This window comes from Mesorhizobium onobrychidis (assembly GCF_024707545.1).
Classification (GTDB): Bacteria; Pseudomonadota; Alphaproteobacteria; order Rhizobiales; family Rhizobiaceae; genus Mesorhizobium; species Mesorhizobium onobrychidis.
The window spans coordinates 7,009,580-7,067,250 of record NZ_CP062229.1; the positions used below are offsets into that span (position 1 = coordinate 7,009,580).

Here is a 57,671-nt window from a genome sequence, read left to right on the forward strand (position 1 = left end):
GAACCTTCCTGCGCTGCGAGATGCAGGACTGTGTCCTGCGCCTTCGAGTTCAGGATCAGGCGGGTGGAATCGGCTTTGGGGTCGCAGCCGACGATAAGGATTCTCTGCCCGAGGTCGACAAGGGCGGCGAGCGTATTTTGGGAGGTGGTGGACTTGCCGATGCCGCCCTTGCCGTAAAAGGCGATCTGACGCAGACCTGACATGTAGCTTTCCTTCCTTCGTTCCATCCATCGCGGTTTCCCGCGACATGAATGCCGATGGGCAGCTCTCGCCGCCTCACTCCAAAGGGTTTCAAGACTTGTGCCAAGTTCGCTGGTCGGGTCCAAGAAAGATTTTGTTTTGGCTTTTCAGAGATTTAGCTTGAAGCCAAAGCGAGCAGTTGTCGGAAGTAAGCCGTGTAGGGGACTCGACAATGGCGACACAAGCCGTCGGAAAGGGATCATGACGCTACAACTGACTGGCAGCACGTTCGGGCAATGGGTCTAAGCGATTTGCCAGGGAACCGGATAGCGATCTGAGCGGCGGATTGAACACTGACCGCCCCCGAACCTTGTCAAGGGCATACCGCATTTGGGTACCGGTTCACCGCGGAAGTCGCTCTGCTCGAAAGGATGCGGCAGATCCACGACCGCCACTCGGCCGGCGCACCGGTTTGCGGCTTTTCCCAGGAGGCAACGCCTTACATACCATGCTGATCAACAATCGAGCTTTGTGGAGCCGGTCCAGTCATCCAGGACACGCGCATTGGAGATGGCCTCCCTAGCTGGAGAGGAAGTTGCTCGCGAGCAGGAGCTTTCCTGGGGCAGACCAATTCGACAGGGGCCTGCGACGATGACGTCCCCGTTCGGCATCATTATTGCACGCCGCACTATTACAACGTGTCGGGCAGCGATGAACATTCCCTGGGTGCAACGGTCGCCGGCAACGGCGGCCCTTCTGTCTTTAACGCGGCTCAACGCAGCCAACCCATGTTGCAGCGCACCCAAACTGGCGGGGCTTATTCATGACCGGATCCGCGACAGGCTTCATGGGTGCTGTTCTGCACGGCCCAGATAAGCCGGATCAACGGTCTCGCCCTGCATGGGGTGCGGTCATTTCGCTTGCCTTGGGCACCTTCGGGCTGGTGGCGGCAGAGTGTCTGCCTGCAAGCGTGCTGACGCCGCTCGCGGATAGTCTCGGTGTCTCGCCGGGTGAGGCTGGACAGACGATGACAGCGACGGCCATTGCTGCGGCGATTTCGGCGCCGACGATGGCCATTATCACAAAGCGCCTGGACCGCAGGACCGTCCTGTGGGCGATGATGCTGCTTCAGATCCTGTCCAACCTTCTGATGGCAGCCGGGTCGTCGCTGCCGGTTTGCCTGGCAGCACGCGTCTTGCTCGGTATTGCGCTCGGAGGCTTCTGGTCGGTTTCGGCATCGCTGGCAATACGGCTCGTTCCAAATCACCTTCTGCCGCGCGCCATGTCAATCATCCTCGCCGGCGTTTCGGTCGCTCTCGTATGCGCGCCTCCAATCGGCTTCTATGTCGGCCACAGCAGCTGGGGATGGCGAGCGCCCTTCATGCTCACCGCGGTCCTCAATGCCGTTACACTGCTAGTGCTACTTTTAACGGTGCCGACGCTGCCTCCCGTTGAAATGGCTGGATTCCGCAGTCTGCTGGATGTGGCCAAAAATCCGACCATCAAGGTCGCACTTTTGGTCGTACTGCTGGTCGCTTCAGGGCACTTCGCCAGCTTCAGCTATATCCGGACCTTCCTCGAGACGAATCCCGAGCTCGATACCAAGTGGATCTCCATACTGTTGCTCGTTTCTGGCATAAGCGGCTTCTTCGGCAGTTTAGCCGGAGCATTTCTGGCCAAACACAGTCTCGAGGCAGTCGCGGCCCTGCCATCCCTGCTTATCGCGATAGCCGCTATCTCGTTGCAGAAGTTTGGAGCATCGACCTTTGCCTCGGCTATTGCGATTTCCGTATGGGGCTTTGCCTTCGGTGCGGTGCCGGTGGGGTTGCAGACTTGGATAGTGCTGCGTGCCGTTCCCGAGCAGGCCGAAAGCGCCGGTGTGCTGATGACCTCAACGTTCCAGGTAGCCATCGCAGCCGGCGCGATTTTCGGTGGACTACTGGTGGATCATGCCGACCTCACCAGTGTCTTTGTCTACACCGCGATAGCCACATTGCTCGCGGCCCTCACAGTGTTCCTATTCGGCCCGAAACGCGCAACCTAACCTCCTGACGGGAGGAAGCTCAGCGCTGAGGTGGAATCGCACCAAACGCGCGACGCGGTCCTGCCCACGACACTTTTTCGATCCAGGCCTTCGTCTCGCCTAGGATAGGCCGCCTGGATCGCGGTACTGCCTCTTCCACGTCGGCTCTTCAACGGGCATGGACCGGCGCCGGTGCCTTGCCGGCCTTCACCCTCCGAGACTACAGGGAGCGATCAGCGGTCGGCCGGGCGGAGTTGGTCAGGTTGCGCAGCCCGGCCGAGCGCGGAGCGCGTTTGCCAGCTGATGGGTGACGACGCGCGGTTATTGAAGCGATTTGGAACCCGCCACGAGAAAAGCCGGGCCGGCACTAGGTCGACGGTTGCGCTCGCCATCATCGTGCGCACAGTCGAGAGGGCGGCATTCCCGACAGCACGCCGGCATGATCTGAAAGTTAACTCCGATCCGCGATGAACTGCGCGAGTGCCGTAGGCGACCGAATTCGACGGCCCTGAGAGCAAAAGCGCACGCAGTATATGCATCGCGCCGCCGGAACCAGCTTACAGCGCGTCAGCTCGCCGTCAGCTCCTTCGAGTAGCCCTCTTCGAGAGCGATCTAACAAACTCAAGATCTTATTGAAAGACTTCCGCCAAAAGAAGGGAACGAATGCCATGTACGGTCGGAAAAGTGGCTCATCCGAAAGCTCCAACCAAGCTAATGACTCGGTACGGTCAAAGGGCAGCGACGGCTTTGGCAAGCACTTGCGCACGTGGCGTCGCCTGATCTCAATGCGAGTTCGGCTTCAGCGCCGGCACCCCCGTACTCGCTAGTTTCGCGGCCTCCTATCGTGGGAGATCGACGGGTCGTCGCGTGTTTTGCATTGGCTTCAGACTGGACCGGCGCGGAAGGGTCGATCCGGGCTGGCCATGGGGATTGACGAAAACATGCCACTGGTTCTCAGACGTTATGCCACCTGTCATCTGGGCGATAGCACTTACCCGCCAAAGCCCTGATGCACTACGGCTGAGACATTAGTCCCAATCCATAGACAACGCGTTCTCGCGTATATCGGAGATGAAAAAATGACGGGCATTGGCCGATCTGGAAAATCGCGCATTGGAGATGCTGGAGCCGGATCGAGCAGTTCGCGCTCGCAATCAAGTCTTGCCTCCGGGGAAGGCAGCCAAGCCTTCGGTTCCGTCCTGGAGCGGATGCGCTCTGAGCCAGGTAAAGGTTCACCCCCGGCTGGCGCTGCGAGCGGTGCCCATGATGACCTTGGCGGCAGATCTTCGGGCCCTTCCGTTCGCCCACATCCAATCCCCGCGGCTGCGCCACGTGCAGCCGCCGGGCCACGTGCAGCCCGTTCGCGGCAGCGCAGTGTTCCTTCAACGTCGGATGGTGAAGCCCTGGCGCCGGTCGCCAGCCAGCCGTCAACTTCGGGTGTGGCAGTCCACACTTCCTCGTCAGGCGAAGAGATCAACGAGGTAAGGCGACAAATGCGCTCGCTGATTCACGAAATCCAAGTTCTCGAGGAGAAGAGCCTGCATAGCGGAACACCGCTGGAGCGCGTCCGAGACGAGCTCGATCAGCTCGCTAATGCGGGCGCAGAACTTCTGCAATGCTACGCGAGCCTGCCCCCGCATTTGGCGCACCGCACTCTGTCCGACGCTGATGTGCGCCAGTACCGCGCCGACGTGCTTCATCGGGCGGACAGTGCCAACGATTTGGCCCAAACGATCTTCGAAGAAGAGAAAAAGAAGCAGAAGCGGGTGGAGGAGATTCTCTACAACCTGGTCAAATCCAATGCTACCCTCGACCAGCTGAGCCGATCTGTTCCCAGTGCGACGAAGTATCACGTGGCCCGCACGGAGTTTTGGGACAAGAAAGTACAGCGCCACGAGTTGATGCGGTCCGTCTGCGCCGCGACGGCCAACTTGCCAAGCTCGACAGCCGAGATGCGGCAGGAAGAACAGGCCGCGCTGCGGCTGCACTCCGGCTGGGTTGCCAATGCAAAGGTAATGCAGCTGGAGTCGCGGACCGCTCTCGCACAGGTCAGCATGGCCCCGCAGGCGATCATGTTCGAAGCACCCGTCAGGCAAATCCTCGTCGGTGAGGACGGGCAAACGCGTCTGATGGGTAACTTTATCGGCGACGTTTTTCCGGCATTCCTCTCGACGAGCGGGGCTGTACTGCACGAGAGAGGGCGCCCGCTCGACCCAGAGCACTGCGCCGTACTGGAAGGAGTTGTGGAGCGGCTTGCGGAATTTGCGTCGGCCTCGCACGCCGTGGTAGCCAGGTTGAGGGATTACCAAGCAGGTGCCGGCCTCCCATTGGAACTGTTGAGCCGGATCGTGGACGACGCCTGGATCACTGCGGACGAGGTCATCCACCTTCTCGAACTGCAGCCGAAGCCGCCAGCCACTGCACTGCCGGCCGTCGCTGGCGCTGCGATACCCGCCGAAAATGCCGGCAAGACTACAGTGGGCGAAACCACTACTGCGTCCGGAAAAAAGGGAAAACGAAAGAGCAAGCGAACCGTTGGCGCCAGTAGTTCGGCCGCGGGGGGGCCTGAACCGCAGGTCGCTGCGGCCGTCAGCGACCCTGCGCCAGAAGCCAAGGTTCTCGTGCGCTCGGAGCTAGGCACGAAGAAACTCGTGAGTCCAAAGGAGGCGCAGAACAGCGCGTCGTCCGTGGCAGCACGCTTGGCGGTCTTGCAAATAACGACGGGGGAGGACACCAAGTCACTAATCGCACGGTCGAAGGAACTTTTGAAGTTCGATCTGCCTGCTCAGCAAAGTTTGGTCTCGCGAGCGCACTACACGAAACCCGAGGACGCCGAATACACCATCGGCGCCGCGGTCCAGCGCCTGCAAACGCAGGCTGAAGGGATGGAGGCCTGCCTCTCAGCGTTGGAGGCCTCTCTTCGCTCCAAGCTGCACGAGGGAAAAACGGCCGAAGTGCACGACCAAACAGTTCAGCTCAAGGACATGTTGTCCAAAGTGCGGGGATTTGCAAAAGCTTGGGACGAACAAAAGCCAGCTATCACCATAGATTGTATGAAGAGGTACTCATTTCCCTCGCAGAACTATCTTGAGCACTTGCGGACGGCCGGGGAGTTGACAGCACTGGGTCAGCCGCGCGCGTTGCCAGGAGATCCGAGCAATCTGTTCGAGATCAGGCTGCAGCCCAAGGCGCTGCGCAACCGTACGATGCCGAGTCCAATGTGGGTGCACATCCATACTACACGACCGGTATATGCGCAGCAGTTGGCAACGCTGGACACCACCGAGTTCGCCGCTTGCCACGTCAAATCCAATGAACAGCGCGGCCATAATCGGCAGTGGCAGGACGCCCGGGCTAGGGAGGGTTACGACAACGTCGTAATCCACCGCGGCAAGCTCACCCCTGCGTTCTGCAAGTCCTTGTTGACCGACCGGGCCGATATGCGAAATGGGCCGGCATAACCTCGGCATTTTGTGGACAACCAACCAGCTTGGTAGACACAGGCGCGATCTGGGAGGAGCCCTGGCGGGGCGGCAGTGGCCTGGATCAGGTGTGGCTGGTTCTCGCGGTGGCGAACATCGAGCATCGAGCATGCTCCTCGCGGGGTTCTCCGGGCCTTGCCCGACACCCTGCCGACCCGACAGGACGCCCGCATTATCCGGAAGTTTTTCCGATCCGCGACGTTCTGGGCGAGTCGCCCGAAAGGGGCCGCACGTATGCGGCACTTTCGGGGCCGTGCAAGTCCAGCGCAAGGCGAACTCTAGCCGCAGCCGCAGCAGTCACTCTCATCTTCTTCGGCTCCTTGTCTTCTTAAGGTTTTCTCGCCGAGGCCGACGAGGCGCCTATTGAGCCGGCTCGACAATGTTCGGGTGTCGCCGAAGACCGTTTCCACATCCTCGCGCGAGACGACATCACTGCCATCCCGTGCCAGGCTCCGTTGAGCCAAACGACGGACCATTTCCTTGACATAGGCCGCGCTGCTGTTCTCCGAGCGCGCGACGGCGTCCGCCACCGCTCCGTTTGCGAAGACGAGTGTACGACCATAGAGCGCGATCAGCCGCTCGCGGCAACCGGCGTCGGGAAGCGGGATCTCAATAGCTTCGTCGACGCGCCCGGGCGCGAGGCGAGCGGGTCCTCAATGTCCTCCGGCCGGTTCGTCGTTAGGAGGAAGAGGATATCTGCGTTTGGTTCAAGACCATCCATGTCGTTCAACAGACGGTTGAGCAGACGTTCGGCTTTCGGGCTATAAACGTTTTCTCTCGACCGACCCACCAGGTCGACGCCCTCGAGCACGACGATGCTCGGCCGAAGGGTGCGGGCCAACGCGATGTAGAACCCAATCGCCGCTGTCTGCTCAGCCGTAACCAGAACGGTAGTGCGTCCGGGCAGGTTGGCAGAAACATAACGGATGACGTGTGTCTTGCCTGTACCAGGGGGACCTAAAGCAGAATACCCTTTTGCGCGTGTTGGCCGAGGCGCTTCAACCCCTCTCGGTGTCGATCAAAGTCGAAGATGTTGGCATCAAGACGCGCCGTAGTTGCATCCGAAAGCACCACGTCGTTCCGGTGTACGTCGGGAAGGCGATGAACCCGCATCGCTCCGCACATCTTCTCCGACATCGATGTCCTGATACTGCAAGGGTGTCAGCGCAACCACAGTTCCACCCTCGCGAATGACCATGTCCGACAATTTCATGGCATCGAACTCGTGCCGCTGGTGGACACCGACAAGCTTGGGAGATCGAGCTGCAATCTGCTCTTCAATCGCAGTTTGAATATCCGGCAGCATATATGCGGCAAACTTTCGGCGCGAGCTAGCGAGACCTGTCAGATCATCGGTTTTGAAATGCCGATTTAGTGCCAGGCAAAGCGATCGATATCGGTCACAGCAGACCCTCTTTGCGGGTCGAGGAGCGGAAGAAAAATGCGTTCCTGCATCAGGTGTCGTTCGGGCGTCGCCGAGCTCCCCTCGAATTCGGAATCCAACCGACACCATCATCAAAGCAATTTGCGTGCCCTGTTGGCGGTCCGTTGCGTTCCGCCGCTTCTGCTAACCAGCGGCGCTTCTTTGGTGACCTTTCGGTCGGCCTTGCGACAATTCTAGTCCAGTTTCCGACACAAGAAGGTTTTGATAGACGCGCTCGGCGAGACCAATTGGAACGCCAAGCATGTAGAGATCGTAGCCGATCCGAATTCGATCCTCATCGACTCTGGACCAGGGCGATCCCTGAAGAGCGGCCGGCCACGGCTTGCTGCCAAGGGCCTGCGTTGGCGTTAGTCGCACGTAAAAACACGCTAGGGCAGACACAACGCAGTTGCTGCAGTGCCCGCCGGTGTGAGGGATTGCATGGGCTTGCGCTGTCTGGTCCGTCTTTTGCCAGCCGGCGCGGAGCGTGAGTATCCGCGTTACACAGGACTCTTGTTCAGTGTGATGACGCGACGGCTATAGCGCGCATCCGGCTTGGCGAAGACGTCGTCCTGAAGGCAAAGGGTTGGTGCAGAAGCATCTTAATTGGAATGGCATGCCGCTTGCTGCTCGTGGTTAGAGCCCATCAAATTACGAAGAAAGCTATTGCCGAACCATGGTTGACACACGAAGCTCTCTACCATCGCCCGAGGCCGAGCAAGGGGCAGCGGCAAAAAGGCAAGTCCAGACAATTGCGCTGAACCAGTTCAGTCGCGCCGGTCTGTTGCGTGGTTCCGTTGTTGGTACCTGCTTTGCGGATGGCTAGTGAGCCGGGCCGTTCCCATACACCCGGATGGGGAAGTGAGATTTGGAGCCGCGAACTTCTCACCTCGTGACCGGCATGCGGGCCCTGGCGCGGTGGCGCCAGCCTCAGCCAAAATCCGGTGCGCCAGTTTTTTCTAAAGGAGCAAGTTGATGACCGGTCAAAAGAAGGTTCCCTTCGTCACGTTTCTCACGCGTGTTCGCGATGATTCAGTCCAGGGGCCAAATCCATACCGCTGGGAGGAAAGAACATCCGACGACTACTTCGCCGGCAAGCGCGTCATCCTGTTCTCGCTCCCTGGCGCTTTCACCCCGACCTGCTCGACCTACCAACTGCCCAATTTCGAAGATCTCTATGAGGAATTTAAGAAGGAAGGAGTTGACGCGATCTACTGCCTCTCCGTCAACGATGCCTTTGTCATGAATGCATGGGGGAAGTCCTTGGGGCTGCAGAAAGTCGAGCTGATCCCGGATGGTTCAGGCGAGTTCACGCGCAAAATGGGCATGCTGGTTGCCAAGGACAATCTCGGCTTCGGTATGCGCTCCTGGCGCTACGCGGCTCTGGTCAATGATGGCGTGGTGGAGCAGTGGTTTGAGGAGGAAGGTTTCTCCGACAACTGCGAGACCGATCCCTATGGCGTCTCATCCCCGCAGAACGTCCTTCACAAATTGAAGATCGCTGCATGACCTGGTGTACATCGACCATGCGCAGCGGTGTCTTGGACGAGACCGAGCACAAAAAGGCGAAACTCTAAGGCGCGTCCCGTGAGGTCGTTCAAAGTTGACGCGCGTGAGAAGCGTCGACCTGTAAGAGATCAAATTAGCCACGGCCAAGATCTTCTTTGACAGGAATACTAAGCTGACCATGAAATCATCGTTTGGCCTACTTCAGAAACAGTCTCTTGCAGCATCGCCTCAACTCATCGAGTCGATTCGCTTGCTGCAACTGACGCATGCCGAACTGCATCAGTTCGTGGATCAGGAGCTCGAGAAGAATCCGCTTCTGGAGCATGCGCCAATCGACGACGGGCTGTCTGGGGAGGTTGCAGGATCGACCTGGAACGGGTCCCCGGACCAGCCCCGGCAAGGGAAATCCCAGACGAACGCGACCAACACCGCGCCTGGTGATCGTCCTGCCTTCGAGGAGTTTGTCGCCTTAGCCGAAACTTTGCACGACCATGTCGCTCGTCAGATCTCCCTCACTGCCTTCACACCGCACGAGCGGCTGATTGCTAGTCAGCTTGCCGGTCATCTGGATGACACTGGCTATCTTCAGGCAAGTCCTTCGGACCTGGCCGGGAACCTGAACATTCCTCCGGCCGATGTGGAACGGGTTCTAGGTATCGTGCAGCACTTCGATCCGCCGGGAATTTTCGCACGAACTCTTGGCGAATGTCTTGAGATACAGCTGCGCCAGCGAAACCGGTTCGACCCGGCGATGGCGGCTTTGATTGCCAACCTTGAGATGCTTGCGCGACGCGATTTTCAGACATTGAAGCAGCGTTGCGGCGTCGATGAAGAGGATCTTCTTGACATGCTGCAGGAAATCCGTGCGCTCGACCCCAAGCCTGGAAACGCATTCCAATCGGGCGCGCCGGAATGCGTCGTACCGGACGTCTGGGTCACGCCCTCGCCCGGAGGTGGATGGCAGATCGAGCTCGATCCGAACACACTGCCCAAGGTGCTGATCAACCAAAGCTATGTCGCGGAGGTTTCATGCCGAGCCGCCAAAAAATCGAAAGACATGACATTTCTCAACGAATGCTTGCAGAACGCGAACTGGTTGATCCGCAGCCTCGATCAGCGGGCCAAGACCATCCTTAAGGTTGTGACCGAGATCGTGCGCCAGCAGGATGCCTTTCTGGAATATGGCGTCGCCCACCTACGGCCACTCAATCTCAGGACGGTCGCTGACGCGATCAACATGCACGAGTCGACTGTAAGCCGGGTGACGTCGAACAAGTACATGGTTACCCCACGCGGGGTGTTCGAACTTAAGTACTTTTTCACTGTCGCGATCGCCTCCTGCGAAGGCGGTGACGCGCACTCCGCCGAAGCCGTCCGCCATCGGATCAAAGCGATGGTCGCCGAAGAATCCCTTGATAACGTGCTTTCGGACGATGACATCGCTGACCGGCTCAAGGAATGCGGCATCCATCTCGCTCGCCGCACCGTCACGAAATATCGCGAGGCGATGAATATCCCCTCCTCCATACAGCGGCGCCGGGAAAAGCGCTTGTGGCGCAACGGCGATCAAGGCCTTAAGGCCTCGTGACGAAAGCCGCACTTAAGTCGGTGTGACGCGTTCTTCACATTCGCCCTCTTCCGGGCCGAAGCAACTTTCGAAATCGCTGCATTCGCGGCAATTGGGCGCAGTGCATAGCGAAAACCCTTCGGCCTCGCAGAGTTTGCGATAAAAGTACTTCTTCCATTTCATGTTTTGGGCGTTGCCCGCCGCTAGCGTCGGAAAATGCATGGCAAGCAGGCGGTTGAGCTCGGCCCGGTTAAGAAGCCCAAGGTCTTGCCACAGATGGCCATTGCGCATGGCGCGCCGGGCGAGGATCTTAGCGAAGCGGGCGCTCGCCGGGTCGCTCGGCCGGGCATGCGCCAGCAGCAGGCCGCGCAGAAGTTCTTCCTCCATAAGCGGCTCAGGGTCGCTGACGTCTTTGAAGGCGAAGGCTGCCATAGCGGCAGCGGGGAAACTGCGGGACAGGATCTCGCGCAGCTCGGCAAGGGAAAGGCCGGTTGACTCCGTCGCTGTCGCCTCGCCGGCCTCGACCTCCTTGAGCGCACACGAGAGGACACAGGCAAGCACATGCTCGTCGAACCCCTTCTCCGGCTCGATCGCGGGCCGTTGGCCGGCGCCGACACACACATAGTTTTGAGCGGACATGGTCCCGTTCTCCTGGTTTGTCTCGTCACAGCGGCTCTGCCAGCAGCAACATGGGTCTGGGAGTCTTCGGGCCGACGGGATCGACGCCATGATTGCGATTTAGCTCGCCTTCGAAGTCACCGCGCTACCGTCCCAAGCGCGAGGATTTCTCCCAGAAAAACGACAGGCGCCGCGCGCGAGCAGACTTTCCAGCAGCGGCCTTAGCCCTTAACAAGCGGAGCCCTCGACAGGTGAGATATTCGGGCACCACCTGGAGCCGTACAGGGTAACGAAAGCGCTACTCATCGAAAGCATATCAAGTTCCATTCATGAGCCGGCCGTTGAGCCGTGCGCTGTGCCACCTGAACGACTAAATAGCTGCGGCAAGAAGCTTAACCCGTCGCGAATTCAAACCCGGCCATTACCCAGCGCCTTGTTGATCGCGGGAATGATCTTGTCTCCCCAGAGTTCGATCTGGCGCAGCATTGTCTTTTGGTCGAAATCTCCCAGCTGCGTCTGGATTGCAATCTGATCCGGTTTGAGGATGTCGATCTCTTCCAGCAAGCGATCAATCACGCGATTCACACTGCCGATCGGCAGGTTCTTGCGCATTGCCTCGAATGATAGATCCTGCTGGGTGGGCGTTTCCTGCAGCAGATAGCCGTCATGGCTCTGCTGGCGGCGCTGATGCAGCGCCTCGGACAGGCGGCGCTGGAAACGGGCGTTGTCGAGATAGCTGTTGATCTCCGCCTCGTTGTCGCTGGCATAGCAGCAACGCAGCAGCGATAACTTGGCATCGGCGACATTCCGCTCCTCGGAAGCCGCTGCCTTCTCGATCGCTCCGCGCAACGTTCTCAAAGTCTCCAGGCCGTCGTGGAATGCCGTGACAAAGAAATTGTGGCCCTCGCGATAGGCCCGTTTCATGCGAGCCGGCCCGCCGGCCATCCAGATCGGCGGGGCAGGCCTTTGGACGGTGCGTACCGAAATCGCCGTCGGAGGTATCTTCTCATAGGGGCCATCGTGCTCGAAGATATTGTGGTTGAGACCCTTCAGAAGGATGTCCAAGTGTTCCGAAAAGATGGCCGGCGCCTCATCGATATTGACGCCGAAGCGCTCGAACTCGAACTGCTGGTATCCCGAGCCGACGCCGAGATCCAGGCGACCGTTCGCAACGATATCGGCGAAGCCGATCTCGGAGAGCAGGCGCTGCGGTTTGTAGAGCGGCAGCACGCAGACGGCAGTGCCGAGGCGAATGGTGCTCGTCACGCCGGCGCAGTGCGCCACCATCATCAAAGGCGACGGAATCAGGCTGTAATTGTTGAAGTGGTGTTCTGCGAACCAGGCTGTGCCGAAGCCGGCCTGCTCCGAAACGACGGCCTGTTCGATGGAGTTTCGGATGACGACGTCGGGGGTTTGATGATAGCCACGTTGGGCGGCCAGGATGAAGGTGGCGAATTCCACTGTGTTTCCTTGTTTGCTGCTGGTTGGCGGATCTGGAAATGCGCTCGTCCGAGACCCCGATTGCCTCGGATCGGGCGCCTGGCAGAGCACCGTGTTGCGATAGGCCCTGTGCGATCCGCGGTTGCGGGCACGCCCGAAGAGCTTTTCCCCATCCCGAGGGACGTTGCCCCGCCGACATCTTCGATCGGGGCCGCGCTGCGGGCGCGTCGCAAGCCGGGGTCTCCGCTTTCATGAACGGCACCCGGTCGCCTGGCGAATGGTCGATGTTCAACCAGCGGCCTCCGCAAAGCATTCGTCGTATAGTTCGCTGGCGTTTCCTGCGTCACCGAACGCGGTCCAGCCGCCGTCCACATAGAGGATCGAGCCGTTGATGTATGAGGCGTCGGACGAAGCCAGGAAAAAAGCAGCATCTGCAACATCTTCCGGCCGTCCCATCCTACCAAAGGGGATCCGCCGTCCGATCGCTTTCGTGTCGATGCGGCGGGCCTTCGCCAACTCACTGATGGCAGGCGTGCGGATGTAGCCAGGAGCGACGGTGGCTGTGCGAATGCCGACCGGCCCCAGTTCGGCCGCCATGCAGCGGGTCAGCATGTCCATCCCCGCCTTCGAGGCGCCATGGCATGACGCGGCGCGAAGGGCAGAAAGCTGTTCATCGATCCTAGGTTGAGGATCACGCCGCCGGGGCGCATCATCTTGATCGCTTCACGCGCGCAAGCGAAGGCGCCGGTGAGATTGACATGCAGGACACGTTCGATCTCTGCAGGCATTTGTTCGACGCCCGCCACAAAAGTGTCGACAGAAGCACCGTTGACAAGGATATCAAGGCGCCTGCGCCCCCGCAGCTCCTCAAACAGCGCCACCACCTCGCTCTCGATTGCCACATCGACAGATTTCGCTGTGTTCTTTCCGCCGAGCAATGCAGCCAGGAGTGTCGCTGCGGCGCGATCTTTATCGGCGATCACGACGGTGTCACCGTTCGCGGCAAAACGGCGAGCAACAGCGGCGCCTACACCGTTCGCGCCACCCGTGACGAGCACGACTCGCGCGTCGGTGCGTTCGGCCGGACAGGAGAGTTCGGTTCTGGGGGCTCCTTCCACCTCAGGGCTGGCATCGCCTGGTTGGTTGAATGACATCCAGCCGCCGTCGACCGCCAGCACCGATCCAGTGACGTAGCGTGCCTGCGCGCTGGCCAGAAAACGCACAACCCTGGCGATTTCGTCGGGGCGAGCCATGCGCCCCATCGGCACACCACGGCGCATCGCCGCGAGGTCAATTTTGCCTGCTCGGTCCAGTTCTGCAGTCATCGGCGTGCGCACGCAGCCCGGCGCTACCGCAGCCACCCGGATGCCGCGAGAAGCCCACTCGCATGCAAGCGACTTCGTCAACGAGATCAGGCCCGCTTTCGAGGCTGCGTAGGCATTGCGCTTGGGATTGCCGACTACGCCCGACATCGAAGCGACGTTGACGATGGCACCGCCCGGCCTCAAGCGTCTCGCCGCTTCGCGCGCCATGAGGAACGGCCCAATCAGGTTTACTGCCAAGCCGCGTCGGAAGGCATCGACATCGGTGTCGACAGTGGCGGCCATAGTGGGTCCCACTCCGGCATGGTTGATGAGGACGCTGATCTGCCCCAACTGTGCTTCGACCCGGCCATAGAGCGCGACGATATCTTCCTCTCGCGAGACATCGCACTCGAGGCCGAGATGCGGCTCGCCGAGACCGCGGGCCAGTTCAACCACGCCGCTCCCCGGAAGGTCCACCGCAACAACAGTCTCTCCATCTGCGGCAAGAATATTGACCAGGGCACGGCCGATCCCGCCAGCGGCGCCTGTTACGATGACGATGCGTCCTGCCTGCGTCATGAGAACTTTCTCCCGGAGGCTCAGAACCTCTGCCCTCGATGTAGTGCGGCGGAATGATGCGCCGCAGTAGAGCAATATGTGCTGGTGACGGTCGGTTGCGTTCCCAGATAGAGGTCGTCCGCTTCGGCTGCAGTCCAACTCTCGGTTGGATAGCCGAAAGTGATGAGGGACCCCTCGAGGACAGACGCTTACCTCGATGAGCGGCTCTGCCTTGGTCCAGCAAATCGAGGCAGACCGACGTCCTCGGCGCGCTCGGGGCGTCGGAGCGGATCGCTGTCGCGGTCACGCTGTCGCGGGGCAGAAAGGCAACCCTGCCGGCCGCATCTTCACCGGGCAGGTCTGGGGGATCGCTGTGGCGTTGCAAAGTTGTCATAGCCCATCGTCCCCACTGATGCGTCTCTCCCGTTCGGAAGCTGAGAAGGCATCCTCGCGAGAAGCGATGCGACGCTTCCCGAGCGCGTAGACCGGATCGTCCGGGTGCGGTGCTCCAATCGGCTGTCGCGGCCCGAACCGTTCTGGCTCAAGTACCGTCGGTGGGATCTGCTCCTCGACCCAATCGTAGACCACCGTCCGTTCGGCAATCCGCCACTCCCCTTCCCTCTTCTGAAACAGATCGCAGTAACGGCCGCATAGCAGCATCTGGCGTTCTCCTCCGTCATTGTCCGGTCCGCGCTGGAGCGCGGAGAAATAGCTCTCGACTGCAGCTTCTGCCGGGTTGATGAATTCGATCAGGATGTTCGTGATTTGATGGACGTTGCGCGGTCCGGTTTTGAAGATACCGAGCGCAAACCGAATGAAGCCCTCGGCTGAGCCGCGATACGCCCCATGACTGTCATGCGCATCGGGCCAGTACGCGCTGCGCAGTGCCGCCTCATCGGCGCGGTCTATCCCGCGGCAGTACCGATAAAGGCAGTCACGGATCGCCTCACGGTTGAGTAGTTCGGTAATTTTTGCTTGGTCCGTCGGCTCTTCCGTGGTTCTGAGGTGCTCCGGGACGCCGGTCTTCGGTTTGCGGGTGGCCTCCGATAGGATTCGCGCGGCGGGTGGATCATCGACCTCCAGCGCAAGTTCGGGGCAGGATCGCACGCCATCTGACGCCAGCAGTTGCTCCCCATCCGCAACATCAATGTTACCCGGTAAGATGTAACCCGCCTCATCGAGCTTGAAGACTGCCGGTGCTCGCGCCGCGCATCGCGCATGACCCTGGCATCTGGCTTTGTGAACGATAATGCGCACAGCTACCTCCACATCTGTGGCCCGGCTCAGGGCGGGGTTGGTCAAGCCCAGTCCAGGATCAGATTTTCGATCCCGAACACATGGCCGCCATGGGTGATGGGTGCTGTTCCCTCCTTGATCCGAAAGGGCGGTATGCGCGCCAGCCACTCCTCCAGGCCAATGACAATCTCCCGTCGGGCAAGGTGTGAGCCAAGGCAACGGTGGGGACCATAGCCAAAGGCGGCGTGGCGGTTGTCCTCTCGCGTCAGATCGGCCGTGTTGGGGGATTCGAATTCCGCCGGATCACGATTTGCAATCATCGTGGCGCAGGAAACATAGTCCCCCTTGCGGATCGGCGCGCCTTCGAAATCGATATCTTTCCTTGCCACGCGGATCATCTGAACGCTTGGATAGGCGCGCAGCAATTCTTCGGCTGCGAGCACGATCCGGTCCGGTTCGTTGCGCAGCAATTCCTGGTCTTTCAGGTTGCGCGCGAGATAGGCCAAGTCAAAGCCTATGGCTGCAGCGACCGTGTCGAGCCCCGCCACGAAGATAAGCACGCCAATGCCCCGGACCTCCTCGTCTGTCAGGCCGCGACCCTCGACCTGTGCCTGCACGATGAAGCTCATGAAATCGTCGACGGGCTTTTTGCGGCGCATCGCCGCCAGTTCGTCAATGAACGACACGATCGTCCGAGCCGCCGCCGGCCGTCTCACATCGTCGCCGTGGAGCAGATCTTTCGCCCAGCCGACAAATGTATCGAGACGGTGATCCGGCAGCCCTAGAAAGCGAAGGAAGATGTTGACCGCGAAAGGAAAGGCGAAATCCTTCATGACGTCGCAGCTTGTGCCCGGCGAGGCGATCCTGTCGATGAGCGTTGCCGCTCGCTCGCGGATGCTCGGTTCCAATTCCGTTACCCGCTTTGGCGAAAACAGCGGATTGAGCAGTGAGCGAAAGACCCCGTGGGACGGTGGATCGAGTTCGAGCGGGATCATGGGCCAGTCTTCGCCCAGTGCGGATGCGAAAATGCTGCGATGACTGGAAAAGGCTTCGGTCTCCTGGAGCACCCTGCGCTGATCTGCGGCGCGAGTGATGACCCAAGTACCCAACCCGGTGCGCGTGTTCCACGGCGAATAAAAGATCGACGGTCCGGCATGCACGCAAGCGACTGCTGCGTGCGGGTCGCCATTGGGCGTCGGGGACATGCCTGGTGACGTAAAAAGACTGAAGTCGCCCACCATTTCCGGCGGGACATGATCTGGAACCGGTTTGGTCGCCATATGGTTTCTCCCGCGCTCAGACGCTTACGCGCTCAACTTGGATCGCAAGGCTGTTCATCAGAGCCCGCTGAGCCCATAACGCTCTGCCGACGACGCCTCCGATGACAAGATCGAGCAAATTGCGTGCCGAATAGGCGCACCGTTGGCGCTACTCAGCTCTCCGTAGTATCGGCCCGTATGAGGCTACCCTTTGGTAGGGCTTCGACATTCTTGTCCGTTTCCAGACACGACAAGATTGCGCATAAAAGGCATTACGAGGAGCCGAGTGAAAGAGGCTAAGCATCGAACGAGGTCACCTGGCAGAGCGGGTGTAGCTCGGCGGTAGCGAAGCCGCTCGCGAGCGCGCCCTCCATAAGCGCTGTAGATGCTATGGGCGGCGGCGAGCGTGTGGCACCCTCGGCGCTGTTGAGCAGCTACCCAAGGAGCGCCCCCATGTCACCATCCTTTGATGCAAGCAAATCCCTTACCACCCTTGATCAAGACAGCACGTTGGTCGCAGTGATTGAGATGAGCCAGACAAAGTGGCTCATTGCTGCGACGGTCCCTGGCTTTGAACGTAACCCTCTCAAGAAGCTCGATGCCGACCCGGATTCGGTGCTCAGGCTGTTGCGCCGCTGGCGCAGCGAAGCCATCCAGGCCGGGCGTGAAGTCCGGCGCATCGTTGTCGCCTATGAGGCTGGACGCGACGGCTTTTGGTTGGCGCGCTGGCTCCAGGCGCGCGCTGTCGAGGCTTATGTCATACATCCATCGAGCGTCGCGGTTTCCCGCGAACATCGGCGTGCCAAGACCGATCGCCTCGATACCGAACTGTTGATGCGCGCCTTTCTTGGCTGGCTGCGGGGCGAGAAGCGCCACTGCAGCATGGCAGCCATCCCAACCATCGATGAGGAGGAGGCCCGCCGTCCGAACCGTGAACGAGACAATCTCGTCCGCGAACGTACACGGATCGTCAACCGCATCAAGGCAATCCTCGCTCGCTTCGGCATTCGCGCCTTCAAACCCAATCTGCGCAAAGCTGCCGAGAAACTGGAGGCCCTGCATACCGCGGAAGGTATGCCCCTACCGGAACGAAGCCGAGCCGAGTTGCGCCGTAATCTCGGACGGCTTCACCTGTTGCGTGAACAAATCCACGAGATCGAACAGGAGCGGTTGCGGCAGCTCTCGGTGGTTCCGGACACGGAGAAGGGTCCGCTCGCAATGGTTCGCCTTCTTGCGCGGATCAGCGGTGTCGGTATCGAGACTGCGGACATGCTGGTGAATGAGATTCTCTCACGCGGCCTGCGTGATCGGAGAGCCGTCGCCCGCTATGCCGGACTTACCGGGGCGCCGGATGAGAGCGGCCAACGCAGGCGCGAGAAAGGTCTTGCGCGGGCCGGCAACGCTCGCGTCCGCTACGGCATGATCCTATTGGCTTGGCGGTTCCTCCAATTCCAAAAGGACAGCGCGCTGGCGCACTGGTTTTGCGCGAGAACGGCCGATGGCCGTGGCGGTACGCGCAAGACAATGATCGTGGCTTTGGCACGCAAGCTGCTGATTGCATTCTGGCGACTTGTCACGACCGGCGAGATCCCGACGGGAGTAGCCCTGCGTCCGGTATAAAGCATGGAGGAGCGTTCGACAGGACGAGCATTGAAGTTTGGCAGCTGCAATAGCGTCTGCCAATAACGATCCGAGGTGGTGGTGATCCCGGTCGCTCACATGGCTTACGACGCCGCGCTGTAGAATGGGCCCACTGCCCGGAGCTTCGCCGCCGATGCGTATGGCTGCATCATGGTTTTTGATCCGCGAGGATCAACCGCATACAAGCTTGCGGCGCGTTTTCGGGCGCCTGATGGCGAGCTCCCCTCGGTTTGCAAGTTGTAGACCTCTACGAACAGGGCACCTGCCGGCCTCAATGTAACGCTGCCGCCGTGCTCGTGACCATCAAGGGCAAGTCGCTTCGCGATGGGCCAGAGGCCCACCCTTGACCGTCACTGCGCGCGGCGCCCCAATGAACCCCGGAGCCAAAGCAGGAACAAATGGGCGCCACGGCTGAACGAGGAACAAGGAGACGGAACGACTGAAAGATCACCTTGACAAAGATTAGCCCATACAAGCGCTGTAGATGCTATGGGCGGCGGCGAGCGTGTGGCACCCTCGGCGCTGTTGAGCAGCTACCCAAGGAGCGCCCCCATGTCACCATCCTTTGATGCAAGCAAATCCCTTACCACCCTTGATCAAGACAGCACGTTGGTCGCAGTGATTGAGATGAGCCAGACAAAGTGGCTCATTGCTGCGACGGTCCCTGGCTTTGAACGTAACCCTCTCAAGAAGCTCGATGCCGACCCGGATTCGGTGCTCAGGCTGTTGCGCCGCTGGCGCAGCGAAGCCATCCAGGCCGGGCGTGAAGTCCGGCGCATCGTTGTCGCCTATGAGGCTGGACGCGACGGCTTTTGGTTGGCGCGCTGGCTCCAGGCGCGCGCTGTCGAGGCTTATGTCATACATCCATCGAGCGTCGCGGTTTCCCGCGAACATCGGCGTGCCAAGACCGATCGCCTCGATACCGAACTGTTGATGCGCGCCTTTCTTGGCTGGCTGCGGGGCGAGAAGCGCCACTGCAGCATGGCAGCCATCCCAACCATCGATGAGGAGGAGGCCCGCCGTCCGAACCGTGAACGAGACAATCTCGTCCGCGAACGTACACGGATCGTCAACCGCATCAAGGCAATCCTCGCTCGCTTCGGCATTCGCGCCTTCAAACCCAATCTGCGCAAAGCTGCCGAGAAACTGGAGGCCCTGCATACCGCGGAAGGTATGCCCCTACCGGAACGAAGCCGAGCCGAGTTGCGCCGTAATCTCGGACGGCTTCACCTGTTGCGTGAACAAATCCACGAGATCGAACAGGAGCGGTTGCGGCAGCTCTCGGTGGTTCCGGACACGGAGAAGGGTCCGCTCGCAATGGTTCGCCTTCTTGCGCGGATCAGCGGTGTCGGTATCGAGACTGCGGACATGCTGGTGAATGAGATTCTCTCACGCGGCCTGCGTGATCGGAGAGCCGTCGCCCGCTATGCCGGACTTACCGGGGCGCCGGATGAGAGCGGCCAACGCAGGCGCGAGAAAGGTCTTGCGCGGGCCGGCAACGCTCGCGTCCGCTACGGCATGATCCTATTGGCTTGGCGGTTCCTCCAATTCCAAAAGGACAGCGCGCTGGCGCACTGGTTTTGCGCGAGAACGGCCGATGGCCGTGGCGGTACGCGCAAGACAATGATCGTGGCTTTGGCACGCAAGCTGCTGATTGCATTCTGGCGACTTGTCACGACCGGCGAGATCCCGACGGGAGTAGCCCTGCGTCCGGTATAAAGCATGGAGGAGCGTTCGACAGGACGAGCATTGAAGTTTGGCAGCTGCAATAGCGTCTGCCAATAACGATCCGAGGTGGTGGTGATCCCGGTCGCTCACATGGCTTACGACGCCGCGCTGTAGAATGGGCCCACTGCCCGGAGCTTCGCCGCCGATGCGTATGGCTGCATCATGGTTTTTGATCCGCGAGGATCAACCGCATACAAGCTTGCGGCGCGTTTTCGGGCGCCTGATGGCGAGCTCCCCTCGGTTTGCAAGTTGTAGACCTCTACGAACAGGGCACCTGCCGGCCTCAATGTAACGCTGCCGCCGTGCTCGTGACCATCAAGGGCAAGTCGCTTCGCGATGGGCCAGAGGCCCACCCTTGACCGTCACTGCGCGCGGCGCCCCAATGAACCCCGGAGCCAAAGCAGGAACAAATGGGCGCCACGGCTGAACGAGGAACAAGGAGACGGAACGACTGAAAGATCACCTTGACAAAGATTAGCCCATACAAGCGAGCGAGCGGCTTTGCGGTCGTCAGCGACACATCGCCGGGTAAGGTCGGGTTGCCGACAAAAGTAATTCGAAGGACTATCGATGACAGACGACATGGTGAACCTGCGCGCTCGTGGAAAGGCTCCGTATCCTAACCTCATGCGCAAGTTGATTAGTTGCCGCCGAGCGGCTGAGCGAGCCGGAGATTGGGGCCGCATCGGCCCCGCCTATGGCGAGAAGATGGCCTAGGTCCGCCGGCGCCTAGGCCATCGGGCGCCGCCAAATAGCTCAACGTCCGAGATCGGCAGCCCCAAATTCGTTCAGATCCTATCGGCTGGCGGTGACGATCGCCTCGTCAGACACTGCTTGTAGCCCGAGAAATCCTCGACCGCACTGGCCGCACCGGCAAGCCGGCCGTTGACTGCTGTGTCGCTGCTTGTGGCAAGAATCTAGCTGCCCTGCGCCGATAGCACGAACAGGATGCGTTGGCGTTCTTTGATGATGCGGTCTGCTTTTTTGGCGGCTTTCAGCTTTGCATCCATCTGGGACGCTACCTTTTATCGAGCTTGGCATTCGACGCGAGGGCCTTGCCGGCAACACGGACTATTCGAGGATGCCTTTGTGGAGGCCGTCCTCTGTCAACTTGATGGAGGGACCAATCGATATTACGTCGATTGCTTTCTCCCGCCCGCTGCCGTACAGGGTCGGGTTGCTGGACAATCGACCGACATAACACCCCTCCGCGGGCGGCTGACGCATTAGCCACATTGGGCAGCTTCCGGTTGTGGCTCATCGCAACGGAAGCACAGGGGGATGGAGCCCCCGATCGAGGCGATTGGCGGCGGGTCGCAAACTGCTGTGCCCTCGTTGGCTCGGCAGGCAGAGCGGTGGTCAGCAGAATCGAGAGTAGCGGCGCGGACGCCGAGCGAACACGTAAATAAATATGCATCGTCAAGCCCCGGGTGCGCTGGGAGTGCGCGGCAGGTTCTCGGTCAATAACCGCCAATCGTCACGCTCGGGTTCGCCTTCCTTGCGCGTCCCGAAAAACTGGATGATCATCTTGCCGTCGGCGCCATAGGCTTCGAGAGAGGTGACATGGCCGTCCTTGGTCGGCTTGCGCACAGCCCAAACCTCGCGGATGTGGTGGGTCCTGAGATGCAGGTGGAAAGTGTCGTCGAGCACGTTGATCGAAGGCCCGATCTGCTTGACCGACTTGATAGGGCCGGAATGGATCTGGATGCAGCCACGATTGCCGACGAAGCACATGATCGGCATCTCGTCCTCGGCCGCATGATGGAACATGGCGCTGACGGCATCGTTGTCGAGCAGCCAGGCGTAATCCTGGCCGACCATGCGCACCGCCTGGCGGCGGTCGAGCTTCAGCGTCTTCAGCATGTCGAAGAACTGATGCACGTCGGTCAGCCGGCTCCAGTGCTCCCGTAGGTCGTCGCCGGTAGCGGCTTGGTCCGGAATCTTTGCGACATTTTCGGCTGACCTCTGCTTAACCGACAGGATTGATTCCTGGTTTGAGGATTGGAGCTCGCCTGTCAGTTTTTGATAGGCGTAGAGGTTGGAGGACGGCCTCAGATGCACCTTGTGCACTGCCTCGCCGGCGGCGTCGAAGAATTGCAGGCTGCGGCGGATCTCCCCGCCATCGCGTGTCTCGACGGCAAAGCCATGCGCCCACACCTTCAGGAAGATGCGCAGATCAATGTCATTGCCGAGCACGATAGCGTGATGCTTGCCCGTGAACACCTTATCGTAGAAGCCTATCTTCTCATGCACGGCACTGTCATTGCGGGTCAGCGCCATGACCTCGCCAACCGCGCCGAGGCCGGCTAGCACGTCATTCACACGCGGCTCGATGCGCACCGTGCCAAAACCACAATGTGCCGCGACGAGCTCCGCTTCCGAAATACCCAATTGGGCAGCGAGATCCCGGCCGCGGATTTTGGGGCTGTCTTCCCGTGCCCGCCGAATTCTCTCCGGCGAAGGTTTCTCGGGCTGGTGCATGTGTTACCCCTGCTAGCGCATACTGCGGTCGGGAGCCTTAGCCCTCGCCAAAAGCGAGCCTCAAAACTCGTACCAACTCCTCGAAGGATCTCGGAAACCTGGCCTACGTGCCCGTTCAGCGGTAACTCGGATCCACCCCCCTGTAGCGGACTCGACAAATCCGACAACACGTGTCGAAAGCCGACGCCTTAGCGACACAGCCGAGCCAGGATCGTCGCCGTCTTAGCGAAGTCCCACTGTTCGGAAACGGTTTTTTCCCATTGGCACGGTTCATGCGCGGTGATGCCCAAACCGTCACGCACCGAGGAGAAAGGGAGCAATGATTACGCTCACCGACAAGGCCGTTGCCGCAGTTAAGACCGCTCTTTCCGCCGCTAGTGAGCCGGCAGAAGGCTTTCGCATCATGGTCCAGGCTGGCGGCTGCTCTGGTTTCAAATACTCAATGGGCTTGGAGAGCGTCTCGCGCGAGGGCGACGCGATCATCGAGACCGATGGGATCAAGGTGTTCATAGACGCCGGCTCCCAGTTCCATGTCGCCGGCATGGCCGTCGACTTCGTCACGGGTCTCGAAACCTCCGGCTTTGTCTTCGACAATCCGAATGCGAGCGGGAAGTGCTCCTGCGGCAAGTCATTTAGTTGACTGCCGAAGAAGGAGAGAGGGCGCCTGAGGTGAGCTTGTCGGTGCGATGGCGGCCCAGTCTACGCTAACCTGTGGGGCACCTGCACCGGCTCTAAATCGTCTCCCCCAGCAACGGCATGTGCAAGGCTCAGTGAAACCGGGTTGCGCCTTCACGTCATTCCGATCCATTGAGGACCAAAGCCCATGAAAGTTGTCTATCTCGACAACAACGCAACGACACGGATCGATCCTGAAGTCGTTGAAGCGATGTTGCCGTTGCTTACGCATCAATTCGGCAACCCTTCGTCGGCGCACGGTTTTGGCGCCCTTGCCGGCGCCGCGTTGAGAAACGCGCGGCGGCAGTTGCAGGCGCTGATCGGCGCGGAGTTCGACGACGAGATCACCTTCACCTCGGGCGGAACGGAAAGCGACAATGCGGCCATTCTTTCGGCGCTCGAGGTGATGCCTGACCGTACCGAGATCGTGACTTCCGCCGTCGAACATCCAGCCGTGCTGACGCTCTGCGCGCATCTTGAGGAGACGCGCCGCGTCAAGGTGCACAGGATCCCGGTAGATCGCCACGGCCGGCTCGACGTTGACGCTTACCGGGCTGCTCTCAGCCCAAACGTGGCAATCGTCTCGATCATGTGGGCCAACAACGAGACTGGTACGATCTTCCCTGTCGCCAAGCTCGCCGAATTGGCCAAGGAAGTCGGCGCCCTTTTCCACACTGATGCCGTGCAGGCAGTCGGCAAGCTCCCGATTGACCTGAAATCGACCGCAATCGACATGCTGTCGCTCTCCAGCCATAAATTGCATGGACCGAAGGGGGTCGGCGCACTTTTCGTCAAGCGCGGTGTGCGCTTCCACTCGCTGATCAAGGGGGGTCACCAAGAGAGCGACCGGCGTGCGGGCACCGAAAACACGCCCGGCATCGTCGGGCTCGGCACGGCAGCCAAACTCGCCTTGAAATTCATGGATGACGAGACCAGACGGATAAAGCGGCTCCGGGACCGGCTGGAGAACGGGCTTCTCCAGCGTGTGCCAAACACCTTCGTCAACGGCGACCCGCTGGAGCGCTTGCCAAACACCGCAAACATCACCTTCGAACCCATCCAAGGCAATGGAATCCTGAATCTCCTCGACCGCGACGGCATCGTCTGTTCCTCGGGATCCGCCTGCACCTCCGGCTGTGCGGAGCCGAGCCATGTCCTGAGGGCGATGAAAATACCACATGGGGCGGTCCGCTTCTCTTTCGCGCGTGACAACGACCAAGAAGACGTGGACCGGGTGCTCGAGGTCTTGCCTGCAATCGTGGAGAAGCTGCGCGACGCCCCCATTTCTGGGCCGGATAGGCGGAGTACCGAAGACCTTCAATGCGTTCCAGGTCTCATCGCCAGAAGAACCGGCGACCATTCATGAGCAGTCGGATCTTTCTCAACGATACAACCCTGCGCGACGGCGAGCAGGCACCCGGCGTTGCCTTCACTGTGGCGGAAAAGCTTGAGATCGCCGAGTCGCTTGCGGCAGCCGGCGTTCCGGAGATCGAGATCGGCACGCCGGTTATGGGCGCCGACGAAATCGACACAATTCGCGCTGCGGTTGCACGGGGCCTCCCGGTGCGGCTCACGGCCTGGTGCCGGATGACCTCGGAGGATTTCGATGCAGCGGTCGAGAGCGGCGTCCCCGCCGTCAATCTGTCGTTGCCTGCGTCGGACATCCAACTTGCCGCCAAGCTCGGCCTCGATCAGGCAGGAGCGCTCCAGCTCATCGAGCGTATGGTCGGGCGCGCAATCGCCAGCGGCTTCTTCGTCGCGGTGGGCTGCGAGGATGCTTCGCGGGCCGAGCGGGATCATCTCGCCCGCGTTATTGAGACGGCAGCGCGCGCCGGCGCGAGCCGTGTCAGGCTGGCCGACACGGTCGGCGTCCTCGACCCCTTTTCGACCTTCGAACTTGTCACCCAGCTCGCAGCGCAGTCTCCCGTCGACCTTGAATTCCATGCGCACAACGATCTCGGCCTCGCTACCGCCAACACGCTGGCGGCGATCCGCGCCGGCGCGCGCCATGCCTCGGTCACCGTCCTTGGACTCGGCGAGCGCGCGGGCAATGCCGCGCTGGAAGAGGTGGCCGCCGCGATGGCCGTGCTCCAGGGCGCAGATACCGGCATCGACCTGACCGCACTGCCCGCCCTGGCAGCCGAGGTGGCGCAGGCAGCCCGCCGATCGATAGCCGCCACTAAGCCGATCGTCGGGGCCGATGTTTTTGCCCATGAATCCGGCATTCACGTCGCAGGGCTGCTGAAGGACCCGCGTACATATCAGGGGCTCGATCCAGTTCTCGTGGGCCGTTGCCGGCGTATCGTCATCGGCAAGCATTCTGGCGCCACCGCGATTGCCCATGTGCTGAGCGAAAGCGGCCGCGACCTTGACCCCGATCTGGCAGCCGCGATGCTTGCCTGCGTCCGCCGCAAGGCGGCCGAGATCAAATCGAGCATCACAGCGATTCAACTGGTCGATCTCTACGACAGAATGTGCAGCGATGCGGTCGGCAGAGATCTTGGAATCGGGTGAAGGTGGTGATGTCGGCTGTCCTCGCCATCATCTCAAATCGGAATAGCAGCCACGCGGCGCGAAGCAGAAGACGTTCCGCCGTCCCATCGGCTATGACGTCCAAACATTGCGGAGATCAAGGCGCGGGATACGGCCGTAGCCGGCCGGTGTCTCCATTGGTGCTGGCGACAAGACCGTGGTCCCACCTCGGTCGGAGCCGAGCCAGGTCGAGGCCCAATGCGGAGATAGTCGCCCATCCCGCTCTACACGGTACTGCGGCCATTGACGCCCGTGCGCCACGCCCGGCCACCGGATGCACAGCCTTGTCGACGAAGCGATTACCTCGCTGGCTCAGCCCATCTCGTCCATCAAGTTGCGGATTTCGGCTGCAGATCAGAGTTTTTCGTATCTGGCCCACAGTTTTCCGACAAGGGAGAATGCAATGACTTGTTCCGCTGACGGCCGTCCCATCGATGCCACCGATATCCTCACGCGACTGAAAGGCCTGTCGTCCGCGGAGGAGTTCTTTGCTGTCCTTGGCGTCTCCTATGATCCAAAGGTGCTCAATGTCTCACGGCTCCATATCATGAAGCGCGTGGGCCAATACCTTGCCGAGGAAGATTTCTCCGGTCTGCCCGACCAGGTGATCGCCGCGCGCGTACGCGCCATGCTGGAACGCGCCTTCGAGGATTTCGCGGTATCCTCGCCACTCACGCACCGGGTCTTCAAGGTGCTCAAAGATCACGATCCGGATAGGCCTTGCACGACAGGCCGCGCCTTCGTTCCTTTCGATTCCGTCCTGAAGCGGTTCGGCAGGGAATAAACGCGACATAGTTGCGACGCGACAATGTCAAGAAGTCGACAAATTCGGGATCGCAACGGCGCCTTCCGAATTGAGCAGGCCCAACTCAAGGGAATAGGGCCGCAAAACACTTGGCACGAATGATGCTGCCAAGAACTCGCACCGCCAGCCCGCATCGGGATAACAGCGTAGAGAACGCCAATGCACATCGTCGTCAGCATCAAGCAGGTGCCGGACTCGGCACAGATACGGGTCCATCCGGTGACGAACACCATCATGCGCCAGGGTGTGCCAACCATCATCAACCCTTACGACCTATTCGCCCTCGAAGAAGCACTTAGGCTACGCGACGCGTATGGTGGGGAGGTTACCGTGCTCACTATGGGTCCACCCATGGCAGAGGACTCCCTGCGCAAGGCGCTCGGCTACGGCGCTGATCGCGCGGTGCTTTTGACCGACCGCTATTTTGCCGGTTCCGACACACTGGCGACTTCCTTTGCTCTTTCCCAGGCAATCGCGAAAATTGGCGAGACGTTCGGCCCGCCGGACGTGGTCTTCACGGGCAAACAGACGATAGACGGCGACACCGCCCAAGTCGGGCCCGGCATAGCCAAGCGTCTCGATCTTGTGCAACTCACCTATGTCGCGAAAATCGCCTCCATTGATCTTGCTGCTCGCGAGATCACGGTCGAGCGCCGTTGCGAGGGCGGCACCCAGAAGCTGAAGAGCAGCCTGCCTTGCCTCATCACCATGCTGGAAGGCACAAACGAGATGCGCCGGGGCTCGGTCGAAGACGCATTGTGCGCCGCGCGCAGCCGGATTGTGAAATGGAGTGCGGCCGAGGCCGGCATTGAGGACCTCACCAAATGCGGCTTGCGCGGCTCGCCGACGGTCGTCAAACGCGTTTTCGCCCCTACCGCGCGGTCGGAAAAGGCGGCGCAAATTGACACGGCCGAGAAGACGCTGCGCGATCTCGCCGACGAACTGATTGTTGCAATTTTCACCCGCCAGCCGGCACTGGAACCGGAACTCGCCTTCGAAGGCGCCTGACGGCAAGGAGCAGACCATATGTCGAGCGCGAACCCAGACACCCCCCGCCCGCCCGCCGGCCGTGCCGGGATGAAGAAGGAGCTGCCCGAGCGTTTCAGGGACTATCGGCACGTTTGGGTTTTCATCGAGCTCGAACGCGGCCAGGTCCACCCCGTGTCCTTCGAACTGCTTGGTGAGGGCCGCAAGCTAGCAGATAAACTTGGCGTCCAGCTCGCGGGCGTTGTGCTCGGACCGCCGGAAGAAGCCACCCAGAACGCAGTTGCCGAAGCTTTCGCCTATGGCGCCGACCTTGTCTACTTCATCGATGCCCCCCTGCTCGCCGACTATCGGAATGAGCCTTTCACCAAGGCGATGACGGATCTGGTTGATACTTACAAACCCGAGATCCTGCTTCTCGGTGCGACCACGCTCGGCAGGGATCTCGCCGGGTCCGTCGCGACGACCTTGCTGACAGGGCTCACGGCCGACTGCACCGAACTGGACGTTGATGCCGATGGTTCGCTCGCAGCGACCCGTCCGACTTTTGGGGGATCCTTGCTATGCACGATCTACACGCTCAACTACCGGCCGCAGATGGCGACGGTGCGACCGAGGGTCATGCCCATGCCGCAGCGGGCGGACAGAGGGATCGGGCGTGTCATCACGCACAAGTTGTCGCTGGTCGAGCATGAAATCGTCACCAAAGTCCTTGGCTTCCTGCCGGATAGCCAGTCGGGCACGGCCAATCTCGCCTATGCCGATGTGGTGGTTGCGGGAGGGCTCGGTCTCGGCGGGGCGGAGAACCTGCAGCTTGTGAAGAGTCTCGCGCGAGCGATCGGCGCCGAATTTGGCTGTTCGCGGCCGCTGGTCCAAAAGGGCTGGATGCCGGCCGATCGGCAGATCGGCCAGACTGGCAAGACAATCCGGCCGAAGCTTTACATAGCGGCTGGTATTTCCGGCGCGATCCAGCACCGCGTTGGAGTTGAGGCAGCCGATCTCATCGTGGCCATCAACACCGACCCGAACGCTCCGATTTTCGATTTCGCTCACCTCGGGATCGTCACCGATGCGGTCCGCTTCCTGCCCGCGCTGACCGAGGCCTTCACCCGGCGGCTGTCACCGCACAGTCGCGACAAGCTTGCGAGCTAAGGGAGATGGAGATGATCAACGAAGAGTTCGACGCCATTGTCATCGGGGCCGGCATGTCCGGGAACGCAGCTGCTTACACCATGGCAAGCGACGGCTTGAAGGTACTCCAGTTGGAGCGAGGTGAATATCCGGGCTCCAAGAATGTCCAGGGCGCCATCATGTACGCGAACATGTTGGAGAAGATCATCCCGGACTTCCGGGATGATGCACCGCTCGAGCGGCATCTGGTCGAACAACGCCTATGGGTGATGGACGAGACCTCCCACACCGGGATTCACTATCGGTCGGAGGACTTCAATGAGGTGAAGCCCAATCGCTATACGATCATCCGTGCCCAGTTCGATAAATGGTTTTCGCGCAGGGTGCGCGAGGCCGGCGCGACGGTTCTGTGCGAGACGACCGTGACGGAACTCGTGCGTGACGACAAGGGCAAGGTGATCGGGGTCTGGACAGATCGGGCCGGCGGAGCGATCTACGCGGACGTCGTGGTTCTTGCAGAAGGTGTCTGCGGGCTGCTTGGCACGCGAGGCGGCCTGCGCAAGATGCTGAAGCCGGAAGCCGTGGCGCTGGCCGTCAAGGAAATGCATTTCTTGCCCGAAGAGGTCATTGAGCAGCGGTTCGGCGTCAAAGGGAGTGAAGGCTGCGTGATCGAGGCCGTCGGTACGATATCCCACGGAATGGCCGGGCTCGGGTTCCTCTACACCAACAAGGAATCGATCTCACTGGGGATCGGCTGCCTCGTTTCGGATTTCACCGCGAAGATGGAGAGCCCTTACGCCCTCCTGGACGCGCTAAAAAACCATCCTTCGATCCGGCCGCTGATCGCCGGTTCGGAGGTGAAAGAATACGCGGCGCATCTCATTCCTGAAGGTGGCTACAAGGCAATTCCGCAGCTCTTTGGCGACGGTTGGGTCGTTGTTGGCGATGCTGCGCAATTGAACAACGCCATTCACCGCGAGGGTTCGAACCTCGCCATGACCTCCGGTCGCATTGCGGCTGAGGCTATCATCCAGGTCAAGAGACGCAACGATCCTATGACCAAACGGAACCTCGCCCTATACAAAACGATGCTGGATGAATCCTTCGTGGTGAAGGACCTGCGGAAATACAAAGACATGCCAGCCTTACTCCATAATAACGCCGGCAATTTCTTCACGACCTACCCACGGTTAATGTCGCAAGCCGCGCAGAACTTCATGCGTGTCGACGGCACGCCAAAGATCGAGAAGGAAAAAGCTACCACGGCAGCCTTCATCAAGGCGCGATCGCGGTTGGGGCTGGTCAGCGACGCGATCCGCCTGGCATTGGCGTGGCGGTGAGGTACTGACGAACATGACGAACCCAGTGACGAAATTTCGCGTCGAGGACAAGCTTTACCAGAACCGCTATCTGGTGGACTCCGGCCGTCCGCATATAAAGGTGCGACCGCACGAGCAACCAAGCGCGAATCTGCTCGCGCTGACCCGCGTCTGTCCAGCGAAATGCTACGAGTTGAACGACAAAGGTCAGGTTGAAATCACCGCCGATGGCTGCATGGAGTGCGGCACCTGCCGCATCTTGTGCGAGACCAGCGGCGAGATCGAATGGAACTATCCGCGCGGTGGCTTCGGGGTACTCTTCAAGTTCGGATGATCGGCGTCCGCACCGTTTGATGGGTGCGCACCTGTGTACTCCTGAAGTTACGACCAAGCGCCAACCCTTCCCTGGCAAGGGAGCGGGTGAACACTGTGCTTGAAATGCAAAAGGCGCTTGGGAGGAGCATTCGGGACCACAACTCCTGAGGTGTTTCCATGGCTCACATACCGCTGGATCGCGTTAACGAAGTAGGACCTCGAGACACCCGCCGCGAACCGGGCAGCGATGCGCTGTCCCATGCAAATATCTGGCTCAGGGGAATCTACGAGATATCGAAGGCCCTGACCGCTCCGTCGCGGCTGGAGATTACGCTTGCCAATGCCGCGAATATACTCCCATCGTTCGTGCAAATGCGTCACGGAGCAATCGTTGTACTGGACGCTGAAGGTGATCCAGAGATTGCCGCGAGTGCTGGAGACGCCGATACCGCCCGATCAGGCACACACCCCATCGTACCACAGGCCGTGATAGACCACATCGTCGCTACGGGGACGCGGCTCATGATACCGGACGTCAGCACGTCCGAGCTATTTCAGGCTGACCCTGAAACATATCCCAGCGGCAATTCCCTCCCAATTGCCTTTATTGGCATCCCGGTGAAGGCTGAGCATAAGATCCTTGGGGTCTTGTCGCTCGACCGCGTAAGGGACAGCCCCACCGGCTCCCTCTACGATGAGGACATAGGGTTCCTGACGATGGTCGCCAACCTCGTCGGCCGAACTGTTCGCCTCCATCGCGCCCTGACTACGGATCGTGAGCGGCGCGTCGATTCGCAATGGACACTGGAGAATTCGTCCGATGAGGACAGGACCGACTCCGTCCCGCATCCGCCTGTCAAAATGGAGGGGATCATCGGGGAAAGTCCCGCACTCAAGCAGGTGCTCGAAACCGTATCGATAATTGCAAGGACGAATTCTACCGTGCTTCTGCGGGGCGAAAGCGGCACGGGCAAGGAATTTTTTGCGCAGGCCATCCATAAGCTCTCACGTCGGAGGAGGAAACCTTTCGTCAAATTGAACTGCGCCGCACTGTCTGAAAGCGTTCTGGAGTCGGAGCTGTTCGGGCATGAAAAAGGTGCCTTCACAGGGGCCATCTCGCAGCGCGCCGGCCGCTTTGAACTGGCGAATGGCGGAACGCTGCTACTGGACGAAATCGGCGAGATTTCGCCTGCCTTTCAAGCCAAGCTGTTGCGCGTCTTGCAGGAAGGCGAACTGGAGCGTGTCGGCGGCACCAAGACGCTACAGGTGGACGTCCGTCTCATATGCGCCACCAATAGGGACCTCGAGACGGCCGTTGTAAACGGGGGGTTCAGGGCCGACCTTTATTTTCGCATCAATGTGGTGCCAATCATCCTGCCTCCGCTCCGAGAGCGACCCGGGGATATTCCGCGCCTTGCGAACGCCTTCCTAGATCGATTCAACAAGGAGAACCATCGCGAACTCGCCTTCGCGCCGTCGGCGCTGGAGCTGATCTCGCAATGCTATTTCCCCGGTAACGTCCGCGAGTTGGAGAACTGCGTGCAAAGGACGGCCACGCTAGCGCGTTCAAGGACAATCGCTCCGTCGGATTTTGCCTGCAACAATAACCAATGCCTGTCTTGGCTCCTCTGGAAAAGAGCTGATCATTCGCACGGCGGCAATACCGGCGACGAGCGGGCTCGAAGCAACATTACGCCCGTTGGATCGCGGATGCCGGCCGGGCGCTTCGCCGACCCACAGGATAGCGTATTGCCTCATACGGCCGACGCTCCAAACGATCCCGCTTTTCCTGCAACAGGCCCGCGCCTGACGGAACGCGACCGGCTGATCGAAGCGATGGAGAAGGTCGGCTGGGTTCAGGCCAAGGCCGCTCGTATCCTCGGCGTCACGCCGCGGCAGGTCGGATACGCTCTGCGCCGACATAATATCGAGGTGAAGAAATTCTAGATCTAGCGTCCTCGTGACGTCGAGAACAGGACCCTGCGCCAGGTTTCGCGAACCTGTCGGAGCCCGAGCCAAAGCTACGCGAGCGTGTGACGATCGTCACGAGGCGATCACGGGTGAAAGGATCGACTTTCTCTCTCGGATCATGTCGGCCGGAGTCGTCTTCCTCACGTTGTGTGCGTAGCACTGTCGGAGCTCCGACAAAGTTATGTCGGGGCAACCCCACGATGTCCGACGCGGAAGCCAATTCGTAATCTAGCGGCACCTTTTGAGTTGGCATTGCGCTTGCGCTTTGAACGGCGACGTTAACCCGCAACGGAGCCGTTCAATGTCCGCACCGGTAATTTCGGTTGAGAGCCTGACCGGCAGGTTGTCCGACCAGCTGCTGGCGAGCGCGGACTCGGGTGGCTGCGCATCTTCCTCCTGCGGCTCGTCGACAAGGCCGGACGATGTTGATCCGGCTATCTGGGACAAAATCAAGGATCACCCGTGCTTTTCAGAAGAGGCGCATCACTATTTCGCGCGCATGCACGTCGCGGTCGCACCGGCCTGCAATGTCCAGTGCAACTACTGCAATCGTAAATATGACTGCGCCAACGAAAGCCGGCCCGGGGTAGTGTCGGAAAAGCTGACGCCCGACCAGGCGGTACGCAAGGTGATCGCGGTCGCCAACGAGGTACCGCAGCTTTCCGTGCTTGGCATCGCCGGACCGGGCGATGCCTGTTACGACTGGGAGAAGACGAAGGCAACATTCGAACGCGTCGCCAGGCAAATCCCCGACGTCAAACTTTGCGTATCTACCAACGGGCTCGCGCTGCCAGACCACGTCGACGAGCTTGCGGACATGAATGTCGATCACGTGACGATCACCATCAACATGGTCGATCCGGAAGTCGGGGCAAAGATCTATCCCTGGATCTTTCACGACCATCGCCGCTACGTCGGCATCCAAGCCGCCAGGATTTTGCACGAGCGGCAGATGCTGGGCTTGGAGATGCTGAGCGCGCGCGGCATCCTCACCAAAATCAATTCGGTGATGATCCCTGGCGTGAACGATCAGCACCTGATTGAGGTGAACAAGTTGGTCAAGCAACGAGGCGCGTTCCTGCACAACGTCATGCCTCTGATCTCGGACCCGGCGCACGGCACGCACTACGGACTGACCGGGCAGCGCGGCCCAAATGCAATGGAGATGAAGGCTCTTCAGGATCGTCTTGAAGGCGGCGCCAAGTTGATGCGCCACTGCCGGCAGTGCCGGGCAGATGCCGTCGGCCTGCTCGGCGAGGATCGTGGCCAGGAATTCACACTCGACCAGATTCCCAGCGAGCTCACGTACGATGCCAGCAAGCGCGAAACCTATCGGGAGCTGGTCGCGGACGAGCGTCGCGATCACCTGGCGGCCAGGAGCGAAGCGATCGGAATGGTCAAGATAGCGAGCTCCGGCAAGTCCCTCCTCGTCGCGGTGGCGACTAAGGGCGGCGGCCGCGTCAATGAACACTTCGGCCATGCCAAAGAATTCCAAGTGTATGAAGCCTCGCCGACAGGGATCAACTTTGTCGGGCACCGCAAGGTTGAGCAGTATTGCCTTGGCGGTTGGGGCGAGAATGCCACTCTCGACGGCGTCATCGCTGCGCTGGAAGGGATAGACTTCGTGCTTTGCGCCAAGATTGGACATTGCCCCAAGGATCAGCTCGCGGACGCCGGTATCCGAGCAACCGACGCTTACGGTCATGACTACATTGAGACGGCAATCGGCGCCATTTACGCCGCCGAGTCTGGCGTCCCGGCACTCACGGCGACCGCCTGAGCCGTCTTATTCCACTCGAACCAGGAGTCAAAATGGCTTTCAAGATCATCGCATCCCAATGCACGCAATGCGGCGCCTGCGAATTCGAATGCCCATCCGGTGCGATCAAGTTCAAAGGCGAGAGCTACGTGGTCGAGCCGCAGAAATGCACCGAATGCGAGGGAGCCTTCGAGACGCAGCAATGTGCCTCGGTATGTCCGGTGCCGAAGACCTGCATTCCTGCCTGACCCCAATCAGGCTCCCGCATAGCGGCTGCCTCGGGGGGCCTGCGAACATCAACAACTGTAGCCTCAAAGAAACAAGGAACCGCCATGTGGCTCGCACGCGAACAGGAGGTGGAAATCCACAGGCCTCCCCGATTTAGGCCGGGAGAGCGGGTCCGTGCCATTCGTCACATAAAGAATGACGGCACCTATCCTGGCAGGGAGATCGGCGAAAATCTCGTGCGCAAGGGTGAAGAGGGCTATGTGCGGGACATTGGCACCTTTCTACAGCAGTTCTTCATCTATGCGGTCGAATGGATCGACCGTGGCACCGTCGTCGGCATGCGAGCGCGTGAATTGATGAGCCTCGACAAAGCCGACGCTCCCTGCAGTGCCGAAGAAAACACGAAGCAAGGAACGGCCGGATGAAAGTAATGATCCGCAGGACCGATGCCGGGTTGTCAGCGTATGTCCCCAAAAAGGATCTCGAAGAGCCGATTATCAAGTTCGAGAACCAAGATTTGTGGGGCGGGGTCGTAACGCTCAGGAACGGCTGGCGGCTCCTCTTACCCGATCTTCCGCCACATACGCGTCTGCCGATCACCGTCGAGGCAAGGAAGCTTTCCGACGAGGACTAATCCTGCCCCTTAATGAGAGGCATCGAGAGGAAACGAGCATGAACACGACCCCGACCTCGGGCCACCTTGTCGTCGTCCGGGACAGTTTTGCCAGAAAGCTGCTTGAGCTGGCAAGACAAGCGCTCGTCTCCGATCAGGTGATTCCTTATCTCGGTCCGGGTCTCCTCCGGCTCAGCTCTGCGGAGCCGCCTGTACCGTGTACCCCCGAAGCAGTTGCCGCGGCACTCAACACGCGGGCGCCAGCCCCCTCGAAGATCCGCACCAATATGTGGTCAGTCGCGCAGTTCATCGAGCAGCGCCGGCATCGCCGCACGCTTCAAGCTTGGATGACTGATATATTCGCGGCGCCGGCCGCGCCGAGCCTCCTCCACGCCTGGCTCGCAAGACTCCCGCTCTCCCTCATCATCGACAGCTGGTACGAAGGCGCCATGCGCGCGTCGCTAGCAGAGGCCGGCCGAACCGACGTCATCGAGATACAAGGCGTCACGCGGGCGAACGAAGTCGGTAACATTTGGACCAGAACTTACGACTTGTCCGGAAGGGAACTCGACGCCGGAGCAGCGACAAAGACGGTTCTCTATACGCCTCATGGCAGTATCAGGCCGGCTGCGAATTTTCTCATCGCCGATTCCGACTATGTCGAAGCCCTGACTGAAATCGATATCCAGACACCTATCCCTGATGTGGTGAAGCAACGGCGCACCAATCGGGGCTTTCTCTTCGTCGGCTGCCGCTTCAACGATCAGATGCTTCGTACTTACGCCAGGCAGATCATGAAGCGCTCAGAAGGCCCACGTTACGCGATCATGGATGGGCAAGCGCTGACCAGAAACGAAGCCCGTTTCCTTGCGGCAAGCGGAATCACGGTGGTCGACATGCCAGCGAGCGAAGCCGTGGCGCAACTCGCCGGGTCAGCGCGTTGAGCCAATAGTGGTCAGGATCAACTTGGAGGGCGCCTTTGATGTGAGTCGACCGGCTCGCTTCCGAAGGCGCAAAATTCAGTCGGGAACACACCGTGAGCAGAGATGCTGTTGGCACGACCTCTCCCAAATCGTCCGGGCATGTGAAAGCGGCGGGTTGGGGCCGGGGCTTGAGCACTCTGCTGCGCATTACGCGCATGAATTTGAGGCACCCGTGGCAGGTCGCGCTAGCTATCGGTTCGACGATCATAGCCGTGATCCTGCAGTTGCTAGTTCCCTGGCTTCTCGGCTGGGCTGTCGACCAGACCCAGGTGGCAATCGGGAGTGGTGTCACGGGGACGGCTGCAGAACAAGCGCTATGGACTTCGGCTCTCCTGCTTCTCGCCGCGAGTACGCTACGCGGCCTCTTCACGATGGCGCAAAACTATTTTGCCGAAGCCGTCGGGCATCACGCCGCGTACGAACTGCGGCTGGCTTGTTACGACAAGGTCCAGCGCCTCAGCTTTTCCTTTCATGACCGGGTGCATTCAGGCGACCTGATCACTCTCGGCATCCTCGATCTCGACGGCGTGCGGATGTATTTTTCCACCGCCCTGATTCGCTTGCTTCTGCTCACCATGCTGATCGGGATCGGCGCCTACAGGATGATCTCAACCGACCCGGTGCTCGGTCTCATCGCGCTAAGCTTCGTGCCTTTCGTGGCCTGGAGATCGTCGGTCACGCAGCTTAAGCTACGCGTCATCTGGCTCGACCTGCAGGAGCGGCTTTCCGTCCTAGGCCGCGTGATGGAGGAAAATCTCGCAGGCATCCGCGTTGTCCGGGCGTTTTCGGCACAAGCTTATGAAATGGTAAAGTTCGACCGCGCCTCGAAAAACGCGCTCGAACTCGCCCACGAGCAGGTTGATGTCTACGTGCCCAATACGTCGGCAATGACGCTGGCCTTCTTTTTCGCCATGGGGTTGGTCCTCTGGATCGGTTGCAACAAGGTCATCGCCGGCCAGATCAGCGTTGGGACGCTCACGATGTTCCTGGCCTTCATGACGATCCTGCAAATGCCCGTCCGCCAGATCGGTCTGATGGTCAACGGCTTCGCCCGCGCCTACACTTGCGGTTCGCGCCTCTTCGGTCTGCTCGACCAGGACATCACGATCAGGGATGCTTCCACCGCCAGACCGCTTGAGATCGGTGAAGGCACTCTGCGCTTCGACAATGTCTCGTTTGCATATCCCGGCACCGGAAACCGCGCCATTCTGAAGAATATCACCTTTAGCGCCCGTAGGGGCGAGACGATCGCGATCGTGGGTCCGCCGGGTTCGGGAAAATCGACAATGGCTCACCTGATCCCCCGCTTTTACGATGTCACTGGGGGCACCATCATGCTTGACGGGCAGGACATCCGCGCGGTTACCCTCGCCACGCTTCGCCAGGCGGTCGCCGTCGTACAGCAGGATGCATTCCTGTTCACTACCACGATCGAGAACAACATCGCCTATGGCGACCCCTGGGCGAAGGAACAGCGGATCGAGCGCGCTAGCGAATCCGCCCAGTTGCACAATTACATTCTTGGCCTCCCCGCGGGCTACAAGACGGTCGTCGGCGAACGTGGCGCCTCTCTCTCTGGCGGCCAGCGCCAGCGTCTCACCATAGCTCGCACGATGATGTTGCGCCCATCAATCGTCATTTTCGACGACTCAACGGCCGCGATCGACGCCGCCACCGAGCAGCGCATCCGCGCGGCGATACGGCGTTTCGCCAAGGATAGGGTGACGATCATCATCGCCCACCGGCTGAGTTCGCTCAAGCACGCCGACCGGATCCTGTTTGTCGACAATGGCGAGATCGTGGAACGCGGCACCCATCAGGAGCTTTTGGCCAAGCGGGGACGCTATAAGGCCCTTTATGATCTTCAGCTACGCCCGGAAGATGACATTGCGACCACGTATAGGGGCGCGCCCTGATGGCCAAGGCGCACGCCAGCGAAATCGAAACCGAACCCAATGACAGCGGCAGGCGCCCGCCGCGCGCGGTCGTCGGCTCCCATCGCATCGAGGAGGAGATGTTCGGCCGGGCTTTCGACAAGAACATCATCCGGCGCATCTGGGCCTTCGTTCGTCCGTACCGAGCCATGGCAGTCGTCTCGGTTGCCGCATTGCTGGTTTTCACTGGCACGCAGCTTCTCATCCCGCTGATCATCCGCCACGCGATCGACCACGCCATAACTCCGGCAGGCGTTGATCGCTCGGCCGTTCTTGCGGCCGCCGGCGCGTTTGCGCTCGCCATTCTGGTTAATTTCGGCGCCGCCTACGCGCAGGAAACCGTGGTGGGGAAAATGGCCGAGAACGTCCTCTTCGACATCCGGCGCGCAATGTTTGCCCATCTGCAGAAGGTATCGCTCTCATTCATGGACAAGACCGAGGTCGGACGACTGATGTCCCGCCTTCAAGGCGACGTCAACTCTATCCAGGAATTCCTCGAAAGCTCGATCTACTCCGTGGGCGATATCGCGCTTCTCTTCGGCATCGTTTTCGTAATGCTTTGCGTCAATTTCAGCCTGGGCTTTCTCACGCTCTCGGTCTTGCCGGCCCTGTTGATGATCCGCATCGTCTGGCTGCCGCGTGCACGCGAGGCCTTCATGGCTGCACACGACACCAACTCAGTCGTCAACGGCGCGTTGGCCGAAGCCATTCACGGCGTGCGCACCGTCCAGTCCATGGACCGCCAGCACGTAAACTTCCTACTGTATGACGACAAGGCACATGCCGACCTCAGGACACACCTGGTCGCGGCCAGGTATGCGCAGGTCATGGTGCCGATCGTTGATGGCCTCACCGGTCTCGCCATGGCCGTCGTCATTGTGGTCGGCGGCTCCATGATCGTGAATGGCCACGTCGATGTGGGGGTATTGGTTGCCTACATATTCTATATCCAACGCTTCTTTGACCCAATTCGCTCACTTACTCTGCAATATTCCGTGATGCAGCGCGCCATGGCCTCCGGCAAGCGCCTGACCGATGTGCTCGACGTCAGGATCGAGATCCAGGACAAACCGGATGCTAAGGTCCTTGCGCCCGAAATGGACGGCTCGGTCGAGTTCAGGAACGTCACGTTCGGCTACGATCCCAAAAATCCGGTGCTGAAAAACGTCTCCTTCGGGGTCAATCCCGGCGAGACGGTCGCCTTGGTCGGGCCGACCGGCTCTGGTAAATCGAGCGCGATGGCCCTCGCCCACCGCTTTTATGATGTTCAGCAAGGCCAAGTGCTGGTCGGCGGACATGATGTGCGCGATCTCACCCAGGAATCGCTCGGGCTCCAGATCGCCATGGTGCTGCAGGAGCCGTTTCTGTTCACCGGGACGGTCTTCGAGAACATCCGCTACCACAAGAGGAAAGCTACGCGGGACAAAGTGATCGAGGCCGCCAAGGTGGTCGGCGCCCACGACTTCATCATGAGCCTTGCCGACGGGTATGATACCCAACTCGGCGAACGCGGCGGCAACCTTTCTCTCGGCCAGCGTCAGCTTGTCAGTTTCGCCCGCGCTCTCGTTGCCGACGCCAAGATCCTAGTTCTTGACGAGGCCACCGCCAACATCGACAGCTACACGGAAATGCTGATCCAGAAGGCTCTGACAAAACTCCTGAAAGGCCGCACTGGGCTTGTCATCGCTCACCGGCTCGCCACAATCCGCGGTGCCGATCGAATCATCGTACTTCAGAATGGCCAAATTAGTGAAACCGGTAACCACGACAAACTGATGGCTATGGGTGGGCTTTATTCCAAACTCTACAATCTGAACTACTCGTCCTTCAACGACGTTCTCGAAGAGCAAGCCGACCCGACCGTACAAGCCGCCTCTCAGACCTGATGCCTCGCCGACGTATCTGAGGTACCGTCCACCACTTTCAGGCGTACCGGCGGACGCCGCGGATGAAGCGGCACACTTCGTGGAGAAGCACCTATTTGCAGGCTTACCGAGTACTCAAAAAAGTCGCCGGGCGAGCTTAGCCGTACAAGCCGGACAACCCAGCTCCATTTCCAACCAAACAACCGCCTGCCCGCCTTCCTAAAAGCCTTGCAGGACGGAAAGCTCCGCCACGAGACCGAAGCGGCCATCACCGAAACAGCGGCAAGCGTCTGCCCCGACCAATTTCTTCCATGCCTAATCGGCACAGTTCGCCGGGCGACATGGAGCCCCAGGTTTAATGACCTTAAGCCGCCTGCTTATGTCCTTACCAGGTCATCTTACCCGAGCTGGACTTCCCACGACCTTCGCCCCTGCGGGGACGTCTCGCGTGACCACGCTGCCAGCGCCCACGACCGCATCATTGCCAATCGTAATGCCCGGCAGGATGATTGCTCCACCGCCGATCCAGGCACGACTGCCAATTCGGACAGGACGCCCGAATAGCAGACCGCGCTGCCGCTGCTCGGGATCATGTGGATGTTCGGCGGTATAGATCTGTACGGCGGGGCCAATTGTCGTTCCTTTGCCAATCCTCACCTCTGCCACGTCAAGGATGATGCAGTTGAAGTTGACGTAGACGTCGGCCTCGATGCCGATGTTGAAACCGTAATCGCAGAAAAAGGGCGGACGGATGACCGCTCCTGGTCCAACTTCTCCGAGCCGCTCGGACAACAGCGTATGCCAATGCTCGGCAGTTTGGCCCAGCATATCATTGTACCGCTTTAGCCAAGCCCCCGTGGCTAGCAAGTCGGCTTGGATCTCCGGATCCGAGGCATTATACAACTCGCCTGCGAGCATCTTCTCTTTTTGACTGCGCATCATCGTTCCTCGTCAGACCATGCCCTGAGGGGTGGTGTAGGAGTACACAACGGATTACCTCGGTCAACTTTGTGTCTTGGTCTTGCCGCCCGGCTTGAGAACCGGGCGGAGCCTCTGCACAGCCTTCAGGCGGTGAAGCGTTGCTGAGAACCGGACGCAGGTGCCAATTAACCATCCAGTCGGTCAACCGTCCAGCCGGAGAGATTGATTCTCTGCCAATTTTCAGATTTGGCGTCCGCGAATAGGACGGTGAGCGATCCGCGTATGTGTCAGACCGGCATTGGGGCCACGGTGACCGCGCGCTTCCACCACAGACGATCGGGCAACCCAAGGAACATATCACTCTTCGGCCTCATGCGCGGGATCGTCTCGCAGACTGCCCAAGGTGATGGTGCGCTGGGCTCAGAAGCTGTTTGCCCGAAGATGACGCTGTCGTCTTCTGGATCTAGACACCGCCGTTCGAGAGCCGCCATTGCACTTTGCATTACATCTGCCCCGCTACGGAAACGGGTCCTCGTTCGTATTTAGCTTGACGCACTTAGCATCCGGCGCCGGTTTGTCGGACCGCAGAACATCTAACTGTCTGCCAACTCAATAAGGCCCATCCTCCGCAAATGGCTTAAATATATATCATGCAATGATATCTAAGCTGGCGGGTGCTAGCGGAGTTGTGGCAATCCAACCTTGGGGTCACAGTTGGACCAAAGGGCAACGGACGAAAAGATGAACAAGATCGACACTTTGATCCGCCGAAGAGCTGACGATCGCCGGAAGACCGCGCAAGCCTGTGTATCGCGCATTCTCCGGAACGCCAAAGCCCGCGGCGTCGATATCTCCGTTATCGGATCCCTCGCGAAAAACCGTTTCCGCGTCCACTCGGACGTAGATCTGCTGGTTCACGGAAGCACTGATCCTGCGCGCCGGGCCATGGTAGAGCGCTTGGTCGCAGACCAGCTTCGGGGAACGAACATTCCCTATGACCTGATCTTTGCCTCAGACGTTTCGTCCGAACGAGTGCAGGAATTGCTCAATGACAGCGTTTAAGCATCCGGCATCCGCAAAGCTGTCGCCGAAAATCGACCGCGCTGCGAAGAAACTGCAGAAAATCGAGGAATACTTGTCGGCTCATGGGAGTGAGATGTCACTCGGCGAATGGGGAGCGGTCGCAGCTGTTTCGCTGGGAGTCCACAATGTCTACAACGGCATCGAGGACATCCTGCTCAGCCTGTCCAACGACATAGACGGCCTCGTTCCCCAAGGGCCTACGATGTACCAGGACGTGCTCGATCAGATGTCGGCGGAAATTGCAGGCATCCGCCCTGCTGTGCTCGACCCCGAGCTTTATCAGTCCCTGAGTGAGTTAAAGGGATTCCGTCACCTGGTGAGGCATCGGTACGGTTTTGACCTGAAAACAGACAAGGTGCAGGAAAACCTCGACAGGGTAAAAGAGGCATTTCCCTATTTCATCGAAGCCATCGTTTGCTTGGAAAGCTCTCTTACTGAGGAAAACGCGCACGACAGTGATGGCGGCGACGGCTCAGGAGGCGGGGCATCTGGTGGTCCGTGAACCAATGGCTCAGTGTGCGCCGGAAGAGATTCTGCGGGCGTTGACCCCTGAGAATTGTCGGCTGGTGGCGCTGATCCATCGGTATCGACCGCAAAGCATCACGGAACTGTGCAGGTTGGCGGCGCGTCCGCAGCCGAACATATCCCGCTCCTTGGCGGCCCTTGAGCGGGCGGGAATTGTCTCAATGGTGGGCTCCAGGCCGAAGAGACCCGAACTCGCCGTGCAACGAGTCACGATCGAACTCTTTGAGCTTCAGAGCGGCTGACGCACACAATGCTGGCATCTGCTGCCTAATGCCGCATTTTTCTCCGTTTCAGTCCCAGTGCACGAGCTGCGATCGAGACATGGCCTGGACCATAGATGATAGCGCTGCCTCCACACCCAAGTGCGTCGTGAAGCCGACGGCCGCGGCGTCATGCCGGGCTGTGCTATCGGATCGGAATTGGCACTGACGCCGGAGCCCCGCATCAGTCGTCTCAAGGCGCCAAGCACGAATGCTTAACTTGTTCCAGCTACTCGCTTCGGTCGTTTGTTTCAAAGACGCTTGATCTCGATGCCGTACTTCTTCAGCACGTAGCCAATCTGGCGCGGCGTCAGTCCAAGCAGGCGTGCCGCCTTCGCCTGGACCCAGCCACATCTTTCCATGGCTGCGATGACACGTTCGGCATCGGTTATTCTCCCACCATTCAAGTGGACGGTGCCGGCGGGCCCCAGCGGCGGCTGCGCCGCGGTCTCAGGCGGGACTGCGACGGAGGGAGAAGTACCGGTAGCAGCCCGCGGTAAGGCCGGAACCGCTGGGGGCGGAACGATCGGCCGAGGTTGCAGCGCGACTTCGCCAGAACTGATCTTATGCAGCGCCGCAGCGAAGCATTGGCCCTGGCGGCGGCATGCAAAGTCTTCTCTCCCGATTGATGGTCCCGCCGCCAGAATCGCTGTCCGATGCACGCAATTTTCGAGCTCGCGAATGTTGCCGGGAAAATCGCAGTTCATCAGTACTTCAATCGCACTGGGATCGAAGGTCATCATACGGCCGTTCTCGTCGTTGTAATTCTTGAGAAACTCGGCTGCGAGGAGCGGAATATCACTGCGCCTTTCGCGTAGTGCCGGCATCAGCAAGGGAACCACACTGATGCGGTAATAGAGGTCTTCACGGAACTCATTTCTGGCAACTGCCTCTTCCAAGTTCTTGTTCGTAGCGGCAATGATGCGAACATCGACTTTAATGGTCTGGTTGCCGCCGACGCGCTCAAACTCCTGCTCCTGCAGGACGCGCAAGAGCTTTGCCTGGAACGAGGGAGAGATCTCGCCGATCTCGTCGAGGAACAACGTCCCCTTGTCGGCGAGCTCAAAGCGCCCCTTGCGCGAGTTGAACGCGCTTGTGAATGCACCCTTCTCATGACCGAACAGTTCGGATTCCAGGACTGTCTCGGTCAGCGCCGCGCAATTGAGCTTGATGAAGGGCCGCTTGGCGCGCGGCGACAACTCGTGGATAGCCTTGGCGACCAGCTCCTTCCCGGTACCGGATTCGCCTCGCAATAGGACCGCACTCTTCGCCTTGGCTACGACCGCGACATTCTCAAGCAGATCGCGAAATGCCAAACTGTCGCCAATCATCCCCTCGACGTGAACCTTGTGGCGCTTCCGCGCCGGGTGCTTGAGCTCGGAGACCTGCTTTGGCAGCAAGTCCTGCTGTGCCATCGGTTCCTCGCAGTCGCCCACGAAAGAGCGACGCAACTTCTCTGTGTCTCCGACCAGGTTGGCGATTAGAGTGAGCAGAGAGAGGGTGTAATCGAGCCAAACTCTTGAGCCGTTGTCCAGTACGTGGTCGATGGTCAGTGTGCCCACGACATTTGCATCGACGCGAATGGGAACGCCGATGAAGGATACTGGTATGTTGTCGGAGACCCCGAGCACGTCCATGTCGGCGGCGGTGAAAGCCGAATGAACCGCGATGTTCTCGATGACCAGAGGCGTGTTCGTCGTCACAATCTGGTCGATTGCCTTCCGCGGCAGATACAGCCGGCAGCCCTCACTGCAGCTCCCGCTGCAGCCAGCGCCTACGGTGATTTCCGGTTCACCATCACCGTCTAAGAGAGAGATAATGCCGTGCCGCATAGGCAGAAACGATCGCAGAACATCTAGGACCTTGGCCAGCGTGACTTCGAGCCCGCAGGGGGCGGGTAGTGCTTTCACTATTTCCCATATGCCATCAAGCACGCTCGCACGCGACGGCAGAATAGCGGATTCTGCGTCATCCCTTTTCGCGTCATGAAGCGACGAGCAGCATGGCGGCGTCTGCTCGGCATTTTCTTCAGGTTGGCCATTATTGTCCCGGTCTAGCATGTCATCCTCGATCTGGCGGCCGCTAAAACAACGCCGCGCCATCTGGGCTTGCGACGTCCCCCGAGCGTAGACGCCCTCGTCAAATTGCATCGGGGTCCGAGCCACCGTTGGCCAGGACCAGCACGAGTTTGTTCGCCACGCGGGTCGCCGCATGATTGGACTTGCTCGCGCGTGGGAGCCGCTCATCGAAACGCTTAAGAGGTTGATACAGATAGTCGTGATGCGCCTGTGGCGGGGGCACGCTGGATTTCAGCAGCCGGCATACTGCCTGCCACAGGATGAAAAGTGGGTCACGGTTTTGAGCGCCGGTCAGGCCCTGGTGAGGGGCAAGCACGAAAAATGCCGGAGGCGATGCTTGATGCATGGCTTGGCTATCCCTACTGGAATGGGGCGCGGTTCAGGCTCCTCCCGAGCGCAACCACAACGTTGCTCTACAGAGCGGGAACGAGGGTGCTAGTCAATCGAGCTTTCCTTTCATTTGTGAAAGTAAAGCAGGAGGACATGATAGAATTCCATCAATTGAGCTATTTTCCGGCAGATCGATGTCGAACGGCAGAGATGTTACCCCGGCATCTCGCGGTGCCCGGCGCGCTAAGCGTACCGAGCGCATTTGCGTGTTTCAATCGCACTAAGTGGTGCGGAAGCGGTGATCCCTGCCGATGTTTCCTGGTCCGGCTCGCTGAGTCGATCAGGGCAATCATTCATTCCCTCGTTCTTGATGCCGTTGACAACAGAACAAGCTGCGGCGGATGGCGTGACGCGAAGGTGCCGTCGAGCGCGGCTCAGTGTTCGTGCTTACGGAGCATCTCCTGAATCACACCGTCGCGCGCCAGGATCGGCGGAATCAACGGTCTTCTCGATGGCCCCTTCGAGACACACTCGGCTGCGGCGGGAGCGCGGCAAGAACACGCTCTTGTAGGGAATTCTTCACTCCGGTGCGCGGTCGGTCGCAAACACGACAAAGAAACGAGGGGCACACCGGGACGCCACAGATACCGACCGGCGGCCCCTCTGCCAGGCAGCGGCCCTCCTCTGCCAGGCAAAAGCAATAGGGTGCAAGGAGCTCTTGTTCATCCTCCCTCTTCTGCCGACTCATTGCATCCGACACGGACCATTGCCGGGCCTGCGGGATTTCGCCAAGGGTGGAGGCCATCAACGCGGAAATCCGCACAAGCCTCGCTGAAACCATGTGACCGAACGAGGGAACACGCATAATTGGGCGCGGCGTTTCCACTTGGCACGACGCTTGCGGCCGAGATAACAGCAGCGCTCGACCGGAGCGCCGCGATGGGAGAAGCGCGGGAAGGGAGGGGGCCCACCCCGATCCGGTCAGGGAGAGAAAAGCTGTTGGCTCCACCAGTCCGAAGCGCGGATCCCGCGCCCTGCAAGGCCTTCTACGCCCAGCTCTATGTGCAGGTGCTCACTGCCATCGCCCTCGGTGTCGCAGTCGGCTATTTTTATCCGGGGACCGGAGAGGCCCTGAAGCCGCTCGGCGATGCTTTCATAAAGCTGGTGAAGATGATTATCGCGCCGGTGATCTTTCTGACCGTCACGACCGGCATTGCCGGCATGAACGATCTCAAGAAGGTCGGCCGGGTCGCCGGCAAGGCGATGATCTATTTCCTCACCTTCTCGAGCCTCGCATTGATCGTCGGTCTCATTGTCGGCAATGTCGTTCAGCCTGGGGCCGGCCTCGACATCGATCCGGCCTCGCTCGATGGCCAGGCCGTGCAGGGCTATGCCGCCAAGGCCCACGAGCAGTCGGTGACCGGCTTCCTGATGAACATCATCCCGTCAACGATCATTGGTGCCTTCGCCGAAGGCGACATCCTGCAGGTCCTATTCTTCTCGGTTCTGTTCGGCATCGCGCTGGCGATGGCCGGCGACACGGGCAAGCCTGTGCTTTCCTTGCTTCAGGCGCTCCTCGCGCCGGTGTTCAAGCTGGTCGGCATCCTAATGCAAGCCGCGCCTGTCGGCGCTTTCGGCGCCATGGCCTTCACCATCGGCAAATATGGCATCGGTTCGGTGGCCAACCTTGCCATGCTGGTCGCGACGTTCTATTTCACCGCCTTCCTGTTCGTGTTCGGGGTTCTCGGCGCGGTCTGCCGGTACAACGGCTTCTCGATCTTTTCTCTCGTCCGCTACATCAAGGAAGAGCTGCTGCTGGTCCTGGCAACGTCCTCCTCGGAGGCTGCGCTGCCCTCGCTCATGGAGAAGATGGAGAGGGCCGGCGCCAAGCGTTCCGTCGTGGGTCTCGTCATCCCGACCGGATATTCATTCAATCTGGACGGGACCAATATCTACATGACGCTCGCCGCCCTCTTTATCGCCCAGGCGACGAACACAGATTTGTCAGTTACCGATCAGATCCTCCTGTTGCTTATTGCGATGCTTTCCTCAAAGGGTGCGGCAGGTATCACAGGGGCTGGCTTCATCACGTTGGCCGCTACGCTCTCCGTAATACCAAGTGTTCCCGTTGCTGGGATGGCTTTAATCCTTGGCGTGGACCGCTTCATGTCCGAATGCCGAGCGCTGACGAACGTAGTCGGCAACGCGGTGGCGTCGCTCGTTGTCGCTCGCTGGGAAGGCGAATTGGACGAAGCGCGCATGAAAGCCGCCTTCTACGGGAGCTTGCCGAGAGATTAAGCCGGCCACACCGCCCCAGCAAGATTGCTGCAGCGCCTATCAAGGCGCCGGGCTGCCACCAGCACGAACCAATCGGCCCGCTGGCTCTACCAGCGCTTCGCGGGCCAATGAATCAGAAGCGCAAATTGCGGTGAGTACAATAAATATGGATCCCTTATGCAAACGAACCGTAGATCGACACGCGCCCGGTTGCGCCTGGAGCGCTGTTCATTGGATAGGCTGTCGATCGCGGAGAATGCCTAAATCTTCACTTTGCCGCCCCGAATCATCGCCGGGATGCGCCGGATGACAGAGAGACAGCCGATCAGCATTGGGCCGACGGCCAAGCGCCCCACAATTGCCGATCTCGCCCGCGAAGCCGGGGTAAGCGTGGCAACGGTCGATCGGGTCCTGAACGCTCGCCTTCCGGTGCGGGAGGAGACCGCACGGCGGGTCCACGAGGCCGCCCATGCGATCGGCTATCATGCTGCGGGTCTTATCAAACAGCGCTTGCAACGGGACCTGCCGCGCTGCCGGCTAGGCTTTATCTTGAGAAAACCGGCACAGCATTTTTACCAAGAGTTCGCGCGCGAGATCGAAGCGGCGGTCAGTTTTGCCCAGTGCTTCCACGGCATTCCGCACATCGAATTCGCGCCGTCACATTTGCCCGGGGACCTGACGGCACTCCTCAAGGATCTTGGTAGCCGCTGTCACGCGATCGCCATGGTGGCGCCGGACCACCCGGAGATCACGGCAGCGGTCGAGGAGCTCAAGGCTAAAGGCATCCCGGTTTTCTCGCTGCTTTCTGACTTCGCCGCTGGCGTGCGCGAGGGTTACATCGGTCTTAACAACCGCAGCGTCGGGCGGACGGCAGCTTGGATGTTCTCCAAGGCCGCTAAACGGTCTGGCAAGGTGGCGGTGTTTGTCGGCAGCCACCGTTTCCAGGGTCACAAGCTGCGGGAAAGCGGCTTTCGTTCCTATTTCCGTGAGAACGAGCCAGCATTCGAGGTACTCGATACGCTCGTGAACCTTGAGAAGCGACAGATCACTTACGAGGCGCTGCTGGATCTTATGCAGCGGGAACCTGAGCTCGTCGGCTTCTACATGGCCGGCGGTGGCATGGAGGGCGCCATCTCCGCGCTCCGGGAAGAGGGCAAAGGTCAGGATCTCGTCGCGATCGTGAATGAAATCACGCCGGAGTCACGGGAGGCCCTCGGGGATGACATCATCACGATGGCAGTCGCCACGCCACTGCAGCGACTTTGCCAGGAGCTGATGTTGCTGATGGACCGCGCCATCAAGACCGGCACCGCGGACACGCCGGGACAGACATTTCTGCCGTTTGACATCTATCTGCCGGAAAATATCTGAAATGATGTAAATTCATCAGCGGCTGCCAAGATTCCTTCATAAATGCAAGAAACGCTCTATTGACCAGCTTGCTTCAATCAGGTCTGTGCAGCGCCTGCGGTGGGGGCGCGCGGAGAAGCCAGACATTAACTGGCGCCGCACTTCTGAAGGAAAGCCAACCCCATGCGCCAGGTAACTCCCCGCTTTGCGCTCGAACACATGGCGGCGCCCCCACTAGACGTCAGTGCAATTTTCGCGCTTGCGCGTGATCAGGGCCTGACCGACGTTCAAATCCGTGACCATCATTTCAGCAATCCTGCTACACGCGACATTCCGGCTGCGGAAGTCCAGTCTGCCGCCACCGAAGCGGGCGTCACAATAATCTCGATCAACGAGTTGCAGCGCTTCAACGACTGGACTCCCACCCGTCAGGCTGAAGCGATCAAGCTCGCCGACTATGCGGCGGCGTGCGGAGCTAAGACGGTCGTGCTGGTGCCGGTCAACGACGGCTCGTGGGCCGGCAATGGCGAGCGCCATGACAGTCTCCGCGTCTCTCTAAACGCGCTCAAGCCGATCCTCCAGTCGAGAGGTCTAATCGGTCTCCTCGAGCCTATGGGGTTTCGAACCTGCTCGCTTCGATCAAAGAGGGAAGCGGTCGAGGCCATTGCCGCGGTTGATGGCCAGTCCGTATTCCGCCTCGTGCACGATACGTTCCACCATACCCTGACCGGCGAGACATCCTTGTTCTGTGAGCTTACCGGCCTTGTGCACATTTCAGGCGTGAATGACCCGACCTTCTGGATTTACCCGGATCGCTTCCTTGGAGGTTCCGACAATGGCAGCCAGATCCAGGCGCTGCTTGATGGCGGCTACGCGGGCCCCTTCTCGTTCGAGCTGGTCGAGGAAGTGCGTACGCTGGACGATCTCGCAGGCGCACTTGCCGCCAGCATTGACTTCATTCAGCGCGGACTGTTGACGCGAAAGCAGGTGGTTGCAGAGATAGTCAATGTAAGTGCACCTCGAGCTTCCCGCGGTATCACAGCAGAGCAGCCATCCGAGATGCCTCCTGCATCATTATCTCCCGCATCCAGATGCTTGCCGGATCGCTATTGTGGAGAGCCGGCCACTGGGCGGTTTCGGTGAAAGCGGGAAGCGGCAGCGGAAGTTCGACAATTTGAAGGGGGAATGTTTTTTCGAAATGCCTGACCAGCCGGGAGGGCATGGTCGCTATACGAGCTGTGCCGGACACCATGGGCGGGATCATGCTGAAGCCCTGCACGGCGACCTCGACGCGTCTTTTAAGACCATGCTCAAGCAAGAACCATTCCTCGATGGAGGGCATCAGCAAACGTCCGAACCTGACCGAGACGTGTCTCATCGACATGTATCTCTCGAATGTAAGCTGCCGTGGCAGCTGTTTATTCGTGGGACAGCCTACGCATACGAGCCTCTCGTCGAACAAGGTCACGCTTGAATGCGCGCTCGACGTGAACAAATCCGGAAGAATTAAAAAGTCGATGTCACCGCGCCGGAGGAGCTCTTGGGGGCTATCGTCGATAGGCAGCAATTCGAAGCTGACGGCGGGGGCTTCGCGGGCAACGCGCTCCACGACTTTTTCAAAAAACACGAGCGTGGCGAAATCGGAGATAATGATCCTGAAGCGGCGATCGGATCGGGCTGGGTCAAACGGATCCGATGAGATAATCGAGCACTGGATGTGCAGGAGAGCGTCGCGGACTGCGGGGGCAAGTGCTGCCGCACGTGACGTCAGAATACGTTCGCGGCCGCTTATGCTGAATAGTTCATCGCCGAAAAAATCGCGCAGCCGGGCGACGGCCGCACTCATGGCCGGCTGACTGAGGTTGATGCGGCGTGCCGCCGCCGAGAGGTTGCGCTCGGCCAGCAGCGCGTCGAGCACGACGAGGAGGTTTAGATCAAGCCCCTTGAAACGCATGTCGGCGTCTATCCATAGAGTGGATACCATCCATCGAAACAAACGATTTTATCATTTTTCTGAAATCTTGCATGGACAAAACACCTGACGCACCGATGAACCGCTGCCTCTATGCCGTGACGAGCGTCTTAAGGACAACCCGAAAGGAGAAATCTTCCATGCGCTCTGCCGTGCAGTGGAGATTATGCTGGGAAAACGACCTGCAATTGACCGACCATGTCGAACTCTCCGACTTCTTCCGAAACACCTATGGACGGACTGGCGCCTTCCACGCAAAGCCGTTCGAAGGCGGCCGCAGTTGGGCTGGCGCGAGGCCAGAACTCCGTCTAATCGCCAGCGACGCGGAGGGTATAGCAGCACACCTCGGCATACTACGCCGCTTCATCAAGGTTGGCGAGGTCGATCTTTTAGTGGCTGAGATGGGGTTGTACGGCGTTCGTCCGGATCTTGAGAAGCTCGGAATCAGCTTTTCAGTGCGAATTGTGCATCCAGTGCTGCAGCAGCTTGCGGTTCCATTTGCTTTCGGCACGGTTCGGCACGCAATGCGTAACCATGTTGAGAGGTTCTGTAGAGAGGGCGTGGCGACCATAGTGTCGGGAGTTCGCGTACGGTCGAGCCGCCCGGATGCGCACCCCGACTTGCCGCCCACACGCCTGGACGACGTGCTCGTCTTGGTTTCGCCGATTGGACGCTCGATGGACGAGTGGCCGTCCGGCACGCTGATCGACCGGAACGGTCCCGAGCTATGAAACATCTGCCCTACACCAGCGAATTGCCGAGTGAATTTGCTGGTGGAGGCCATCGCAGCGTCTATTCGACGTTTGACGACGGCCCCAATTCATTTTTTACACCGCAGATCATTCGATGTGCTGGCGCAACATCAGGCTCCAGCGAGGTTCCTCGTCATCGGAGCCTGCGCCGCAGACCGGCCGGAACTCGTCCGGCTTTTATGAACACGCTTAATGGCTAATTTTCGCGACGCAGCGCGACTCAGGAGTTGGGTCGCGCCCACATCAAAACAAGCTGAAAATGGAAAGAAACAGAATGGCTGATCAACTCACAACAGAAATCATAGAAATAATCAAGAAGCGCATCGAATCGGAGACCGCCGGGGGAACGCCTGCACCATCCGTCGGCGAAATAACGCCTGCGACGGAAGTGACTGGGCTCGGCATCGATTCACTAGGATTAGCGGACGTGCTCTGGGATCTGGAGCAGGCCTACGGCATTAAAATCGAAATGAACACGGCCGAGGCCTGGTCTGATCTCCAAACGGTCGGCGACATGGTGGAATCCATTCGCGGCTTGCTCAGTAAGGCGGCTTGAATGGATCGGCGCGTCGTCATCACCGGACTGGGCGGGCTGTGCGGACTGGGCACCGATGCCGCCTCCATCTGGACAGGCATGCGCGAGGGCCGATCGGCCATCGGTCCGATTGTCAATCCAAAGCTTCACGGGCTGGAGGGCACGATCGGCGCCGAGATCAAGACGCTGCCTGAGCACGACATTGACCGTAGGCAGCTCCTCTCCATGGACCGCTTCAGCCTGCTTGCCGTGATTGCAGCGCGCGAAGCCATGCGACAGGCCGGACTTTCCAGCGATGAAGGCAATGCCCATCGCTACGGCGCAACGGTGGGCGTCGGCTTCGCCGGCTACGACGCGACCGAAAAAGCCTATCGCGCCCTCCTTTTGGGCGCCGCGACCCGCGTTGATCTGTTCACTGGAGTAAAGGCGATGCCGAGCGCGGCTGCCTGCCATGTCAGCATGAGCCTCGGCCTGCGCGGGCCGGTCTTCGGCGTCACCTCCGCCTGTGCATCGGCCAATCATGCGTTCGCCTCGGCGGTAGACCAGATCAGGTACGGCCGGGCCGACGTGATGCTTGCGGGAGGCAGCGACGCGCCGTTCGTATTTATCGTGGTGAAGGCATGGGAAGCAATGCGCGTACTCGCTCCGGATACTTGCCGGCCCTTCTCCGCCGACCGGAAGGGCTTAGTGCTGGGTGAGGGTGCAGGCATGGCCGTTCTGGAAAGCTATGATCATGCTGCCGCCCGCGGTGCAACGATTCTTGCCGAGGTCGCCGGCATCGGTCTGTCTGCCGATGCTTTCCACATCGCCGCGCCGGCAGTCCACGGGCCGGAGGCGGCGATGCGCGCCTGCCTTGCCGATGCCGGGCTGAATCCCGAGGATGTCGACTACCTGAACGCGCATGGCACCGCCACCAAGGCCAACGATCAAATCGAAACGGATGCGATCAAGCGCGTCTTCGGTGACCATGCTTATTCGATGTCCGTGTCTTCCACCAAATCTACCCACGGGCATTGCCTCGGTGCAGCGAGTGCGCTTGAAATGATCGCCTGTGTGATGGCGATCCAAGATGGCGTAATACCGCCGACCGCCAACTATCGCGAGCCAGACCCCGATTGCGATCTCGACGTTACGCCCAACGTGCCGCGAGAGCGTAAGGTGCGTGTGGCGATGAGCAACGCGTTTGCTATGGGCGGCTTGAACGCAGTTCTAGCATTCAAACAGGTGTAGGAGCCTGCGACATGCCTCCTGCAAAGTCCTTCCGGTCGCGGCCGCCTGCTGAGGTAGGCTGACGGCTGCATGTCCTAGCGTAGCGCCTGGGGTACCCAGCAAGCATCAGATCCAAGTGATCAGGTCGGTCGAGTGGCGCCTGTGCCGCGGCCAATTGGGTGGGCGAGCTCCTCCGCGGTTTGGGCTGCATAGACGATTATACCTCGCAGCCGTGGTCCTAGCGCGGATCAGGAGCGGCGAGGAAGCCTCCCCATCGAAGCCGAGGGCTCCCGGCTCGGCGAACTTAAATGTGACTGAATTCACCGGCTTGCAGGATTTGAGAAAGGACAGAGAAATGTTTGAATTGACCGGCCGCAAGGCGCTCGTCACCGGCGCATCGGGAGGCATCGGCGAGGCGATCGCCCGCGTGCTGCACGGCCAGGGAGCTATCGTCGGCCTGCACGGTACACGCATCCAGAAACTGGAGACACTGGCCGCTGAACTCGGCGACCGGGTCAAGCTGTTCCCGGCGAACCTTTCCAATCGCGACGAGGTCAAGGCGCTCGGCCAGAAGGTCGAGGCCGAACTCGAAGGCGTCGACATTCTTGTCAACAATGCCGGCATCACCAAGGACGGGCTGTTCGTGCGCATGTCGGACGCCGACTGGGATACGGTGCTCGAAGTCAACCTTACCGCAATGTTCCGGCTGACCCGCGAACTGACCCATCCGATGATGCGGCGCCGGCATGGCCGCATCATCAACATCACTTCCGTCTCCGGTATCACTGGTAATTCAGGCCAGACAAACTATTCAACCTCCAAGGCCGGCATGATCGGCTTTTCCAAGTCGCTGGCGCAGGAGATCGCCACGCGCAACATCACCGTCAACTGCGTCGCCCCGGGCTTCATCGAATCGGCGATGACCGACAAGCTCAACGACAAGCAGAAAGAGGCGATCATGGCGGCGATTCCGACGCGGCGCATGGGCACCAGCGCCGAAGTCGCCTCCGCCGTCGCCTACCTCGCTTCCAACGAAGCCGCCTATGTCACCGGCCAGACCGTTCACGTCAATGGCGGTATGGCGATGATTTGAGCACTGGCTGACCCGAGTCGATCTGTCCCAAAACCCTTCCATGATCAACGTGGTCGCAGCCTCCGCATCACGTGTCAGAGACGCAATCAGCTTCACCGAAGGGGCATCAACATGCTTGATCGAGCAGATGCCCCAGCTGAGCGGGAGTAACCACCCCTTGGCCGCCTGCCTATGGCCAAGAAAACAGGGGGGCCGCGGCCGAGATTGTGCGGGCGACCGTGTTATAGGCTCACGCGAGAGCGTCTAACCATGGGACTGCGGGGGCAATTGCTGCCGCAGCGGGGTAAAAAAACGTTCGCGGCCGCTTGTCGAACAATCGCGCAGGCGGGCGACTGCCGCACTCATGGCCGGCTGACTGAGTTTGATGCGGCGTGCCGCCGCCGCGCAAAACTCATGACTACCAACATTCTTGCGCTCACCGATGCGCTCGGCAATCTCGCGCGCTTCGTCTCCTGCCAGGACATCGCATCGATACGGTGGTCGTCGCTCGGCTCATCGACGGGGTTGAGCTTCACTACTCCCCTCGTGAGCCTCACGGGATCCAAGCGCAACACCTGCCAATCAGCTGGTCTCGAGATCTGTCGCCCTGATTCTTGGTGGGGGAACATGAGAGTGGGCGGCCATGGCAGGAATCAATCCAAGACCGCCGGGAGCCTCTCGTGGTTTCAGCGGAGCAGCCACCCGAGATGCCTCCTGCATCATTATCTCCCGCATCCAGATGCTTGCCGGATCGCTATTGTGGAGAGCCGGCCACTGGGCGGCTTCGGTGAAAGCGGGAAGCGGCAGCGGAAGTTCGACGACCTGAAGAGGGAACGTTTTTTCGAAATGCCTGACCAGCCGGGAGGGCATGGTCGCTATACGAGCTGTGCCGGACACCATGGGCGGGATCATGCTGAAGCCCTGCACGACAACTTCGACGCGTCTTTTAAGACCATGCTCAAGCAAGAACCGTTCCTCGATGGAGGGCCTCAGCAAACGTCCGAACCTGACGCAAACGTGCCTCATCGACAAGTATCTCTCGAATGTAAGCTGCCGTGGCAGCTTGTTGTTCGCGGCACAGCCTACGCATACGAGCCTCTCATGGAAAAGCATCACTCTTGGATGCGCGTTCGACATGACCACATCCGGAAGAATTAAAAAGTCGACGTCACCGCGCCGGAGGAGCTCATCAGGGTTATCGTCGATAGGCAGCAATTCGAAGCTGACGGCGGGGGCTTCGCGGGCAACGCGCTCCACGACTTTTTCAAAAAACACGAGCGTGGCGAAATCGGAGATGATGATCCTGAAGCGGCGATCGGATCGAGCTGGGTCAAACGGATCCGATGAAATAATCGAGGATTGGATGTGCAGGAGAGCCTCGCGGACTGCGGGGGCAAGTGCTGCCGCACGTGACGTCAGAATACGTTCGCGGCCGCTTATGCTGAATAGTTCATCGCCGAAAAAATCGCGCAGCCGGGCGACGGCCGCACTCATGGCCGGCTGACTGAGGTTGATGCGGCGTGCCGCCGCCGAGAGGTTGCGCTCGGCCAGCAGCGCGTCGAGCACGACAAGGAGGTTTAGATCAAGCCCCTTGAAACGCATGTCGGCGGCTATCCATAAAGCGGATACCTTTCATCGAAACAAACGATTTTACCAGTTTTGCTGAACGTCGCATAGGGACCTCTCAAGAATGTAAGCCCCAAAGGAACTTGATGTTTGCGTCGGTGCCGAGCAGCATTTCTGGTGCACGCCTCCCGGTGTCAGCCGGATCGGATGTCCATTGCAGCTAAAGTTTTTCGGTGACCTACGCAAGCCACATCGCGTCGGTTCGGCGCAACAAGCTCCCCAATGCTTAGGCGCTTACCTCAAGAAAACACGAACACGTATGAGGTCTTTCCATGCGCTCTGAAGTGCGATGGAGGCTGTGCTGGGAAAGTGAGTTGCAACTGGCTGAGCATAACGAACTCTCCGACTTCTTCCGAAACACCTATGGCCGGATGGGTGCCTTCCACGCAAAGCCGTTCGAAGGCGGCCGCAGTTGGGCAGGTGCCAGGCCAGAGTTCCGCGCAATTGGCAGGGACGCGGACGGTGTAGCGGCACACGTCGGTCTACTACGCCGGTTCATCAAAGTTGGCGATGTCGATCTGCTGGTGGCCGAATTGGGCTTGTACGGGGTGCGTCTGGATCTTGAGGGCCTCGGAATCAGCTTTTCAATGCGCAGTCTGTATCCAGCGCTGCAGCAGATGGGGGTTCCATTCGCTTTCGGCACGGTTCGGCCCGAAATGCGGAACCATGTTCAGAGGCTCTGCGGTGCCGGCCTGGGGAACATAGTGTCGGGCGTTCGCATCCGGTCGACCCTCGCCGACATGCACCCCGACCTGCAGCCCACACGTCTGGACGACGATCTCGTCTTTGTATCGCCGATTGGGCGCTCGATGGACGAGTGGCCCTCCGGCACCCTGATCGAGCGGAACGGTCCGGAGCTATGAAACGTCTGGACTACATATGTGAAGTGCTTGGTGACGGCACTGACGGCACCGAAGAGCGCAGCGTCTACCTGACGTTTGACGACGGCCCGAATCCAGTTTGGACACCGGAGATCCTCGATTTGCTGGCGCAACATCGGGTATCGGCGACGTTCTTCGTCATCGGTGCCAACGTTGTAGACCAGCCGGAACTTATCCGACGAATGATTGGAGATGGGCACGAAGTAGCCAATCACACGATGACTCATCCGGACCTGTCCAGATGCGAACCCCGCGAAGTCGAATGTGAAATAGTTGAGGCGAACAGAGCCATCAGGATGGCGTGCCCTCAAGCCACGGTGCGGTACTTTCGTGCCCCGTATGGGAGCTGGACCGAAGAAGCCCTCACTACTTCGGCGAGCGCTGGATTGGCGGCCCTGCATTGGTCAGTAGACCCGCGAGACTGGTGTCGCCCCGGTACCGATTCGATTGTCGATGCAGTACTCGCCGGTGTCCGGCCGGGCGCAATTGTGCTCTTGCACGATGGGTGCGAGGGCACTCATCGCGATCCGCGCGACCAGACGGTTACGGCGCTGTCCCGCCTGATTCCAGCGCTGCATGACCTCGGATTTGTCGTCCGATCCCTTCCTCAACATCATTGAACAACAGAGATCATATGGACCTGCTCATCACAACCAGTACTGTCGCCGTTTCGTGTTATGCACTGCTCTCGACTGTCTATAAAGGCGCGCAAGCCGTTTACGCCCAGCCGGCAGACGTTGCGTTGACGTCGGACGACTTGCTCGGACCCGACCTTTGGCCCAGCGTGGATGTCATCATCCCCTGCTACAACGAGGATCCGCTCACGCTCTCGGCGTGTCTAGCTTCCGTGGCAAACCAGGAATACGCCGGAAAACTGCATGTCTATGTGGTTGATGACGGTTCTGGAAATCGCAATGCCCTCATGCCGGTACATCACGCCTACGTAGACGACCCCAGGTTCACGTTCATTCAGCTCGGCGAGAATGTCGGCAAACGCAAGGCGCAGATCGCCGCGATCCGCATCTCGTCTGGAGATTTCGTGCTCAGCGTCGACTCTGACACGACACTCGAGTCCGAGGTCATTACTAAGCTTGCGGTAAGGATGCGCGATCCAGCGATCGGCGCGGCCATGGGCCAGTTGGTGGCGTCCAACCGGAGCGACACTTGGCTGACTCGGTTAATCGACATGGAGTACTGGCTCGCTTGCAATGAGGAGCGCGCAGCGCAGGCTCGCTTT

Annotated in this window: 49 protein-coding genes and 4 pseudogenes (2 of these 53 running past the window's edge); 36 read left to right on the plus strand and 17 right to left on the minus strand. The window is 59.9% G+C overall.

Going from position 1 to position 57,671, the window contains the following annotated elements; translation table 11 throughout:
• Positions 1-203, minus strand: the start of a protein-coding gene (gene nifH, locus IHQ72_RS34655; RefSeq protein WP_127211486.1) for a nitrogenase iron protein. Its footprint begins 691 nt before the window's first position; only the first 203 of its 894 coding nucleotides appear in the window; the start codon lies at positions 201-203; its stop codon lies off the left edge, out of view.
• 800 nt (positions 204-1,003) lie between these two features.
• Here nifH and IHQ72_RS34660 point away from each other — a divergent pair.
• On the plus strand, positions 1,004-2,224 hold the full coding sequence (locus IHQ72_RS34660) for an MFS transporter (protein ID WP_258120274.1): 1,221 nt from the start codon (positions 1,004-1,006) through the stop codon (positions 2,222-2,224).
• A 1,187-nt stretch (positions 2,225-3,411) separates the two neighbouring features.
• On the plus strand, positions 3,412-5,664 hold the full coding sequence (locus IHQ72_RS34665) for a T3SS effector XopP-like protein (RefSeq protein WP_441338656.1): 2,253 nt from the start codon (positions 3,412-3,414) through the stop codon (positions 5,662-5,664).
• A 299-nt stretch (positions 5,665-5,963) separates the two neighbouring features.
• Here IHQ72_RS34665 and IHQ72_RS34670 read toward each other — a convergent pair whose 3' ends face one another.
• The 3 genes from IHQ72_RS34670 to IHQ72_RS34680 form a co-directional block, all read right to left on the minus strand.
• Positions 5,964-6,215, minus strand: a complete 252-nt coding sequence (locus IHQ72_RS34670; RefSeq protein ID WP_258120276.1) for a hypothetical protein — start codon at positions 6,213-6,215, stop codon at positions 5,964-5,966.
• A gap of 41 nt (positions 6,216-6,256) precedes the next feature.
• Complete coding sequence (locus IHQ72_RS34675) at positions 6,257-6,613, minus strand: AAA family ATPase (RefSeq protein ID WP_309508984.1); 357 nt, start codon at positions 6,611-6,613, stop codon at positions 6,257-6,259.
• A gap of 111 nt (positions 6,614-6,724) precedes the next feature.
• A complete protein-coding gene (locus tag IHQ72_RS34680; protein WP_258120277.1) occupies positions 6,725-6,991 on the minus strand; it encodes a hypothetical protein in 267 nt (88 codons plus the stop codon).
• A gap of 1,092 nt (positions 6,992-8,083) precedes the next feature.
• On the opposite strand from IHQ72_RS34680, the gene IHQ72_RS34685 reads away from it, so the two are divergent.
• Positions 8,084-8,617 carry a peroxiredoxin gene (locus IHQ72_RS34685; RefSeq protein WP_258120278.1) on the plus strand — a complete coding sequence of 178 codons (534 nt, stop codon included), beginning with the start codon at positions 8,084-8,086 and terminating at the stop codon, positions 8,615-8,617.
• A gap of 178 nt (positions 8,618-8,795) precedes the next feature.
• Positions 8,796-10,205 carry an RNA polymerase factor sigma-54 gene (rpoN, locus tag IHQ72_RS34690; protein ID WP_258120279.1) on the plus strand — a complete coding sequence of 470 codons (1,410 nt, stop codon included), beginning with the start codon at positions 8,796-8,798 and terminating at the stop codon, positions 10,203-10,205.
• A 12-nt stretch (positions 10,206-10,217) separates the two neighbouring features.
• Here rpoN and IHQ72_RS34695 read toward each other — a convergent pair whose 3' ends face one another.
• The 6 genes and pseudogenes from IHQ72_RS34695 to IHQ72_RS34720 form a co-directional block, all read right to left on the minus strand.
• On the minus strand, positions 10,218-10,823 hold the full coding sequence (locus IHQ72_RS34695; RefSeq protein WP_258120281.1) for a nitrogen fixation protein NifQ: 606 nt from the start codon (positions 10,821-10,823) through the stop codon (positions 10,218-10,220).
• A gap of 387 nt (positions 10,824-11,210) precedes the next feature.
• A complete protein-coding gene (locus tag IHQ72_RS34700; RefSeq protein ID WP_258120283.1) occupies positions 11,211-12,263 on the minus strand; it encodes an LLM class flavin-dependent oxidoreductase in 1,053 nt (350 codons plus the stop codon).
• Between the two features lie 267 nt (positions 12,264-12,530).
• Positions 12,531-14,125, minus strand: a pseudogene (locus IHQ72_RS34705) (SDR family oxidoreductase).
• A 369-nt stretch (positions 14,126-14,494) separates the two neighbouring features.
• Positions 14,495-15,073, minus strand: coding sequence for a nuclear transport factor 2 family protein (locus IHQ72_RS34710; RefSeq protein ID WP_258124045.1), 579 nt, complete (start codon positions 15,071-15,073; stop codon positions 14,495-14,497).
• A 165-nt stretch (positions 15,074-15,238) separates the two neighbouring features.
• Positions 15,239-15,508 (minus strand): annotated as a pseudogene (locus IHQ72_RS36990) (ferredoxin); the annotation flags it as partial.
• Positions 15,403-16,620: a cytochrome P450 gene (locus IHQ72_RS34720; protein ID WP_258120284.1), complete on the minus strand. Its 1,218-nt coding sequence runs from the start codon at positions 16,618-16,620 to the stop codon at positions 15,403-15,405. The gene IHQ72_RS34720 and the pseudogene IHQ72_RS36990, both read right to left, overlap by 106 nt.
• Positions 16,621-17,052: 432 nt before the next feature.
• Here IHQ72_RS34720 and IHQ72_RS34725 point away from each other — a divergent pair, with 432 nt between their 5' ends.
• Positions 17,053-18,219 (plus strand): IS110 family RNA-guided transposase, encoded by a 1,167-nt coding sequence (locus tag IHQ72_RS34725; RefSeq protein WP_441338650.1) that lies wholly within the window; start codon positions 17,053-17,055, stop codon positions 18,217-18,219.
• A gap of 573 nt (positions 18,220-18,792) precedes the next feature.
• Positions 18,793-19,959: an IS110 family RNA-guided transposase gene (locus IHQ72_RS34730; protein WP_441338650.1), complete on the plus strand. Its 1,167-nt coding sequence runs from the start codon at positions 18,793-18,795 to the stop codon at positions 19,957-19,959.
• 1,428 nt (positions 19,960-21,387) lie between these two features.
• Here the strand turns inward: IHQ72_RS34730 and IHQ72_RS34735 are convergent.
• Entirely contained in the window at positions 21,388-22,449 is a 1,062-nt protein-coding gene (locus tag IHQ72_RS34735) for a hemin-degrading factor (RefSeq protein WP_258120286.1), read from the minus strand.
• Between the two features lie 319 nt (positions 22,450-22,768).
• On the opposite strand from IHQ72_RS34735, the gene IHQ72_RS34740 reads away from it, so the two are divergent.
• The 16 genes from IHQ72_RS34740 to IHQ72_RS34815 all read left to right on the plus strand — a co-directional run bounded on the left by IHQ72_RS34740 (position 22,769) and on the right by IHQ72_RS34815 (position 39,584).
• Positions 22,769-23,089, plus strand: a complete 321-nt coding sequence (locus IHQ72_RS34740) for an iron-sulfur cluster assembly accessory protein (RefSeq protein ID WP_258120287.1) — start codon at positions 22,769-22,771, stop codon at positions 23,087-23,089.
• Positions 23,090-23,272: 183 nt separating this feature from the next.
• On the plus strand, positions 23,273-24,490 hold the full coding sequence (nifS, locus tag IHQ72_RS34745) for a cysteine desulfurase NifS (protein ID WP_258120288.1): 1,218 nt from the start codon (positions 23,273-23,275) through the stop codon (positions 24,488-24,490).
• Positions 24,487-25,638 (plus strand): homocitrate synthase, encoded by a 1,152-nt coding sequence (nifV, locus tag IHQ72_RS34750; protein ID WP_258120290.1) that lies wholly within the window; start codon positions 24,487-24,489, stop codon positions 25,636-25,638. The genes nifS and nifV overlap by 4 nt, the downstream gene beginning before the upstream one ends.
• 421 nt (positions 25,639-26,059) lie before the next feature.
• Entirely contained in the window at positions 26,060-26,440 is a 381-nt protein-coding gene (gene nifW / locus IHQ72_RS34755; RefSeq protein WP_258120292.1) for a nitrogenase stabilizing/protective protein NifW, read from the plus strand.
• 180 nt (positions 26,441-26,620) lie between these two features.
• Positions 26,621-27,469 (plus strand): electron transfer flavoprotein subunit beta/FixA family protein, encoded by an 849-nt coding sequence (locus IHQ72_RS34760; protein ID WP_258120293.1) that lies wholly within the window; start codon positions 26,621-26,623, stop codon positions 27,467-27,469.
• An 18-nt stretch (positions 27,470-27,487) separates the two neighbouring features.
• The gene (locus tag IHQ72_RS34765; RefSeq protein WP_258120294.1) at positions 27,488-28,597 is read left to right on the plus strand and encodes an electron transfer flavoprotein subunit alpha/FixB family protein; all 1,110 of its coding nucleotides are present in this window, start codon (positions 27,488-27,490) and stop codon (positions 28,595-28,597) included.
• An 11-nt stretch (positions 28,598-28,608) separates the two neighbouring features.
• Positions 28,609-29,916 (plus strand): FAD-binding protein, encoded by a 1,308-nt coding sequence (locus IHQ72_RS34770; protein WP_258120295.1) that lies wholly within the window; start codon positions 28,609-28,611, stop codon positions 29,914-29,916.
• A 13-nt stretch (positions 29,917-29,929) separates the two neighbouring features.
• A complete protein-coding gene (locus IHQ72_RS34775; RefSeq protein ID WP_128176693.1) occupies positions 29,930-30,229 on the plus strand; it encodes a ferredoxin family protein in 300 nt (99 codons plus the stop codon).
• Positions 30,230-30,387: 158 nt separating this feature from the next.
• Positions 30,388-32,157, plus strand: a complete 1,770-nt coding sequence (gene nifA / locus IHQ72_RS34780) for a nif-specific transcriptional activator NifA (protein ID WP_258120298.1) — start codon at positions 30,388-30,390, stop codon at positions 32,155-32,157.
• 325 nt (positions 32,158-32,482) lie between these two features.
• Positions 32,483-33,961, plus strand: a complete 1,479-nt coding sequence (gene nifB, locus IHQ72_RS34785; RefSeq protein WP_258120299.1) for a nitrogenase cofactor biosynthesis protein NifB — start codon at positions 32,483-32,485, stop codon at positions 33,959-33,961.
• Positions 33,962-33,993: 32 nt separating this feature from the next.
• Positions 33,994-34,188: a 4Fe-4S binding protein gene (locus IHQ72_RS34790; RefSeq protein ID WP_258120300.1), complete on the plus strand. Its 195-nt coding sequence runs from the start codon at positions 33,994-33,996 to the stop codon at positions 34,186-34,188.
• Between the two features lie 84 nt (positions 34,189-34,272).
• On the plus strand, positions 34,273-34,593 hold the full coding sequence (locus IHQ72_RS34795; RefSeq protein WP_258120301.1) for a nitrogen fixation protein NifZ: 321 nt from the start codon (positions 34,273-34,275) through the stop codon (positions 34,591-34,593).
• Entirely contained in the window at positions 34,590-34,802 is a 213-nt protein-coding gene (gene nifT / locus IHQ72_RS34800; RefSeq protein WP_123150881.1) for a putative nitrogen fixation protein NifT, read from the plus strand. The genes IHQ72_RS34795 and nifT overlap by 4 nt, the downstream gene beginning before the upstream one ends.
• Positions 34,803-34,840: 38 nt before the next feature.
• Complete coding sequence (locus tag IHQ72_RS34805; protein ID WP_258120302.1) at positions 34,841-35,725, plus strand: SIR2 family NAD-dependent protein deacylase; 885 nt, start codon at positions 34,841-34,843, stop codon at positions 35,723-35,725.
• A gap of 92 nt (positions 35,726-35,817) precedes the next feature.
• Positions 35,818-37,680, plus strand: a complete 1,863-nt coding sequence (locus IHQ72_RS34810) for an ABC transporter ATP-binding protein (RefSeq protein WP_258120304.1) — start codon at positions 35,818-35,820, stop codon at positions 37,678-37,680.
• The gene (locus IHQ72_RS34815; protein WP_258120306.1) at positions 37,680-39,584 is read left to right on the plus strand and encodes an ABC transporter ATP-binding protein; all 1,905 of its coding nucleotides are present in this window, start codon (positions 37,680-37,682) and stop codon (positions 39,582-39,584) included. The genes IHQ72_RS34810 and IHQ72_RS34815 overlap by 1 nt, the downstream gene beginning before the upstream one ends.
• A 372-nt stretch (positions 39,585-39,956) precedes the next feature.
• Here IHQ72_RS34815 and IHQ72_RS34820 read toward each other — a convergent pair whose 3' ends face one another.
• Positions 39,957-40,505, minus strand: a complete 549-nt coding sequence (locus IHQ72_RS34820) for a sugar O-acetyltransferase (protein ID WP_258120307.1) — start codon at positions 40,503-40,505, stop codon at positions 39,957-39,959.
• 720 nt (positions 40,506-41,225) lie between these two features.
• On the opposite strand from IHQ72_RS34820, the gene IHQ72_RS34825 reads away from it, so the two are divergent.
• From IHQ72_RS34825 to IHQ72_RS37365, 3 genes are read left to right on the plus strand one after another with little or no spacing between them, the layout of a single operon-like run.
• A complete protein-coding gene (locus tag IHQ72_RS34825) occupies positions 41,226-41,546 on the plus strand; it encodes a nucleotidyltransferase domain-containing protein (protein WP_258120308.1) in 321 nt (106 codons plus the stop codon).
• Complete coding sequence (locus IHQ72_RS34830; RefSeq protein WP_258120309.1) at positions 41,533-42,069, plus strand: ribonuclease toxin HepT-like protein; 537 nt, start codon at positions 41,533-41,535, stop codon at positions 42,067-42,069. Before IHQ72_RS34825 ends, IHQ72_RS34830 begins: the two co-directional genes overlap by 14 nt.
• Positions 42,070-42,073: 4 nt before the next feature.
• Positions 42,074-42,334: an HVO_A0114 family putative DNA-binding protein gene (locus IHQ72_RS37365; protein WP_374120427.1), complete on the plus strand. Its 261-nt coding sequence runs from the start codon at positions 42,074-42,076 to the stop codon at positions 42,332-42,334.
• A gap of 269 nt (positions 42,335-42,603) precedes the next feature.
• Here IHQ72_RS37365 and nifA (IHQ72_RS34835) read toward each other — a convergent pair whose 3' ends face one another.
• Together nifA (IHQ72_RS34835) and IHQ72_RS34840 are read right to left on the minus strand one after the other, a co-directional pair.
• On the minus strand, positions 42,604-44,412 hold the full coding sequence (gene nifA, locus IHQ72_RS34835) for a nif-specific transcriptional activator NifA (RefSeq protein WP_258124046.1): 1,809 nt from the start codon (positions 44,410-44,412) through the stop codon (positions 42,604-42,606).
• Between the two features lie 79 nt (positions 44,413-44,491).
• Positions 44,492-44,776 (minus strand): hypothetical protein, encoded by a 285-nt coding sequence (locus tag IHQ72_RS34840; RefSeq protein WP_258120311.1) that lies wholly within the window; start codon positions 44,774-44,776, stop codon positions 44,492-44,494.
• A 980-nt stretch (positions 44,777-45,756) separates the two neighbouring features.
• On the opposite strand from IHQ72_RS34840, the gene IHQ72_RS34845 reads away from it, so the two are divergent.
• The 3 genes from IHQ72_RS34845 to IHQ72_RS34855 all read left to right on the plus strand — a co-directional run bounded on the left by IHQ72_RS34845 (position 45,757) and on the right by IHQ72_RS34855 (position 49,530).
• Positions 45,757-47,058, plus strand: coding sequence for a dicarboxylate/amino acid:cation symporter (locus IHQ72_RS34845; protein WP_258124047.1), 1,302 nt, complete (start codon positions 45,757-45,759; stop codon positions 47,056-47,058).
• Positions 47,059-47,343: 285 nt separating this feature from the next.
• Positions 47,344-48,408: a LacI family DNA-binding transcriptional regulator gene (locus IHQ72_RS34850; protein ID WP_258120312.1), complete on the plus strand. Its 1,065-nt coding sequence runs from the start codon at positions 47,344-47,346 to the stop codon at positions 48,406-48,408.
• Between the two features lie 162 nt (positions 48,409-48,570).
• Entirely contained in the window at positions 48,571-49,530 is a 960-nt protein-coding gene (locus tag IHQ72_RS34855; protein WP_374120316.1) for a TIM barrel protein, read from the plus strand.
• Here IHQ72_RS34855 and IHQ72_RS34860 read toward each other — a convergent pair.
• Entirely contained in the window at positions 49,424-50,341 is a 918-nt protein-coding gene (locus tag IHQ72_RS34860; protein ID WP_258120313.1) for a LysR family transcriptional regulator, read from the minus strand. The two genes, IHQ72_RS34855 and IHQ72_RS34860, sit on opposite strands and share 107 nt — an antisense overlap.
• A gap of 158 nt (positions 50,342-50,499) precedes the next feature.
• On the opposite strand from IHQ72_RS34860, the gene IHQ72_RS34865 reads away from it, so the two are divergent.
• The 5 genes and pseudogenes from IHQ72_RS34865 to fabG all read left to right on the plus strand — a co-directional run bounded on the left by IHQ72_RS34865 (position 50,500) and on the right by fabG (position 53,948).
• Positions 50,500-51,090, plus strand: a complete 591-nt coding sequence (locus IHQ72_RS34865) for a NodA family N-acyltransferase (RefSeq protein WP_258124048.1) — start codon at positions 50,500-50,502, stop codon at positions 51,088-51,090.
• Positions 51,087-51,285: pseudogene (locus IHQ72_RS34870) on the plus strand (polysaccharide deacetylase family protein); the annotation flags it as partial. The gene IHQ72_RS34865 and the pseudogene IHQ72_RS34870, both read left to right, overlap by 4 nt.
• 100 nt (positions 51,286-51,385) lie before the next feature.
• Entirely contained in the window at positions 51,386-51,667 is a 282-nt protein-coding gene (locus IHQ72_RS34875) for an acyl carrier protein (protein ID WP_258120314.1), read from the plus strand.
• Positions 51,668-52,876 (plus strand): beta-ketoacyl-[acyl-carrier-protein] synthase family protein, encoded by a 1,209-nt coding sequence (locus IHQ72_RS34880; RefSeq protein ID WP_258120315.1) that lies wholly within the window; start codon positions 51,668-51,670, stop codon positions 52,874-52,876.
• A gap of 334 nt (positions 52,877-53,210) precedes the next feature.
• A complete protein-coding gene (gene fabG, locus IHQ72_RS34885; RefSeq protein WP_258120316.1) occupies positions 53,211-53,948 on the plus strand; it encodes a 3-oxoacyl-[acyl-carrier-protein] reductase in 738 nt (245 codons plus the stop codon).
• 258 nt (positions 53,949-54,206) lie between these two features.
• Here fabG and IHQ72_RS34890 read toward each other — a convergent pair.
• Positions 54,207-54,329 (minus strand): annotated as a pseudogene (locus IHQ72_RS34890) (LysR family transcriptional regulator); the annotation flags it as partial.
• Between the two features lie 180 nt (positions 54,330-54,509).
• The gene (locus IHQ72_RS34895; RefSeq protein WP_258120317.1) at positions 54,510-55,529 is read right to left on the minus strand and encodes a LysR family transcriptional regulator; all 1,020 of its coding nucleotides are present in this window, start codon (positions 55,527-55,529) and stop codon (positions 54,510-54,512) included.
• 296 nt (positions 55,530-55,825) lie between these two features.
• Here IHQ72_RS34895 and IHQ72_RS34900 point away from each other — a divergent pair, with 296 nt between their 5' ends.
• The 3 genes in view from IHQ72_RS34900 to nodC are tightly spaced (at most 14 nt apart) and all read left to right on the plus strand, a layout consistent with a single transcriptional unit that may run on beyond the window.
• Positions 55,826-56,416 carry a NodA family N-acyltransferase gene (locus tag IHQ72_RS34900; RefSeq protein ID WP_258120318.1) on the plus strand — a complete coding sequence of 197 codons (591 nt, stop codon included), beginning with the start codon at positions 55,826-55,828 and terminating at the stop codon, positions 56,414-56,416.
• Complete coding sequence (nodB, locus tag IHQ72_RS34905) at positions 56,413-57,054, plus strand: chitooligosaccharide deacetylase NodB (protein ID WP_258120319.1); 642 nt, start codon at positions 56,413-56,415, stop codon at positions 57,052-57,054. Before IHQ72_RS34900 ends, nodB begins: the two co-directional genes overlap by 4 nt.
• 14 nt (positions 57,055-57,068) lie before the next feature.
• Positions 57,069-57,671 carry the beginning of a chitooligosaccharide synthase NodC gene (nodC, locus tag IHQ72_RS34910; RefSeq protein WP_258120321.1) on the plus strand. The gene runs 726 nt beyond the window's last position, so only the first 603 of its 1,329 coding nucleotides appear in the window; it begins with the start codon at positions 57,069-57,071; the stop codon falls past the right edge of the window.

Coding starts and splice junctions, on each gene's coding strand:
- IHQ72_RS34660 (WP_258120274.1), top strand. CDS start 1,004: ATGACCGGATCCGCGACAGGCTTCATGGGTGCTGTTCTGCACGGCCCA.
- IHQ72_RS34665 (WP_441338656.1), top strand. CDS start 3,412: ATGCGCTCTGAGCCAGGTAAAGGTTCACCCCCGGCTGGCGCTGCGAGC.
- IHQ72_RS34680 (WP_258120277.1), bottom strand. CDS start 6,991: ATGCTGCCGGATATTCAAACTGCGATTGAAGAGCAGATTGCAGCTCGA.
- IHQ72_RS34685 (WP_258120278.1), top strand. CDS start 8,084: ATGACCGGTCAAAAGAAGGTTCCCTTCGTCACGTTTCTCACGCGTGTT.
- rpoN (WP_258120279.1), top strand. CDS start 8,796: ATGAAATCATCGTTTGGCCTACTTCAGAAACAGTCTCTTGCAGCATCG.
- IHQ72_RS34695 (WP_258120281.1), bottom strand. CDS start 10,823: ATGTCCGCTCAAAACTATGTGTGTGTCGGCGCCGGCCAACGGCCCGCG.
- IHQ72_RS34720 (WP_258120284.1), bottom strand. CDS start 16,620: ATGGCGACCAAACCGGTTCCAGATCATGTCCCGCCGGAAATGGTGGGC.
- IHQ72_RS34725 (WP_441338650.1), top strand. CDS start 17,053: ATGTCACCATCCTTTGATGCAAGCAAATCCCTTACCACCCTTGATCAA.
- IHQ72_RS34730 (WP_441338650.1), top strand. CDS start 18,793: ATGTCACCATCCTTTGATGCAAGCAAATCCCTTACCACCCTTGATCAA.
- IHQ72_RS34735 (WP_258120286.1), bottom strand. CDS start 22,449: ATGCACCAGCCCGAGAAACCTTCGCCGGAGAGAATTCGGCGGGCACGG.
- IHQ72_RS34740 (WP_258120287.1), top strand. CDS start 22,769: ATGATTACGCTCACCGACAAGGCCGTTGCCGCAGTTAAGACCGCTCTT.
- nifS (WP_258120288.1), top strand. CDS start 23,273: ATGAAAGTTGTCTATCTCGACAACAACGCAACGACACGGATCGATCCT.
- nifV (WP_258120290.1), top strand. CDS start 24,487: ATGAGCAGTCGGATCTTTCTCAACGATACAACCCTGCGCGACGGCGAG.
- nifW (WP_258120292.1), top strand. CDS start 26,060: ATGACTTGTTCCGCTGACGGCCGTCCCATCGATGCCACCGATATCCTC.
- IHQ72_RS34760 (WP_258120293.1), top strand. CDS start 26,621: ATGCACATCGTCGTCAGCATCAAGCAGGTGCCGGACTCGGCACAGATA.
- IHQ72_RS34765 (WP_258120294.1), top strand. CDS start 27,488: ATGTCGAGCGCGAACCCAGACACCCCCCGCCCGCCCGCCGGCCGTGCC.
- IHQ72_RS34770 (WP_258120295.1), top strand. CDS start 28,609: ATGATCAACGAAGAGTTCGACGCCATTGTCATCGGGGCCGGCATGTCC.
- IHQ72_RS34775 (WP_128176693.1), top strand. CDS start 29,930: ATGACGAACCCAGTGACGAAATTTCGCGTCGAGGACAAGCTTTACCAG.
- nifA (WP_258120298.1), top strand. CDS start 30,388: ATGGCTCACATACCGCTGGATCGCGTTAACGAAGTAGGACCTCGAGAC.
- nifB (WP_258120299.1), top strand. CDS start 32,483: ATGTCCGCACCGGTAATTTCGGTTGAGAGCCTGACCGGCAGGTTGTCC.
- IHQ72_RS34790 (WP_258120300.1), top strand. CDS start 33,994: ATGGCTTTCAAGATCATCGCATCCCAATGCACGCAATGCGGCGCCTGC.
- IHQ72_RS34795 (WP_258120301.1), top strand. CDS start 34,273: ATGTGGCTCGCACGCGAACAGGAGGTGGAAATCCACAGGCCTCCCCGA.
- nifT (WP_123150881.1), top strand. CDS start 34,590: ATGAAAGTAATGATCCGCAGGACCGATGCCGGGTTGTCAGCGTATGTC.
- IHQ72_RS34805 (WP_258120302.1), top strand. CDS start 34,841: ATGAACACGACCCCGACCTCGGGCCACCTTGTCGTCGTCCGGGACAGT.
- IHQ72_RS34815 (WP_258120306.1), top strand. CDS start 37,680: ATGGCCAAGGCGCACGCCAGCGAAATCGAAACCGAACCCAATGACAGC.
- IHQ72_RS34820 (WP_258120307.1), bottom strand. CDS start 40,505: ATGATGCGCAGTCAAAAAGAGAAGATGCTCGCAGGCGAGTTGTATAAT.
- IHQ72_RS34825 (WP_258120308.1), top strand. CDS start 41,226: ATGAACAAGATCGACACTTTGATCCGCCGAAGAGCTGACGATCGCCGG.
- IHQ72_RS34830 (WP_258120309.1), top strand. CDS start 41,533: ATGACAGCGTTTAAGCATCCGGCATCCGCAAAGCTGTCGCCGAAAATC.
- IHQ72_RS37365 (WP_374120427.1), top strand. CDS start 42,074: ATGGCTCAGTGTGCGCCGGAAGAGATTCTGCGGGCGTTGACCCCTGAG.
- nifA (WP_258124046.1), bottom strand. CDS start 44,412: ATGCTAGACCGGGACAATAATGGCCAACCTGAAGAAAATGCCGAGCAG.
- IHQ72_RS34840 (WP_258120311.1), bottom strand. CDS start 44,776: ATGCATCAAGCATCGCCTCCGGCATTTTTCGTGCTTGCCCCTCACCAG.
- IHQ72_RS34850 (WP_258120312.1), top strand. CDS start 47,344: ATGACAGAGAGACAGCCGATCAGCATTGGGCCGACGGCCAAGCGCCCC.
- IHQ72_RS34855 (WP_374120316.1), top strand. CDS start 48,571: ATGCGCCAGGTAACTCCCCGCTTTGCGCTCGAACACATGGCGGCGCCC.
- IHQ72_RS34860 (WP_258120313.1), bottom strand. CDS start 50,341: ATGCGTTTCAAGGGGCTTGATCTAAACCTCCTCGTCGTGCTCGACGCG.
- IHQ72_RS34865 (WP_258124048.1), top strand. CDS start 50,500: ATGCGCTCTGCCGTGCAGTGGAGATTATGCTGGGAAAACGACCTGCAA.
- IHQ72_RS34875 (WP_258120314.1), top strand. CDS start 51,386: ATGGCTGATCAACTCACAACAGAAATCATAGAAATAATCAAGAAGCGC.
- IHQ72_RS34880 (WP_258120315.1), top strand. CDS start 51,668: ATGGATCGGCGCGTCGTCATCACCGGACTGGGCGGGCTGTGCGGACTG.
- fabG (WP_258120316.1), top strand. CDS start 53,211: ATGTTTGAATTGACCGGCCGCAAGGCGCTCGTCACCGGCGCATCGGGA.
- IHQ72_RS34895 (WP_258120317.1), bottom strand. CDS start 55,529: ATGCGTTTCAAGGGGCTTGATCTAAACCTCCTTGTCGTGCTCGACGCG.
- IHQ72_RS34900 (WP_258120318.1), top strand. CDS start 55,826: ATGCGCTCTGAAGTGCGATGGAGGCTGTGCTGGGAAAGTGAGTTGCAA.
- nodB (WP_258120319.1), top strand. CDS start 56,413: ATGAAACGTCTGGACTACATATGTGAAGTGCTTGGTGACGGCACTGAC.